Here is a 53,765-nt window from a genome sequence, read left to right as displayed (position 1 = left end):
TTTTGCGCTTCGTCCAAAATGACATACGCGCCATTTAAGGTGCGGCCGCGCATATAGGCCAGCGGCGCAATTTCAATCAAACCTTTTTCCATCAGTTTGGTTACACGGTCGAAACCCATCAAATCATACAGTGCATCGTAAAGCGGTCGCAGGTAGGGGTCGACTTTTTGCGCTAAATCGCCCGGCAGGAAGCCTAATTTTTCGCCTGCTTCGACTGCTGGGCGCACCAAAACGATGCGTTCAATTTGGTGCTTTTCCATGGCATCGACGGCGGCGGCAACGGCAAGATAGGTTTTGCCCGTACCGGCAGGGCCTAAGCCGAACACGACATCGTGGTTGAGCAAGGCGCGGATATAGCCGTTTTGGCGCGGAGTACGGCCACCGATGCTGCCGCGTTTGGTGCGGAAATAGTATTGTTGGTCGTGGTGTTTTTCTTCATGTTTTTCATCTGCGGTTTTGGCTTCGACGGCCGCGAGGCTGATGGCGTTGTCGTCCAAGTCGCCTTTTTCTGCGGCTTCGGCAAGTGACAGCAAGGCACGGCGGCCGGCGTGTGCTAGTTCGCCCATGAAGGTGAAATGTTCGAAGCGGCGGCTGATTTGGATATCAAGGGCTTTGCCTAAGACTTCGAGATTGCTGTCGAGCGCGCCGCACAGGCGTTGCAACACGGTATTGTCAATTTCTTCAAACTGCAGATGGACGGTGTGGGTCATATCGGTTTCCGTAAATAAATCTATTTTTCCGTATTATACCCTTGTTCAGACGGCATGCTTTATAATACGTCGCTTCTTTTTGATAAACCGTTTCAATTAAAATGAGTCATACTATTTCCCCGCAGTCTGAGTTTCTGCGCGGCATTAAAGAATGTTCCCCCATGCTGATCGGTTTGTTGCCGTGGGCGCTGATTTTGGGTATGCAGGGCGGGCAGAAGGGCATAAGTTGGCTGGAAATGCTGCTGATGACGGGCATGAACTTTGCCGGAGGTTCGGAATTCGCCGCAGTCAATTTATGGGCAAATCCTTTGCCGATTCTGCTGATTGCAACGGTAACGTTTATGATTAATTCGCGCCATATTCTGATGGGTGCGGCGATTGCGCCGTATATGAGGGATATGCCGTTGAAAAAGGCGATGCCTGCGCTGTTTGTGATGTGTGATGAAAGCTGGGCAATGGCGTTTGCTGAAATTCAAAAGCGTAAGGCGGCAGGCTTGCCTGCGTTCAATATGCCGTTTTATGCCGGTGTGTGTTTTATTTTGTATGTAACGTGGATTGGTTTTGCGGCGTTTGGCGCGGCAGTCGGTCCGATGTTTGGCGATGTGGCGGCTTGGGGCTTCGGCATGGCGTTTCCTGCGGTGTTTTTGGTGTTGCTGCGCGGTATGTGGAAGAGCTTTGCGGCTTCACGCCCTTGGTTTGTCAGCCTGATTGTGGCGTGCGTAACCTATTTGACCGTGGACGGCGCATGGTATGTTCCTGCTGGAGCGTTGTCGGGTTTGTTGGCGGCGTATTTTTGGGGAGAGCAAAAATGAAGGATTTGTTGTCGCTGCAATCGTTTCTGCTGTTTTTAAGTATGTTGGCCGTAACCTATTCGACCCGATTAATCGGCTTTTTTGCATTGCGCAACCGTACGTTGAGCCGTCGCGCGCAAGTGGTGATGGAGGCCGCGCCGGGCTGCGTGTTGATTTCCGTGATTGCGCCTTATTTTGTATCGGACAAGCCGCATGAGCTGATTGCCATTGCTTTGACGGTATTGGCCGCCAGCCGGTTTTCGATGTTGGTGACGGTATTAATCGGCGTTGGTACTTCGGGCATACTCGGTTATTTGATGAAATAAAAAATTTTCAGACGGCCTTACTTGTTATAATGGCCGTCTGAATTTTTTGATAAAGCAAAAACATGGCAAACCAACGACTCATCTATGGCTTTCACGCCGTCAATGCCCGTTTGTGGCAAAACCCGAAATCGATTACCGAACTCTATATCCAAGAGGGCAAATCCGATGCGCGCACCCGCGATGTATTGGATAAAGCGGCCTCTGAAAACGTGCGCGTGCATTTTGCTGATGCCGACCGCCTGAATGCCATCAGCAAAGGGGCGCGTCATCAGGGCGTGGTCGGGTTTATCGATGCTTCCAAAAACCATGTTCACTTGGAAGATGTATTGGAAAACCTGAGCGAACCTCCGTTTTTGCTGGTATTGGACGGCATTACCGATCCGCACAACCTCGGCGCGTGCCTGCGTACTGCCGATGCGATGGGCGTGCATGCCGTAATTGCGCCTAAAGACAAAAGCGCCGGCTTGAATGCGACTGTCAGCAAAGTTGCCTGTGGCGCGGCGGAAACCGTGCCGTATATTACCGTAACCAATCTTGCCCGTACTTTGCGTGAATTAAAAGAGTACGGCATTTGGATTGTCGGCACAGACATGGGTGGCGACTCCGACCTTTACCACTGCGACTTGCCCGACAGCGTGGCCTGGGTAATGGGCAACGAAGGCGAAGGCATGCGCCGCCTGACGCGCGAACATTGCGACATGCTGGTGTCGATACCCATGTTCGGCACGGTCGAAAGCATGAACGTCTCCGTCAGCGCGGGCATGGTGTTGAGCGAAACGCGCCGTCAACGGGTGTTGAAAGCAGAGAAATAACGCTTAGGTTTATGAACTGAAAACGTCGTCTGAAAACTGGAAGTTTGGTTTTCAGACGACGTTTTTACCGAATTTTCACCGAATCCAAAGGCGTAATGACCAAACAATATGTGCTGCAACAACTATTGCCACACAGGAAAACTCTGTTTTCTATTGGGCAACTGAAAAAGTCACGGCAGAGGTTGATTTTGTTGTGCAACGTAAGCAAGCTGTGATTCCGATTGAAGTCAAAGTAGAAGAAAATTTAAAAGCGAAAAGTTTGAAAGTGTATGCAGAACAATTTCAACCTGAGCAAGCAATTCGATTTTCCATGGCAGATTATCGGGAACAAGATTGGCTGGTGAATGTGCCGTTGTATGGTTTTTTAATTACTAAATAATAAATTTATGGTTTTCCATTATTGCACTAATGTCAATATCTACGAAGGTAAGGATTTCCGAGGGCTTGAATTAAGCTCTCCATTAACTAACGTTTATTTTCGCTCTAAATAGCTCGGGAAAAAGGCCGTCTGAATTTTGGAGTGTAGACCAATGTGTTATTTATAACAGTTGAGAGGAAAACCATAAGGTGATAAGATGGCCAAATCAGGTTTTTTTTACCTAAAATTGCAATAAAAAAGGGCTTATTATGTTAATCCAATTTTCTGTTGAAAATTATCGTTCAATCAAACAAGAACAGACGCTTTCGTTGGTTCGTGATTCAGGAACGGAAATGCCGGACAACTATTTTGATAGTAATGCGCCCGCTACACCGTCTTTATTAAAATCTGCCGTTATTTATGGAGCCAACGCTTCAGGCAAATCCAATGTAATCAAGGCATTATATTCAATGATTCAAATTCTTTCGGATTCCTTCAATAAGAAAGAGAAAGAACCAATCAGAACTAAATCTTTTCTTTTTGATGAAACATACAAAAACAATCCAACACATTATGACATTTCATTTGTTGTGGATTTACTCAATGATGAAGGTAGTTTGCAACCTACTAGAGTGGATTATGGCTTTATTGCTGATGACAAAAAAATCCATGAAGAATGGTTAAGTGTCTATCCAAAAGGTCGCGAACAAAACTGGTATTCCCGTGAGTATAACCAGCAGACCGAAAGCTACGATTGGAAAATGTCTGATTATTTCAAAGGCGAAAGAGTGAGTTGGAGAAATCAAACCAGACCGGATCAGCTATTCTTATCTAGTGCAGCACATTTAAATAGTGAACAAATCAAACCTATTTTTCATAGCCTCATCAATAGAATTCCAATTATTAGCACAGATAGAATCAGCAATGAGATGGCAAAAAAGCAATGTAAAAAATCTGAAAAAGATAAAAAGATCATGATTCAGTTATTGCGTTCTGCAGGTATCGAATTAGATGATATTGTTTTTGAAAAGCCTAAAGTAAATTTTGAAGAACTTCCTGATGATATTCCTGATTTCATTAAAAAGGAAATACTGCAAGATTTACAACGGCACATCATTGCCCAACACGAGACTTTTTTTGTATATTTGGATAATGAAAATAAACCACAAAAAATAAATTTAAGAGACGAATCAGATGGTACGCAAAAATTATTTGAGTTTTCAGGATTGATTCTGGAGGTTTTGCATAATGGCGATACTTTGGTTATTGATGAATTAAATAAAAGCCTACATCCTGATCTGGTTAGATTTTTGGTTAAACTATTCAATTCCCCAATTAACCAAAGAAATGCCCAGCTTATTTTTACAACACATGAAACATCTGTGTTAAGGAAAAATCTATTACGTCGGGATCAAATTTGGTTTTGTGAAAAAAATAAGGATAGATCAACAATGCTTTATCCATTAACAGATTTTAAACCGCATATCAATCGTGAAGATATTGAAGAATATTATTTGAGCGGTAAATATGGGGCAAAACCTATTTTCCAAGACTTTAATTTCCCATTCTCTTTTTGGGAGGATTAAGGCTATGGCAAAACGGAAAGCTCGAGATTTATCCCGTAAAGCACCAAAACGAGAAGCTTATAAAACCATTTTAATCGTTTGCGAAGGTGAGAAAACGGAAAAACTTTATTTTGAAGACTTGATTTCTACTGAAAACCTTTCTTCGGTAAATGTTCAAGTTTATTCTGGACGCGGTTCTGATCCTAAATCAGTGGTTGAAACTGCTATTGAAGAAAAAGATAAGCAAAGTCAACATTTAGAATTTGATGAAGTTTATTGTGTCATTGATAGAGATGCGCATCAAACCTTTGATGATGCCCAAAAGTTGGCGAAGAAACACAATATAAATTTGATTGTATCTTACCCAAGTTTTGAATATTGGTATCTTTGCCATTTTAAATATTCTCGCGCACCTATTGTGAAAACAGGCGATAAAAGTGCTGGTGATAATTGTGTTGCTTTACTTAATAACGAATGGAAAGCAAATTTTTCAATGAATTACAATAAGGCGCAGCAAGGTGTTTATAGGGCTTTGTTACCTTATATAGAAACAGCAATAGCAAACTCAAGAAGGGCTTTTAGAGAAGCGCAAACAGATGATGAGTTGAATCCATCTACCGAAGTTCATGACTTGGTTGATAAATTAAGGAAAATTAAGCAGTAATCTTATGAAAAATCGCTTCGAAATCTTAAAAGTCTTCTGTCTATTCGCCGAAACTCTGCAATTTAAAGAAATGGCTATTCTTTGATATTCCCTATCGTTCCCTTTAAAATGCGTTCATGTTTTTAAACGTATAAACTTAAGAAGCCGAATATGCCGCAACAAACCATGAATTTAATGCGCGAGTGCATTACTTTTGTGTATGTAATGTATCCTTGTTATTTAAAACCAAGAGGTCGTCTGAAACCATTTTCAGACGACCTCTTTTTAACTTTGCAGCAAACCCAAAGAATATTTCATCATTTCCTACTGGGAAAATATGTTGTTCATAAATTGAGATTTATTGCTTAATCATTTATCCGTACAATCCGCCTCATCAGATATTAAGGAGGCAACGATGAAAAAATGCCTGTATTATTTGTCGGACATGGCAGTCCGATGAATGTGTTGGATAAAGAAAATCCTTTCAATACCCACTATGTTTATGACTTGTGCAAGATTTTGTCGGGCTGAGACGATTTTGTAAAGGCCTCAGCCCCGATTTATCTTACATTAACTTTTCTTCCGGCGACGTTCGCCCGGCAGCAGCATATCTGCCCATTTGATGATGTTGGCGACTTCTGCCGGATTGAGTTCATAGAACTGGCCGCGTTTGAGGCGGTTTGGCAAGCCGATAGGGCCGAAGCCTACACGGACGAGACGGCTGACGGTCAGGCCTTGGCTTTCAAAAATGCGGCGTACTTCGCGGTTGCGGCCTTCTTTGATGACCACGTTATACCATTTGTTTGCGCCTTCGCCGCCTTGTTCGTAGATGCGTTCGACTTTTGCCAAACCGTCTTCGAGCATCACGCCTTCTTCGGTTAGGACGCGCATTTGTTCGGTGGTCAACTCGCCCAATACGCGTACGGCGTATTCGCGTTCGACTTCAAAGCTGGGGTGGGCAAAGCGTTGAACGAGTTCGCCTGAAGTGGTCAGGATCAAAAGGCCGCTGGTATTGATGTCCAACCGGCCGATGGCTACCCAGCGGCTGCTGGCTGCTTGCGGCAGGCGGTCGAAAATGCTGACGCGGCCTTGCGGGTCGTCGCGGGAAACGATTTCGCCTTCTTGTTTGTAGTAGAGGATGATGCGTGGCAGCCGGTCTGCCCATTTGAGTTTGATGATGCTGCCTTTGACGGTAACGTGGTCGTCGGGCGTAACTTTTTCGCCCAGTTGGGCGACGCGGCCGTTGACCGTTACCCAGCCGTTGCTGATCCATTCTTCCATTTCGCGACGTGAGCCGACGCCGGAGGCGGCCAGGACTTTTTGCAGGCGCTCAGGTTCGAAGCGTGAAAGGTCGCTGCGGCGTTCTTTCAAATCGCGGGCGTGTTCCATGATTTTTTGGTTGGGATTGCGGACAACCAGTTTTTTGGCTTTGGCGGCACGTTGTTTTGGGGCGGTATTTTGAGCTTTGGGGCCGTCTGAAACTTTTTGGCCGTAAGGTTTGCCTGATGCTTTGCGTTCGTCGTCTGGACGTTTTTTATTGGCAAAGGATTTGGCCGGTTTGGAAGGTTTTTTGGCGGTAGACGATACGCCGTCACGCCATTGGCGTTTGCTGGAAGGCTGTTTGGACATGATTTTTCCTAACTCGCTTGAAAAGCGGTTCTTCTGCGGCAGTTGCGGCAGGGGTTAGATTGGGGGAAAAGGCCGTCTGAAAATCAGATTCAGACGGCCTGCCGATGAAAGGCTGTATTGTAACTCAACCAGTAAATTTTTGTTTGAAAATCCGAAAATTATGGTGAAAGGCGTTCGCGTATCCAGTTGCCGTCAACCAGACGGTATTGGATGCGGTCGTGCAGGCGACTGGGGCGGCCTTGCCAGAATTCGATGCGGTCGGGGATGACGAGGTATCCGCCCCAATGTGGGGGACGGGGGACATGTAAGGGATGTTTGACACCGACGGCTGCGGCTTTGGCCACCAATACGGCTTTGCTGGAAATCACTTCGCTTTGCGCGCTTGCCCATGCGCCGATACGGCTGGTATACGGGCGGCTTTCAAAATATTCGTCCGAAGCGGCGGCGTCGAGTTTTTCAATGCGTCCTTCAACACGCACTTGGCGTTCGAGTTCCGGCCAGAAAAAAGTCATGGCGGCAAAGGGGTGTACCGTATAGGAGCGGCCTTTGCGGCTGTGGTAATTGGTAAAGAAAACAAAGCCTTTGGGGTTGACTTCTTTTAGCAGTACCATGCGGCTGTTGGGCCTTCCGTCTTCGCCCACGGCGGCAACGTTGACCGCGGTCGGTTCGTTGACTTCGGCGTGAATCGCTTCGTTCAGCCATTGCTCGAATTGGACAATCGGGTCGGCGTGGCATTCGGCTTCCGACAGCTCGCGTTTGCTGTAATCTTCGCGGATATTGTGTAAATCCATGATTTTCTCCTTTGATTTGACTGAATCATACTCCGTTTTTTCAGACGGCCTCAAGGGCATTTGTGTATAATCGTAGCCCTTTCTAATTTAGAACCATACGGAGTCCTGTCATGCAAACCGAAGTCGAACTGAAAATCTTAAATCCGAAAATGGCCGATTCCCTGCCTGCTTATGCAACGCCCGGTTCTGCCGGTTTGGACTTGCGTGCCTGCTTGGATGAAGCCGTCGTATTGCAGCCGGGCGATGTGTATCTCGTGCCGACCGGTTTGGCGGTGCATTTGGCCAACCCTGCGTATGCAGCCGTTTTGCTGCCGCGTTCGGGCTTGGGCCATAAACACGGTATTGTTTTGGGCAATTTGGTCGGTTTGATTGACTCGGATTATCAAGGTGAATTGAAGGTTTCTTTGTGGAACCGTGGTAAAGAAGCATTTACCATCGAGCCGATGGAACGTATCGCGCAAATGGTGATTGTGCCGATTGTCCAAGCTGCGTTTAAGGTTGTGGGCGAGTTTGCCGCCAGCGAGCGTGGCGAAGGCGGATTCGGCAGCACCGGCAAAGCCTGATGAGTTAAAAGGCCGTCTGAAACAGGATAAATTGAAATATTTGATTTCGGTTTGCCGTTGTTCAGACGGCCTTTTTGTTGTGCCAACCTTTGCATAATCACACATAAGATTGCATTTTTATATCTTGTCTGTATGACCGACGCACCCAATAATACAGGCCGTCTGAAACCTTTACGGAGCGTTGTTATGTCCCGTCCTTCACTTTTTCTGCCTTTATTTTTGATTATCTTTGGCGCAGTTTGGTTTTTACGCGCTACGGATATTTTGCCTGCGACATCGACAATGATTACCGGCGCATTAATTATTTTGGGCTTTGCCGTGTTGATTATGGACGGCATCAACAAACAGTCCATCGTTTCCGGCCCGATGCTGGTTTATATCGGTACAGCCATTTATCTGCACATGAGCTACTGGATTTACCTCTCGCCGTTGCTAGCTATCGGCATGGTCGTGTTGGGTTGCCTGCTGTTGCTCTCGCGCAGCGATATGATTCCTGATAAACACACAAAATAGAAAGATGAGAGATTTGGGTTTTGCCCTATAAAGGCCGTCTGAACAATGGTATAATCCGCCGATTCAGACGGCCTTTTTTATTGTGGTTTAAATTTGAAATTTACCCTCCCGGCCGCACCGTTTTCTTACATTTTGCAAAGTTTCCGCCATGACTCAAGACAAAATCCTCATCCTCGACTTCGGCTCGCAAGTTACCCAGCTGATCGCCCGTCGCGTGCGCGAAGCCCATGTTTACTGCGAACTGCATTCTTTCGACATGCCTCTGGAAGAAATCAAAGCCTTCAATCCCAAAGGCATCATCCTCTCCGGCGGTCCTAATTCCGTTTACGAATCCGATTATCAAGCCGATACCGGTATTTTTGATTTGGGCATTCCGGTTTTGGGCATCTGCTACGGTATGCAATTTATGGCGCATCACTTAGGCGGCGAAGTTAGCCCGGGCAACCAACGCGAATTCGGTTATGCGCAAGTGAAAACCATCGACAGCGAGCTGACACGCGGCATTCAAGATGATGCGCCAAACACGCTCGACGTATGGATGAGCCATGGCGATAAAGTTTCCAAACTGCCTACCGGCTTCTCCGTCATCGGCGATACGCCGTCTTGCCCGATTGCCATGATGGAAAACGCTGAGAAACAATTCTACGGCATCCAATTCCACCCTGAAGTGACCCACACCAAACAAGGCCGCGCGCTGTTGAACCGCTTTGTTTTGGATATTTGCGGCGCACAACCCAGCTGGACCATGCCGAACTACATCGAAGAAGCCGTTGCCAAAATCCGCGAACAAGTCGGCAGCGACGAAGTGATTTTAGGTTTGTCCGGCGGCGTGGACTCTTCCGTAGCGGCGGCACTGATTCACCGTGCCATCGGCGACCAACTGACCTGCGTGTTTGTTGACCACGGTCTGTTGCGCCTGAACGAAGGCAAAATGGTAATGGACATGTTTGCCCGCAACTTGGGCGTACGCGTAATTCACGTTGATGCCGAAGAGCAGTTTTTGGCGAAACTTGCCGGTGTGACCGATCCGGAGAAAAAACGCAAAATCATCGGTGCGGAATTTATCGAAGTCTTTGACGCTGAAGAGAAAAAACTCACCAACGCTAAATGGTTGGCGCAAGGTACGATTTACCCTGACGTAATCGAATCCGCAGGCGCGAAAACCAAAAAAGCCCACGCCATCAAATCGCATCACAACGTCGGCGGCCTGCCCGAAAACATGAAGCTCAAATTGCTTGAGCCGTTGCGCGACTTGTTCAAAGACGAAGTACGCGAATTGGGTGTCGCTTTGGGCTTGCCACGCGAAATGGTGTACCGTCATCCGTTCCCAGGCCCGGGTTTGGGCGTGCGTATCTTGGGCGAAGTGAAAAAAGAATATGCCGACTTGCTCCGTCAAGCAGACGATATTTTCATTCAAGAATTGCGCAACACCACCGACGAAAACGGCACATCTTGGTACGACCTGACCAGCCAAGCCTTTGCCGTATTCCTGCCTGTGAAATCCGTCGGCGTAATGGGCGACGGCCGTACTTACGACTACGTCGTAGCCTTGCGTGCCGTGATTACCAGCGACTTTATGACTGCGCACTGGGCAGAGCTGCCATACTCGCTGCTTGGCCGCGTGTCCAACCGCATCATCAACGAAGTCAAAGGCATTAACCGCGTGGTTTATGATGTCAGCGGCAAACCGCCTGCCACGATTGAGTGGGAATAATCCCTAAATAATAAAGGCCGTCTGAACGGATATTGTTCAGACGGCCTTTTTGCACGGATGAGCTTGGTTAACGCATACAATGAAATCAATCAGCAAGTTTAAGCAAATGCCTTAATCAATACGTGTGGGGGACTGTTAGTTTTTGCACAAGGAACAAATAGAGTAAAAAAACGCTGAAATCTTCGAAAGACGTGGATTTCGGCGTTTTTTTGTATCCGGAAAAGTTACGCCAGCTTTTTCACAAAACCGCGCCGGAATGCGCGGTTTTTTGTTGAAAGCTGACGGGATTGGGAATTTTTTAAAACTATTTTAAGAGGGTTTTAAAATCAGTTTACGGTACGGCCGAACCATTCTACCCGGCCGATGATGGCTGTATCGGTGTTGTCGGCTGTGAGGTCGATTTCAAAAGGTTCGTAGAGGGGATTGGCGGATTTAACCAAGAGCCGGCCGGGTAGGCGTTGGATGTTTTTGACGAACAGGTCGTTTCCTATGCGTAGGACGTACAGGCCGTCGCGCGGCTCGGTTTCGGCGTGGTTGATTAGGATGTTGTCGCCGTGGTTCAGGATGCCTTCCATGCTGTCGCCTTTAACGGCGATTACAGAAAGCTTGTCTGTCTGCCGGGTAACGTAGTTTTCTATCCAGTATCTCCGGAAAGCCATGCAGAATAATGGTTTTTCATCATTCACTGCTTGTCCATGCCCTGCCGCCGCTTCCACGCTGTATCGCGGGATAAAGACAAACTCACGCAGATCAACCGGATTGCCCAAGGTGTCCACCGCGCCTGAGCCGGTATTGGATACCGGGAAGGCTCCAACGTTTTCCGGTCTTGATTTGTCAGCAAACGGCAAACCTTTGCCGGTCAGTAACCAGTTTAAATCACAGCCGGTAACTTCTTGAATTTTTATAAGTGTTTCAGCCTTTGGCAAACCATCTTTAGCAAATACCTTATTCAGTCCCATGTAGGACATATCTATCTTGGAGGCTATATCCTCCAATGTCGAATCCGGCCATAAAAGCTGAAGTCTGCTTTTAAAAGTCATGTGTTTCTCTCTAACAAAAAGACTAACCAAAAAACCTTCCCTTTTGGTTAGAAATAATCTTAATCAAAAACAAAAGTTTATAAAATAATCGCCATTTGTTTGTAAATTGACTAACTAAAAGGGTTTACAACTATCCTTTTGGTTAGTATTATTCGTTTCACTAAGTCAAATGACTTAGCAAACAAACCCAAAAGGAATGTGTATGGAAACCCTAAAAGAAAGATTAATGGTAAAAATTGAAGATGCGGAAAGACAAAAACAAGATTGGCATCGTGCGGAAATTGTGGCAGCAGTTCGTAAACGCGGGAAAACAATTACTGCACTATCAATCGAATCCGGGTTAAGCGCGAATACATTAAAAAGCGCGTTGCAATTTAAATATCCAAAAGGCGAACGGATTATTTCAGACTTTCTCGGCATTCCACCTCAAGAGATTTGGCCTAGCCGTTATCCCAAACAGGTTTAACTTACTCAAAAGAGTAAACAAAAGTTTATATCAGGAGCAGTAAATGAGCAACACCATATCCTTAGAGGAGCTGAAAAATTTAAGTTTGCCCTGTCTTCCCAAGAACCTAGAAAGCATCAGATATCGTGCCAAAACGCAGGACTGGCCGTACATCGAAGAAGTTGGCAAAGCGCGTGGAGGCCGTCTGAAAAAATACTTAATCGCTTCCCTCCCTGCCGAAATCCGAGCAGCCATCATGAAACGGCAGTCGGACGAGCTGGCGGAGAAGATGCCGAAAACCTTGCCCCAAGTCAGACCGGGGACGGCGATGTCGGCTCAGGCACTGGCTGAAGCGGCCAAGCTGTTGAACGAGAAACAACGGTCGGTGGCGGATGCGCGATGTGCGGTGGTGGCGGCGGTATTGGGGATTAAATACCAATACGGTTGCTCTGCCAAGGCTGCGGTGGCTCAGTTTTTGGGCTTGCTGGCAGAAGGTAAATTGGACGCGGTCACGCTTGGGAACTTGGAAAAGGCCAATGACCGCAGCCGGTCGGCGAAGGTTGGCGAACGTACTTTAGACGGCTGGATTTCTGCTTATTTGAAAGCGGAAAACGCGACGGAGCGGTTGGTTGCTTTGGCTCCGAAGACGACGAAGGTGGTTAAGCCGATTGAGAGCTACGGTTGGTTGCCGATGTTTATGCAGTTTCACAATATCCCTTCAGCGCCGAAGCTGGCGCACAGCTACCGCCGGTTTGTGCAGTGGGCGGAAGCGGAAAATATGCCGGTCAATGATGTGCCTAACTTGAGTATGGTGCGGCGCGTTTGGGACAAGCTCCCGTTGATTATGCAGGAGCGCGGCAGGAAAACGGGGGCGGCTTATAAATCGCTGCTGCCTTATGTGAAACGTGATTGGGGGGCTTTGAAGCCGAACGATGTTTGGATCGGCGACGGCCACAGCTTTAAGGCGAAGGTGGCGCATCCGGTACACGGCAGGCCGTTTAAGCCGGAAGTGACGGTGATTATTGATGGTTGTACGCGGTTTGTGGTCGGTTTTTCGGTATCTCTCGCTGAAAGTTGTGTGGCGGTATCGGACGCTCTGCGTATCGGGGTCAAGCACTTTGGTTTGCCGATCATCTACTACTCGGATAACGGCGGCGGCCAAACCGGCAAGACGATAGACCATGAAATCACAGGTATCACGTCCCGACTGGGTATCCGGCATGAAACGGGTATCGCGGGCAATCCGCAAGGGCGCGGCATCATTGAGCGATGGTGGAAAGACAATCTGATTGAGATGGCGCGCCAGTATGAGACGTTTGCGGGTGCAGGGATGGACAGCAGCACGAAGAACCTGATGTACCGCAAGATGGAAAGTGCTTTTAATGCTTTGGAAAAAGGCAAGGATTTGACGGAGGAACAACAGAAATATTTGAAAAAACTGCCGAGCTGGTCGCGTTTTATAGCGGATGTGGTCAAGTGTATCGACGAATACAACAACCGCCCGCACGGCGAGCTGCCCCGACATCCGGACGGCGGGCATTATTCGCCGAAGGCTTATCGGGAAATGAGGCTGGAACAGGACGGTATCGCGCCGGATATGTTGTCGGCAGAAGAGCTGGCGACGATGTTTATGCCGCAAGAGGTGCGAAAGGTACAGCGCGGTTGGCTGGATTTGTTCAACAACTCTTATTTCTCAACTGAGCTGGCGGAGTATCACAAGGACGAGGTACGGGTCAGCTACGATTTGAGCGATGCGTCGGCGGTCAATGTGTTTGATATGGACGGCAAGTTTATCACTAAGGCGCAGGCCAACGGCAATACCCGCGAGGCTTTCCCGACGGCTCGTATCGACCAACTGGCGGAAAAACGCCGAAAAGGCAAAATCAAGCGGGCGGAAAATGCAATCAAGCTCGCAAACGCGGAAGTCAATCCGGCTTTGGAACAGGCTGCGGTTTGGGACGAGCTGGGACATTTGGGCGGAAACGTCATCGAGGCGGAGTATGCGGTATTGCCGAAAACGGGCACAGACGATTTTGTGTTGTTTGAGGCGGATAGAAGTTAAAACGGTTTTAAACCTCTTTTAAAAGGACTAAAAAAATGAAACAAATCAATCATACATTGCAACAAAAACTGGCTGAATTTAAAGCCAAATCAGGCATGAACCAAACCCAACTGGCACGCGGTATCGGTACTTCGCCGTCCTCCATCAGTATGTATCTGAACGGCACTTATGCGGAAAAAGGTGGCAATTATGAAACCATCGAGCCGAAAATCGAGGCGTTTTTGGAGATGCAGGACAGCAAAGCGCGACGTGAAGAGCTGGTGTTGGGTTTTGTATCGACTAAGACGACACGCCGCATTGCAGAAGTGATGCGCGATGCGCACGAAGGCGGCGAAACGGTGGTGATCTACGGTCAGGCGGGTTTGGGCAAGACTCAGGCGGTCAAAAACTACTGCGAGAAAAACCCTGCGGCTATCTTGATTGAGGCTAATCCGAGCTTTACGGCTTTGGTCCTGATGCGCAAGTTGGCGACGGCGGCGAAGGTATCGGCGATGGGCAGCCTGAATGATTTGTTTGAGTCTGTATCTGACCGCCTGCGCGATTCGGGCCGTCTGATTGTGGTCGATGAAGCGGAAAACCTGCCGTTACGCGCCCTTGAAATTGTACGCCGTCTGCACGATGAGACTGGCTGCGGCTTGGTGTTGAGCGGTATGCCCCGACTGGTGGCCAACCTGCGCGGTAAGCATGGCGAGCTGGTGCAACTTTATAGCCGCGTGTCTGTTGCGCTGAATTTGGGCGAATCTTTGCCGGATGATGAGCTCTTTGAGATTGCGAAAGCGGCTTTGCCTGATGCGGACGAGGAGACGCTCTTGGAACTGGTTAAACATAGCAACGGCAATACGCGCCGGATGAGCAAATTGATGCGCGGCGCGGTACGCACGGCGAACAAGAACGGTATCAAGATGCAGGCCGGTATCGTTAAGAAATACAGCTCCCTGATTATCCGATAAGAAAGGCCGTCTGAAATGAGACACGAATATGCGGTACACGCCGGAGTCTATGAGGACACTTGGCACGATTATGAAACCCATAAACGGCGGAAGATTTGGCGGGCGGATATACGCGGCAAGCGGAAAGAAGGCTTCGCATGGTTGCAAATCCGCCGACTGCGGAAACGCTTCGAGACCAAAGAGGAAGCCAGGGAATGGGCTGCTCAAGTGAAGGCGGATTGGGTACGCAATAATTTTTTTGCCTTGAGAAAATATTAAGTAATTGATTTATAAGGAAATAGTAAAATGTCTAATTTGTTTTGCGAACGAAAAACAAAGTGGATCGGTTTGGCTTTTTGGTTGTTGTTTTGGGCGGTTTTGGTGGGAACGATGCTTCACAGCTGCTCTAAGCCGGTGGTATCGGCGGCGAAGTTGGAAATGTCGCGTCGCGAGCGGATGGCGGATTTGGAGGCAAAAGCCTTGGGCGAGCAATACGAGTCGATGAGTACGGAAGAAAAAATGAAAGGGATTGTTTATGAGCGATAAGCCATTGAGCTCTACGGCGAAACAAGAGGCTTTGGATCGGGCGGTAAAAGAAATCCGCGCGAAATATGGCGATAAGGCGATTGTGAAAGGATGTGTGAAATGAGTTTCGGGCGACGTAATACGGATTGGCAGGCTTGGGGACAGCACCGCAGGCGTGCGACGGCGCGAATGGCGCAAAAAAACAGAGAGCGTGAAATTGAGGAATATCAGGCGCGTTTTAGACGGCCTGCCGAGAAGAAGGAGGAGAAAAAATGATTTGGCTTGAAATGCTGGCCCGAATCGTCGTGTTGCACATGATCGGCGCAGGCCATGACGGGTATGACGACAATTAAGGCATGGATGTCGCTCTATATTTTTTTGCTTTATTGAAAATATAAGATATTGATTTAAAAGGATTTAAGATGAATAAAGAAAAAGTCTTAGACAAAATCAAGAAATGTTTGGCTTTGAGTCAGTCGGCAAATGAACATGAAGCCGCACAGGCATTAAAGCAGGCTCAGGCATTAATGGAAAAGTATGAAGTCAATGCTGTGGATATTACCTTATCAGAAGTCTCCGAGCAGAAAGCCGATCGGAAAATGGCTTTTAAATTGGCAAATTGGCAATGGAGCGTTGCAAATATGATTGCCGATATATTCGGGTGCCAATCTTACAAACGCGGGAAGACGATGATGTTTTACGGCATAGGAAATCGAGCAGAAATATCAGCCTATGCCTTTGATGTGGTTTATCGGCAGATTTCAGCCGACCGCCGCAAATTTTTGAAAACCTGCCGAGCAAGAAAGCCTGCGCACAGAACTTATCTTGCCAACCAATTTTGCGATGGTTGGATTATGGGTGCTTGGGGGGTAGTCAAAAAATTTGAGATGTCTGATGAAGAGAAAGCCATTATGGACGGATACGAAAAGAAAGAACATCCGGATATGGCCGTAGCGAGAACAAGAGATGCGAAATCGTCAATTCTACAAGGGTCAACAATGGAATATGAGGCGTTAGTCCAAGGAATGGAATCAGGTAAGCAAGTGCAGTTACACCATGCCATGAATGGTACGGACGGCGTGAAACAAATTGGAGAGCAAAAATGAATCAGAAAGAAATTACCGAATGGCTCGAAGACCGTGGCGAGCTGATGATTATGAAGAAGGACGGCGAGGGATTTGTGATTGCCGCGCGTGCGCCGGATGGGATGTGGAAAACGGCGGAGGCGGAAACTTTGGCCCGGGCGATAACTTTATGGGAGGAAGCGTGATGTTTCAGTGGATTTATTTTGGTGTGGTGTTTGTTTTGGGGCTGGGTATGGCTTTGGTTTGTATGGCGGACTTCCTTAATGGCCGCCGTCCGCTGAAGGCCGAAATATTAGGCGCGGCAGGAATCACTTTTGGCTTGTTGGCCGCGTGGCTGTCGATGATGGTGTTGTCCGGAGTAATCAAATGAACGTGAAATGCCCGAACTGCGGTGCGGTGCATAGCCTGGACACCTTAATCAATGATGCGGAGGCTTCGGCGGTATTAAAGGCTGTGTTGGAGATGGATGTGGAATTGGGCAAGGCGGCTATACGGTATATCGGTTTGTTCCGCCCCGCCAAGTCCCAGCTCTCTTGGGCGCGTACCGCGAAACTGCTAAATGAGTTGTTGCCGATGATTAAGGCACAGGAGGCGGCGCGTGACGGGGTTTGTTTTCCTGCCCCTACCGAGGCTTGGATTCACGGTTTTAACGAGACGGTCAATGCACGCGACCAAGGCCGTCTGAAAACGCCGCTGAAGTCGCACGGATACTTATACGAAATCCTTGCGGGCTGGATCGGCCAGCCAAGTGCAGGGAATCAGACAAACCAACCAAACCGCCGCGCCGCTCTGCCGGCCAACCCCAGCCAAACCCTGACCGCAGCCGCCTCGCTGCAAGGACTGAAGAAATGAAAGAACTGCCTACCCAACTGCATAACGCCATGATTGACGGCTTGACTATGCTTTTGACCCTGCGTCTGAGCGGTTCGCCGGCTGCCGATACTGTGGCCGCGACTGCGCAAACTTGGAGCCGTGTATTGGCGCACGGTCGGGCGTGGGACGAAGCGCGAGATGTACCGCGATTTCAGATGGCCTTTATGGTGCTGGCAAATGAGACCAACCGCTGGCCGAGTCCGAAAGACTTTTTGGACAATCTGCCGCCGCCACCGGAGCCGTTGAAACTGGAACACCACTACCGACCGAGCGCAGACGAAAAAGCACGCGGCAAAGCGGCTTTAAAACAGATTCAATCCGCTGTTAAAGCGATTTTAAACGGCAAAAATATCAACTAAACCGAAAGGAAAAATGATGGCTAAATCGAAAAAAATCAAAAGCGAAGCCCTGACCGTGGGTATTCAAGACCGCGCCGACGCGTCGGTTCAAATCAAACGCATGGGTGATTTGCAGCGCGAAATCGAGCGCATCCAAGCCGACCATAATGACAATGTGGCAGAGCTGCAAAAACAGGCAGACGAGCGTGTTGCTCCCTTGGTAGCGGAAATCAACGCCATTCATGCCGGTGTGCAGGCGTGGAGCGAAGCCAACCGCGATGCGCTGACAGATGGCGGCAAGGTCAAATTTGCCGACCTGACCACCGGCATTATCCGTTGGCGAAACAACCCGCCAAAATGCAGCGTCAGTGGTGTTGATGCGGTGCTGGCTTTATTGGAGTCCAAGCCCGACTTGGCACGCTTTATCCGCGTGAAGAAAGAAGTCAATAAAGATGCGGTATTGAACGAACCTGAGTTTTTCGCCGACAACCCTGTGCCGGGAATTAAGATTGTGCAGGGTAAGGAGTTTTTCAGTGTTGAACCGCATAATCAAGAGTTGTCATGATGGAAAACGGAAATTTAAATACTGATGAGCTGGAATTTTTAAGAATTGCCTCACGCGATTCCTTCTACATCCACGCTCAAGTCGAAAATGCAAACCGAAAATTGGAAACCGCTTTTCTCGTGTGGGAAAAAGTGAAAGAAGGAGAGAAAGAGGCTATGCGCGCCCGAAAAAAAGCCTTTATTTATTACTGCTTCGGGGTGGTTTGGTTTTTTCTTGCGTTGATTTTATTTTTCTTTGGCGTTTAAAGCTTGATTAAAGGCCGTCTGAAATAGGGTTTAAAACCTGTTTCAGACGGCCTTTTTTATGTCTGTCAGTTTCGCAAAAAAACATCGACTTAATACTATATATTGTATTTTATTGGTATAATATGCGCTAATTTATACTATATGTTGTATTGGAGAGATAATGCGCCGGGCGTTGATTGCGAAAATTAAAATTGCTCAAAAGGAGCTGGGCTTGGATGACGGTACCTATCGCGCGGTGTTGGAGCGTGTGACGGGCAAGCGGTCGTGTACCGAGTGCAGTATTCCTGAGTTGGAACGCGTAGTAGAGGATTTGCGCCAACATGGGTTTGCGCCGAAGAAAACGGCAGGCCGTCGCCCGAGCCGCCGAAGCTCTGCCGATCCGATGATGCGGAAAATCGAAGCCTTGCTGCTGGATAACGGCTGGACTTGGAATTATGCGCACGGTACGGCGAAAAAGATGTTTAAGGTTGACCGCGTGGAATGGTTGTCTGACGGCAATATGCACAAGTTGGTGGCGGCTTTGCAGATTGCGGCGAACCGAAAGAAGAAGGAGGCATAGGAATGAGTGTAAGTTGGGAAATGACAGAGCAGGACTTTGAGGATGTGAAACATCTGCTGCCACAGAGTGTGGTGGCGATGATTACGGTCATCGGGCTGGAAGCAACGTTTCATATGGTCAAGGTTTGGGGCGGGACGAATTACCCGATTTCAAATCGCCGGCGCAATACGCGTCAGAGCCGAATCTTACACGCGCAACTGGTCGAGGACATCGGCGAGGAGGCTGCGGGGCGGTTGGAGCGAGCCTATGCCGGTCAGCCTTTCTTGGCCATACCGCGCTGCTGGGACGCGATGCGCGAGCTGCGCAACCGATTTATCCGCCGCCAGTATGACGCGATGAGCGCGGAGGGTTTGAGCGATTTGGTTATTGTGCGCGAGCTGGTGTTGGCTCATCGGCTGTCAACGCGCAATATCCGATACATTTTGAAAGAGGCCGACCGCGATGCGGCGGCAAGAGCGCAGACGGATTTATTTGCAGCTTGATTGTGTTGTGTGTTTCTTGTGAGTGGACCTTTGCCCTGCTTTTTGCAGGGCTTTTTTTGTCTGTGGAACAGTAAGTGCATTTGTGCCGACCGTCTTATGCCGTCTGAAAAGGTTAAATAAGGTTTTGAAAATAAATTGTGATTTGAATTTCGGAGATGTTTATGGGCAAAACTATAACTTTAACCGCCGGCCACAGTAACACCGACCCGGGCGCGGTCAACGGCTCCGACCGTGAGGCGGACTTAGCGCAGGATATGCGCAACATCGTGGCATCTATCTTGCGCGATGACTACGGCTTGACCGTCAAAACCGACGGCGAGGGCAAAGGCAATATGCCGCTGCGCGAGGCTGTAAAACTGATTCGCGGCTCGGATGTGGCGATTGAGTTCCATACCAATGCGGCGGCGAACAAAACGGCGACAGGCATCGAAGCCTTGTCCACGCCGAAAAACAAACGCTGGTGTCAGGTATTGAGCAAGGCTGTTGCGAAGAAAACCGGCTGGAAACTGCGCGGCGAAGACGGCTTTAAACCGGATAACGCAGGCCAGCATTCACGCCTGGCTTATGCGCAAGCCGGCGGCATTGTGTTTGAGCCGTTTTTTATCAGCAACGACACTGATTTGGCATTGTTTAAGGCGACTAAATGGGGCATCTGCCGCGCAATTGCGGACGCGATTGCGATGGAGTTGGGAGCGGTGAAAGTATGAAAAAGTCTTTGATTGCTTTATGTGTTGCCCATTGTGCAAAGTTGAAAAACGGTTTTGACGTACCGCCGTTACCTGAAATCAAAATCACGCCAAGCCCTGTTCGGGTAGGCTCTTTGAAACAACATCCGAGCCTGCGCTTGGGTAAATCAGGTGTGGCAGCCGCGAAACGCGCGGCGCGTAAACGCAAGAATCGTCGTTAATCATGGGTCAAGTTGAGTTTTACAAAAAGATGATTGAGCTGTGGTCGCGCAAAAGCCGTGAGGCAAGCGAACGGGCAGACTTGCCTGCGTTTGAATTTGCGGAGGGCGAACTGGCCAATTATCGGGAAATGCTGCAACGGCACCTGCAAACCAAAACTGTGGAATAGCAATGCGTATTTTGGATATTTTTAAAAACCCCGCGACAGGCAATGTGTCGCACTCGAAACTGTGGGCAAACGTTGCCTGCGCGGCTGGGACGTTTAAGTTTGTGATGCTGCCCGACCCGTCGGCGGAGATTTGGGCGGTGTATTTGGGCATTGTCGGCGGCTATGCGGTGGCGCGCTCGTTTGTCAGCGTCAAACGTCAGGAGGTCGAGAATGAATCTCGTGAAACTGCTGGCGAATAACTGGCAGCCGATTGCCATCATCGCACTTATCGGCACGGGTTTGGCGGTGTCGCACCATCAAGGCTACAAGGCAGCCTTTGCCAAACAGCAGGCGGTCATTGACAAGATGGAAAAAGACAAGGCGCAAGCCCTGCTGTTGTCGGCTCAAAACTATGCCCGCGAACTGGAACAGGCACGCGCGGAAGCGAAAAAATATGAAGTCAAGGCGCACGCCGTCGGCATGGCTTTGGCGCAAAAACAGGCGGAAGTCAGCCGTCTGAAAACGGAAAATAAAAAGGAAATCGAAAATGTCCTTACTCAAGACCGTAAAAATGCAAGCGGTAATTGTATTGACGGCTTTGGCCATCACGGCCTGCAGCTCTACAACCGCGCCCTCGGCTACGGAAATTAAGGTTGTCGAAAAAGCGGTCATGCCGATGCCGCCTGCCGCGTTGATGGTCGCGCCGGTGCGCCCGAATCCGCCAAAAGACGGCAAGACAGCCACGCTGTTGGAACACGCCGCTGAGTTTGGCGGCTATGTTTCGGAGCTGGAAAACCAAAACGCAGCGTGGCGCGAATGGGTCAACAGTCAAGCGGAAGTTGACGGTTCGGAGGGCGCGCGATGACGACTTATCGTGAGTTGGTACAACGAACAGTCGCCTGCCGCCATGCGGATTTAGAGCTGGGATTGAGCCGCGCACGCGAACAAGAGCCGTTTGTCATTCATGTTTCCGACCTGTTGGATAAGGCCGGCATTGAGTACGCTGTACGCATGGATAAGGATTTTCAGACGACCTTTTGTGTGGAATTTTCCGCGACCGCTCCTGCTGATGTGATTGGTATTTTGCGGAAATATTACTCAGTCTTTTTTGACGGCCAAAAGGTCGAGGCGGCGAGCCGACATCCCGAAGGCTACGCGGTCCGTATCGTATTCGGCGACGTGCCGGTTTAAAGGGGTTTTAAATGGACTTTGAATTTGGGTTTAAAACCCTGTGGCCGATTGCAACGGCGGCGTTTTGGTTTTGGGTCAACGGTATTTCAGGCCGTCTGAAAGAGGCGGACAAGCGTATCGACGACCTTAAAGAGGAGCTGCACGCGGTCAAGCTCTCTTATCACACCAAGCAAGATGCCAAGGCAGACCGCGACAATATTGCGGCTTCGTTGGGACGCATCGAAAACAAGTTGGAAAAAGTAAACGAAAAACTGGACAGGAAAGCGGACAAATCATGAGCGACCCGATTTTGGAAGCCTTGGCGCGTATTGAAAACAAGACTGATCAAACTCTGAAAAATCAGAAGGAAATGCAGGCGGAAATTGCACAAATCCGCCAAGACACGAAACGCACGGCCATTACATTCGGCGCGATCGGCGGCGGCGTGATTACGGTCGGCTGGGAATTGCTTAAAGCGAAAATGGGACTGTAATTATGGCTCACCCGCAAGAAATCCGTGAAAAGTTACGCCGGCTCTATGTGAGCGGCGAACAAACTTTGGAAACGGCGGCCTTAATGTGCGAAATCCCGCAGGCCACTGCGCGTGCGTGGAAACGTGCGGATAAGGAAAAAGGCGACGACTGGGATAAGATGCGCGCTGCCTACACTTTGGCCGGCGGCGGTATTGAGGACTTGAGCCGTGCGATGTTGGCCGGTTTTATGGTGCAGTACAACAGCACGATGACGATGCTGCAGGATTCGAGTACCGAAGATTTGCCGCCATCGGACCGCGCCAAGCTGTTGGCCAGCCTGGCCGATGCGTTTACGAAAACCGTATCAGCCAATGCTCGTGTGATGCCGGAAACGTCAAAACTGGCGACGGCTTTGGAATTGATTGAGTTCTTGATGGCGTTTGTGCAAGAAAAACACCCCAAACATTTGCCTGCCTTTGTGGAGGTATTGGAGCCGTTTGGGGCGGAAGTGGAGAAGAAGTTTGGTTAGAGACCGATAGCTGATTTTAAAAGCGTGACGAGGGTAGCTGCAGGGATGGCATTAATGGCATTTGCTGTAAATGTACTTAATGCAGTGTCTTTGATTTTCCCCAATTCTTTTTTCAACCAGCTTTTTTCTGAATCAGAAATCTCCGCTTGGTCTATTTTTGCCGCAATTAAAGCCTGAATAGTGTCGCTGTGTAGTTTGACTGTGACGACATCAAGAATGGCGGATAGGCCGCCATCATCGGTAAGGAAGTCTATGCCCTTGTGATTAATCTTGCAGTGAAGATCTTTATGAAGTGGATCTATCGAAGTAATTTCAATTAAACCAGATTCGTCTAAGTAATAAATATTTTTTAAAAAATATTGGAATTCATCTGATTGTAAAGTTGCTAGGTGTTGACTTTGAATTTCACAACCAAGGGTCAAAGCCAAGTCCAATCCTTGTTTATCAACAGGGATGTTAGAAGTAATAGGTAAAGCACTATTATGGAAAATAGAGTTATACACCTTGATTGCTTTTAGGCAGTTCGGGTAATTATTACTTAAGGCTCGTAAGATTTTTTCCTGAATACCTCTATTTAACCAGTCCATAAATTATTCCTCATGAAAACAAAAGAATTCCTCAAATCCCTTGCCGAACTGGCCGCCAGCCTGCGCCAAGTCATCGAAGCGGAAGTGGACGGCTTCGATGCGTCGCCCAAGGCTATTGCTGCACGCCGTGCCAAGGTGTTTGACCCGGTAGGCGGTTACGAATATTTCGTCAATACCTACTTCCCCCATTATATCCGCTCGCCTGAAAAATCCGAACTGCATGCGTTTTTATTCAGCCGTCTGCCGGAGATTATCCGCTCCCCAAAAGGGGAAAATGAGGCGGTGGGTGCGTCGCGTGGCGAGGGTAAGTCGACGCAGGTTACTCAGTTGTTTACGCTGTGGTGTATTGTGACCGGCCAAAAACATTATGCCGTTATTGTGATGGACAGCATAGACCAGGCGTATCCCATGCTCGAAGCCATTAAGGCAGAACTTGAGTTTAACCCACGCTTGAAAACCGACTTCCCGGAAGTATGCGGGCAAGGCCGTGTATGGCAGGCCGGTACGATTGTGACGGCCAATGACGTTAAAGTCCAAGTGGCCGGTAGCGGTAAAAAACTGCGCGGTTTGCGTCACGGCCCCTACCGTCCTGACCTGACCATATTGGACGATATTGAGAATGACGAACAAGTCCGTAACCCCGAACAGCGCGACAAGCTCAATGCCTGGCTGACTAAGACTGTATTGCCTTTGGGCGGTGTCGGTCAGAAATACGATGTAATTTATATCGGCACGATTTTGCATTACGACAGCGTACTTAACCGCACTTTGAATAACCCGTTCTGGCGGGGTGTTAAGTTTAAGGCGATGAAACGCTGGCCCGACCGCATGGATTTGTGGGACCGCTGGGAGGAACTTTTCCGAAACGACGGCGAGACGGTGGCCGAGGCGTTTTATCAGGCAAACAAAGACGAGATGGAGCGCGGCGCGGTCACTTCTTGGGCGGCGCGTGGCGTGTTGGCATTGATGAAAATCCGCGCCCGCGACGGCCATGCGACATTTGACAGCGAGTATCAAAACGACCCGGTCAGCGGCGAAGATGCACCGTTTGCCGAAAACATCAAATACTGGTCGGAACTCCCTGACGATTTGGTGTACTACGGCGCGCTCGACCCGTCATTGGGCAAAGCGGGCGCGGGGCGCGATCCGTCGGCGATTTTGGTCGGCGGTTATCAAAAATCGACGGGACGGCTGTTTGTAACCGTCGCCCAAGTCAAAAAACGCCTGCCTGATTTGATTATCGAGGACGTTATCCGCATCCAAAAAGAGGCGCGGGTCAAGCCGGTGTTGTGGGTGGTGGAGACGGTGCAGTTTCAAGAGTTCCTTAAAGATGAACTGATTAAGCGCGGGGCGCGTTCAGGTGTGCATATTCCGGTGCGCGGTATCAAGCCGTCGTCAGACAAGATGTTGCGGATTGAGACCTTGCAGCCGCACATGGCAAACGGGCTGATTTTGCTCAATCCCGACCAAAAGACCTTAATCAGCCAGTTGCGCCATTTCCCCAAAGCCGACCACGACGACGGACCCGATGCGTTGCATATGCTGTGGATGGCAGCAACGACGGGCAATGTGTTAAACAGAGCGCGTGCGATTGATTTGCCTGCGCCGATGTTGGAAATGTGATTTTAAGGTCGTCTGAAAACGGTTTCAGACGACCTTTGGAGTAAGAAAATATGTTCGGATTGATTAAAAGCGCAACGCGGAAAACCGCAATCAAGACATTGACGAGCGCGACTGAAGATGCGTTGGAAAGCCTGTTTTCTAATATGGAAGGCACGGACTCTCTACTATCTCGCCTCGGCGTGGACAGACAGCAGGCGTTGGACGCGGTATCGGGCGACGATGAGGTCGCCGCCTGTTTGGAGGATTTGCATTCCGCCATGCAGAACAAGGCGTGGCGCATTTATGGTGAGGACTTGAGCGACGAAGACAAAGACCGTCTATGGAAAACACTGAAACGCCATCTGCCCGCACTTGCCGAAATCGTGTTGACGGCGCGTTTGGGCGGCTATGGTGTCGGTCGGTACGTTTATCAGCCCGAACCCGACGGCTTTTTGACGATTAAGCATATCAGCAACAAAAGCGGCGAATTGGCGAAATACGTTCCCTACCGCGACGGCTCGCTGGTGTATCGCGGCAGCGGTGGCGAGGAAGCCTGCAATACGGACGTGCTGTATCTCTTTATTACCCACCGCGCCACTTCAACCAATCCTGCGGGAGAAATGGCGGCGGCGCGGCTGTATGCGCCGGTTGCGTTGCGTAAAAAAGGCTTTGTCTATGCGGCGCAATTTATTACGCGCTACGCCCAGCCTTATCTGATTGCTAAAATCCAAGCCAACAGCAACGACGACCACGACAGCTTCATGAGCCGGTTTTACCGCTTTGTTTCCGGCGGCGCGTTGAGTATCGAACGCGAAGACGATGTGATGATGCTGCAAAACAGCGCGGACGGTCAGGCATTCCGCCGACTGGAAAACCTTGCCAATGCGCGTATCCAAAAAACGCTGTTAGGCAAAGTCAAAACCAGCGACCTTGAGACCGCCAGCCGCGCGAGCCAAGAGACCGAAGAAAACAACCGCGACGAGCGTATCGGCGCGTATCTTGCCCTTTTGTCCCGCGCAGCGCAGCACTTTATCGACGCGCTCGTGATGGTCAACAACGCCTACGGCAAGCCGATTAATGCGCCCAAAGGCGTATGGTTTGAGTTTGAGGACGAAATCAAGGTCGATAAAACCCGCGCCGAACGCGACAAGATGTATATGGATACGGGGCAGCTCGTGTTGACCGAAACCTACTACCGCGACATCTTGGGCTTTGAGCCGGAACATTTCGAGCTGCGCGACCCGAAAGCGTCGTCTGAAAACCCTGCGCCCGCCAAATTCAGCCTGCGCCTGTCTGACGGCCTTGCCCGCAATGCGCCTGATACGGCGGAGCAGGCAATCGCCCGACCGAAGATGGAGGCGGTGTTGGGTTTACTGGAAAGCTGCAAAGACTACGCCGAATTTGAGGCGAAGCTGTCCAAACTTGATTTGAGCCAGGGCGATAATCTCTTGATCCAGCGTTTGGTTTCAGACGGCCTTTCGGCTTGGGCCGACGGAGTGGGCGATGGACGGGATTGAATACAACTTCGCCGGCTTAGTCGATAAAGCTGCTTTCGAGCATTTCAAGGCTAAGAAAATCCTGCCCGGATTCAGTCATTACGATGTTTGGCTGTATCAACACAGCCTTGCCTTTACCGTCGCCAAGATGATGGACGCGGATATGCTTGCCGAAGTCAAAGACGCCATCGAAGCCGCACAGCGGAACGGCACAGCGTTTGCCGATTTTAAAAAGCGTTTAAAACCGTATTTGATGGCCAAAGGCTGGTGGGGCGAACAAATCATGACCGACCCGCTGGACGGCGAGCCGAAATTGGTACAGCTCGGCAGTACGCGCCGTCTGAAAACCATCTTCAACACCAATATGCAAACCGCCTTTGCGGCGGGGCAGTGGCAGCGGATACAGGCAAACAAAAAAGCCCTGCCGTATTTGCGCTATAACCATTCCGCCGCCGGGCATCCGCGCGACAGCCATAAACGCTACTACGGCCTAGTCCTGCCGGTCGATCACGACATTTGGAAAGTCATCTTTCCGCCCAACGGCTACGGTTGTAAATGTTCGGTGTCCGCCCTGACCCGTCGGCAGGCGGAGCGCGAGGGCATCAGCGGCGAGCCTGATGTGGATATGGTTGAGTTTACCAATCCGCGCACAGGCAAAACGGTATTGATACCCGACGACATCACCCCGAGCTTCGCGCACAACCACGGCGACCGATTGGGCGCGATGGACGCACTGTTTGGCGAGAAAAACGGCGAAGAGGCACTGGCCGCCATGATTGCCGAGCGCGAAGCGTGGCTGGACAAGCGGTATAGCGTGCCGTCTGATAAAGTGGCGGTGTTGGCTTTGCCGGACAAGGTGTCGGAAAAAGAAGTGCGCAGGCTGACAAAAGAGCAGTCTGCCAACAATACCAAAGACCACGAAGCGAGAGCTGCGGCAGCGTGGCAGGCTGAAACGGGCGACAGGCTGGAAGTGTTTGATTTGCCCGTGGAGAAAGGTAAGGGACAAGCCGATTATCTGATTGTTTCAGACGACCTGCCCCGTGAGCAATGGGTAAAACTGGATTTTATGTTTACCGAAAATCCCGAACGTGCGGAATTGATAAACCGTTATTTTGCACACACCGCCGACGCATGGAAAGGGAAGGTTGACAATATTCAAGAGCATTTCAACAAAGCCGATATTGTCCCGCTTGATTTGCGCCATCTGAATGCGGTAAACCGGCATAAATTGTTGCAGTATGTGTTATCATTGCCAAAAGAACAGCGGGATAAAGTCCGCTTATTGGTAAAAATATCGGAGTAAGTCATGCCGTCTGAACTGTATGTCAGCCGCGAAGTAAAAGTATTTTTAGGCGGGAAAACCGCCCCGTCCGAATTGTTGGACTATCTGTATCCGCGTCTCGCCGAAATCGACAAGGAGGCAGCCGAGCAAATGCAGGGCGAGTTTTCGGGCTGCGTATTTTCGATTGCGGATTTGTCCGCTGCGGCATTTGCCCGTGTATGCGGATGGATACTTGAGGCTGCTGAAAAGTCCGAGTGGATTAAGCCTTACAAGTCCGATTTAAAAGCTGCGCTTGAAGCCGATCCAAGATTCAAGTCTATGTAACCCAAAGGCCGTCTGAAACCGATTCAGACGGCTTTTTTCATAACCGCTCAAATTTCGCGTTTTAGCGCGTTTAAATACTTAGGGCAAGCAAAGATATATCCAGCATTTTAAAATCAATCCTAGAGGCTTCTAAAACGCCCCTGAATCGAATTTTAAATAGATGAACTGCGCAAGGCCGTCTGAAACCTGATATTCGGGTTTTAGGCGGCTTTTGCATTTGGATTGGGAAGTGAAATCCTGCCGTCCGTCTTTTTGAACTTGGCAAGGCAAAATGGAGCAATGGATACGAACAACACCCCCCTCAAAATCAAATTGTCCGCCGCGCTGCCGGTTGCCCTGGCGACCGGTGCCGACAAGGTGCGTACTTTTAAAGGCGTTGCCAATTCGGGCAAGCCCTTCGGCTACGGCGGTTATCAGGCAGTCGTCGATTTGGCCCAGCTGTCGCACAAAGCGTCCGTCCCCGTCCTGTTGGAGCATTCCCCCGTCAAGATGGCGGGCGTGTGCAGCCTGTCGGTAACGGCGGACGGCCTGATTGCGGAAGGCAGTCTGTTGTCCAACGAGTTTGGCACGCAGATCGCCGAAGCAGCCGACCAAGGTTTCCCTTGGGAAATGTCGGTTTACGCGCAGGCGGAATCCTACGAGGAGCTGGCGGCGGGCGCAGTATTGTCCGTCAACGGCAACGAGGTAACCGGGCCGGCCGTCATCCTGCGCCGTTGTGCGATACGCGAGGTGTCGTTTACCGCCGTCGGTGTAGATGGCGAGACGGAGGCGGTGGTGTTGTCGGACGGCAGTCCCTTGCCGGATATTTTTAAACAACCTTTGGAGTTATCTATGACACCCGAAGAAAAGAAAGCGTTTGACGACCTGAAAGCGGAAGTCGATACGCTCAAGGCTGAAAAAGCCGAAGCCGAGAAAAAGCTGAAAGAAGCCGAAGCGGCTGCCAAGAAAAACCAAGTCAAGGCGAAATTGTCCGCCGCCGGCTTTAAGGAAGGCGAAAACGGCAAGTTTGAAGGCTTGTCCGACGCTACCATGATCGTGCTTTTGTCTGCCGACATTGAAGCGGCAGAAGCCATGATTGCCGATTTGACGCCGAAAGCCACCCAGTCTGCCGTACCACCCGCACTGTTGAGCGAAGGCGCAGGCAAAGGCGAATCTGAACACACCGGCGAGGCGGAGGGCAAGTTCTCCGTAGCCAGCCACAAAGGCTTATTGGGAGGCTCTTATGTCTAAAGTCAAAACCGAAATCTTAGGCCCTGCTATTTCCGATTTTTTGAAATATGAAGCGACGCCGTTAACGCGTGTGGCTGTTGCTGCTTCGCAAGGCACAAAAGCCGGTACATTTGTTAGATTTCCTCTCCGCAGCGATTTCAAATTGCTTGCGTTGACGGATGAAGCCGACGGTAAAGTCATCGTACAGCCGCACAATTGCATCATCAATCTGGATCGATGCTCAGACGATGGAATTCGCGGCGGTACATCAAAAACGAGAGGTAATGTGATTGAGCATCTGAATAAAGACGGCGATCTGTACGGCATCGTTTATATTTTAAACCGTATTGTCAATCTCGATCCCAATGGCGACAGCCTGTAACTATAAGGAAAAAATATGCCTTTATCCGATAACAGCAAGTTTGGCGTGCAGGCTTTGACCACCGCCTGCAATAAAATCGACCCGGGCGCAAGCCAAATCCGCGAGCTGGGTATTTTCGAACCCGAATACCTGACCACCACCTACGCCGACATTGAGTTCCAAGACGGCAAAGTTCACTTGGTTGCCAGCAAAGAGCGCGGTACGGCCGGCCAGGCAGTGGATAGCCCGAAACGCAAAATTCACACCGTCAAAATCCCACACCTGCCGATTCATGACGTCATCCGCGCGGACGACGTGCAGAACCTGCGCGCTTTCGGCACAACCCAAGCCGCAACCGTTATGGACAAAGTGAATGAAAAACTCGCCGGCGGTAAATCCGACCTTGAATACACCCGCGAGCATCTGATGCTCGGCGCGTTGCAGGGCAAGATTTTGGATGCAGACGGCAGCGTGATTTTGGACATCAACACCGATTTCAAAATTACACGCAAAACACAAAACATCGAATTGTCGAAAGACGCGACCAAAGTCGGCGCGGTATTGGACAAGCTCTTGTCCGAACAACGCCAAAAATTCAACGGTGCGCAAGTGCGCGGCTGGGTTGTCTATTGCGGCATGGAGTTTTTGAGTGCGCTCAAAGAGCATAAGTCTATCTTCGAAGTGTACAAACGCTTTGACGAAGCACGCGCCTACCGCGAAGGCGATACGCTCAATCCGACCGAGTTTGTCCACAAAGGCATCCGCTTTATCGAGTATGCCAACCATTTCGGCAGCGACGCCGACATCGGTGCGGACAAAGCCATTCTGCTGCCGGTTGGCCGCAATCTCTACAAAGAGTATTTCGCGCCTGCCGACATGAACGCCACCGTCAACACCCGCGCCCTGCCGTATTACGCCAGCCGCGAGAAATTGCAGCACGACAAAGGCTGGAGCCTGCATATGCAGTCCAATCCATTGCCGATTGCGCTGCGCCCCGAGTTGTTGGCAACGCTGACCATGTCTTAAACGGATTTCAGACGGCCTTTAAGGCAGTTTTAAAGGTCGTCTGAAAACGGAGGACGGCATGATTACCATCCAAGACATGATTACCCGCTTCGGCGAGCAGGAAATGGCGGAACGGTCGAATCATGAGAACTACGAAACAATAGACGAAGCGGTGATGGCGGCGGCAATTGCCGATGCGGAAGAAGAAGCGGCAAGCTACCTTCGGGCGGCGAAACTGTTTTTTACCAACGACACCGCGCCGCAGGTTTTGAAAATCAAAGTCTGCGACATCGCCCGCTACTACCTCTACGACGATGCGGTAACAGGTATTGTCGAAGAGCGTTATCAGTCGGCAATCGCCTGGCTGAAGATGGTCGTCAAAAATCCGAATATGCTGGACGAAAACCGCGTATCGGATGACCGCAGACCATCAACGTGTGCCGTTTATGTGAATGCCGAACCCGATTTGAGGGAATGGCTGAAGGAGTAGGCAATGCGGATTACGGTATCGCACGACTTGTCGCGTATCGCCCAAAGCCTGAACCGCCTGTCGGGCAGGTTGAACGGCAGCCTTGAAGAGCCTTTGCGCGCTATCGGCGGCATCCTCGAATCTTCGACCCGCCGTCGTATCGCCGAAACCAAAACCGCGCCTGACGGCAAACGCTGGCAGGATGTCAGCCCCGCTACGGCAGAAGCCAAAAACGGACGCGGCGGGATTTTGGTGGACCACGGCAACCTCTTGGCAAGCATTACGCACGAGGCATCGGCAAAAAGCGTGATTACCGGCTCGGTAATGGGCTACTCGGTTTATGTGCAGGAAGGCACGAAAACCATGCCGGCGCGTCCGTTTTTGGGCTTGTCTTCGCAAGATTATCAGGACATTGACGATTTAATGTCCGATTGGCTGGAAGGATTGATTGTCTGATATGGCTTTAAAACAGCATGAAAACTTATTGGCGGTCTATCCCGAAATCTTAGGCCGTCTGAAAACCGTCAAAGGCATTAAGGCGGTTAAGGAAATCGGCGAACTTGCCGAGCTGCTCGCCCAAGGCGCGGCGAAACGCAAAGCCGCCCCGCTGGACGGCGCGGTCTATGTCGTTTACGGCGGCTCGACCTTTGCCGACGAAGCGAAAAACGGCAAATTCCTCAAATCGACGCTGCACTTTACCTTCGTCCTCGCACGAAGCTATACCGCCAACGGCAAATCCACGTTGTACGAGGTCGGCGAGACCCTGACGGCAATCCAACGGGTGTTTTCAGGCTGGGACGCGGGCGACGAATATGCCGTTACCCCCTTCCGCCGCATCGCCTCGCCATCCATCGAATACAACGACGGCTTTGCTTTTTACCCCATTTCATTCGCCTGCGACACCGTGCAGGCGGCAAACTAAAGGAGCTGCCACATGGCAAAACAAAACGACCACGGCTTAATCTTTGAGGGCGACGTCAAGGTACGCAACCTCAATCAAAAAGGCTCGGGCTTTATCGACATCGGCAACACCACCGCCCTGACCACGCAGACCAGCGTGGAAACCAAAGAGCGCGTATCCAAGCAAAAAGGCACTTACGGCAGCGCACTCGACAGCCTGAAAACCGTCAAGCCTACCGAAATCGGTCTGAAGCTCGATACTTTCGATAAAGACAACCTCGCGCTTGCCCTGATGGGCGAAGCCGCCGTCATCGCGGCTACGGCGCAGACCGTTACGGGCGAGACCGTGACCATCGGCAAAAAAGGCATGGCGTACAAACTGGCAAACGGCAACATCGACCCGGCTACCGTCAAAGTCAAAAACAAGTCAAACGCCAATGTTGATGCCAAGCATTTGGACATTAATGCCACCTTGGGCATGATTACCATCCTGCCGGCCGCAGATACTGTCAACGACGGCGAAAACATCACCGTCGAATACAAAACCCGCGATTCCGGCGGCTATAAAGTGTCCGCCGCGACCTTGTCGCGCTTGGATTTAGAAATCTACGTTGACGGCCGCAACCGCGTTACCGGCGAGACCGGCATTCTGCACATCCCCCATGCCGTACTGGCGGCGGACGGCAGTATTGACTGGTTCGGCGACGACTTTAATGAGGCGGAATTCAAAGGGACGGCGGTGTTAGCTTCGGGCGAGACTTCGACCTATTCCTTCACGTCGTACAACAACTAAAGATTCGGTAATAAACAAAGGCCGTCTGAAACTGGCTTCTGCGTCTAGACGCAGCGGCGGCAGGTTTCAGACGGCCTTTTTTAAACGGGTTTTAAAACAGGATTAAATTATGGCGAATATTCAGGCAGGTTTAGAGATTAAGGCGGGCGTGTCCGGCGTTGAAAACATCGACGCGCTGGCGCAGTCCATCGAGGCGGCAGGCATCGATACGAGCAAGCTGACCACCGAAGCGAAAGAGCTGGGCGCAACGCTGGCCAAAGCACAAGCGCAACAGGCGGCAATTGCAGAATATAAGGCGTTGTCGGCGGAATTGGACAATACCGCTAAAGAAATGCGTGCACTGGACGAGCTGACCGCGACGTTGGAGAAATCCATGCGCGGCGGCGGTACGCAGCAACAGCAAGCCGATTTGGCGAAACTGCGCGCCGAATCCGAGCGGCTGGCAAAAAGCGAAACCGAACTGACGGGCAAACTGTATGCCGCCCGCGATGCGATGTCGGTGTCGGGCGTGTCCGTCAAAAATCTTGCCGCCGAAGAGGCGCGCCTGTCGTCCGAATCCGCCGCCGCAACGGCGCAGCTCGACCGCCTGACCGCCGAAGCACAAACCCTAAAAGCCATTGCTGATGCAAAAATCCAGCTCGGTATCGATACCGACGACAAGGCACGGCAGGAAATCCAAAAGACCAAAGACGCCTACGAATTGCTTAAAAACAGCGGCACACTCTCGCATGAAGAATTAGCCCGGGCGGCGCAGTTGCAGGAAGGCAAGGTGCGCGAACTTGAAGCCAGCCTGAAAGGTGTGAAGCCGTCTATTGCCGAGGTTGCTTCGGAGATTCAGGGCTTGGTCGGCGGTGCGGGCGGCTTGGCGTTTGCCACCCGCGAGGCAATGAAGTTTGAAACCGCTATGGCGGGCGTGAAAAAAGTCGCCGAAGGCACGGACGAGCAGTACGCCCAACTTTCAGACGAGCTGAAGAAAATGGGCGCGGAATTGGGCATTTCCGACGCCGAAATGGCGGATCTTGCCGCAGCGGGCGGACAGCTCGGCATCCCGATTGAGAAGTTGTCGGAATTTACCGCCATCGCGTCCAAGATGTCGGTTGCCTTCGGGATGAGCGCGGAAGAGGCAGGCAATGCCGCCGCGACGATTGCCAACGTGTTCCAGCTCCCAATTGGTGAGGTGGAAAAACTCGGCGATGCCATCAACGTTTTGGGCAACAATACCGCCGCACGAGAAAAAGACATTGTTGCGGCGATGGCGCGTATCGGCGGTACGGCCAAGCAGTTCGGATTGGCCGCCGACGAAGCCGCCGCGCTTGCCGACGCCTTTATCGCATTGGGCAAACCGCCCGAAGTGGCTGCGACCGCCATCAATGCCATGCTGCAAAAACTGCAAACCGCGCAAAGCCAGGGCAAAGACTTTCAGGCGGCCTTGGAAGGTATCGGTACGTCTGCAGATGAGATGGCGGCCAATATCGCCGCCAATCCGCAGCAGGCTTTGACGGACTTCTTGCGCAAACTCGAAGGCTTGGATAAACAAAGCCGTGCCCTGACACTCTCGCAACTCTTCGGTACGGAATATAGCGACGACATCGCGCTTTTGGTCGGCTCGTTGGGCGAATATGAAAAGGCTTTGGGCTTGGTCGCCGACAAGGGGCAGGTCGTCGGCGCGATGCAAAAAGAAGTGGCAAACGCCATGTCCACCAGCGAAGCGCAAATCAACAAAGCCAAGCAGGAAATCATCAACGTTGCCATCGAAGTCGGCGAAAAGCTGCTGCCTTTGGTGTCTCTATTGGCAAGTACGGCCGGCAGTGTGGCAAGTGCAATCGGAGCGATTACCGAAGAGTTCCCGGCCTTGACGCAACTTGCCGCACTGTTCGCAGCAGGCGCAGTTGCCGTCAAGGCTTATGAGGCGGCTGTTCGACTGACTGGTGGTGCGGTATCGGCATCATTTGCGACCCAGCGTGTCGGGATTGAAGCAACCAAAGCATCCATCCTGTCTACCACTGTCGCTGCACGAGAGCTGGGCATCGCGCTCAAATCCGCTGCTGCCGGTAACGGTTTCGGTAATGGCGCGGCTGCTGCGGGAGCATTGGCTCAAAATCTCAAGACGGCGGCATCCAATGCCGGATTATTGTTTGCGGCTTTTGAGGTTGGCCGTGGTGTAGGCGGCTGGCTGCGCGAAAATACGGATTTAGCAAAAATTTTCGGCGATAACCTCGCCCGTATTCCTGCCATTTTGGATAGTCTGTTTACCACCGGCGGTCTCGACAAGTATCACGAGTTTTTCAAAACCGAAGCCCAAATTAAGCGCGAGTTGGAGATAGCGGATAAAAAAGCTCAGGAGGCAGCCGAAAAAGCTGCCGCCGCCAAGAAAAAGGCAGCCGAAGAGGAAGCCGCCGCCATCAAAGCCCTGCAAGCCGAATATCGTGCGTCTGCAACAGAGTTGTCAGCATTAGAACACAGTATGGCGGCATTGCGTGCCGACGGACGAGAAACGAGCGACTTTTACAGTGAGCTGGCAATCAAGCTGGAAAACGTACGCACCAAAACCGCTGAACTGAAAACCGAACTTGACAAGAAAAACGTCAAAATCAGCGCAGATACGGGCGAGCTCGCCGCAGCACAAAAAGCCCTTGAGGCTTTGGGTTTGACGGCGGAAGAAGTAACCACCGGCATGAGCAAAAAGGCGGCGGAAGGTATTGCCAATTTTTCGCGTGTTGCCTCTCAGTTTGGTAATGATGCCGAGCAGATGGGCCGGGTGTTTCAGGCTGCGCTCAAGCAGATGGACAGCAAAGAATCAACCGATGCTCTTTTGGCTGAATTGGAAAAGGTAGGCAAACAATCCGGGCTGACGGCCGAAGAAATCAAGAAAATCGGAGATACGGCAAGGGAGTCGACGGACAAGGTTGCCGATGCCTTCGCCAAAATCGGCGTGGACAGTAAAGCCGTGATGACGGGCATCAGCAGTGATGCGCGGCAGGCATTCGCCGATTTTCAGACGGCCTCGACAGAAGCGGCGGCGGCCGGTCAAAAAGATGCCAAGCTGATACAGGCAGCCTTTGAGGCCATGATGGGCAAACTTAAAAGCAAGGAGGAATTTGCCGAGTTTCAACACCAGCTCAAAGCCAGCGGCGACGCGGCACTGTTGACGCAGGAGCAGCTTGCCCGTTTGGGCGATGCAGCTTCGGGCGGTGCGGAAAAAGCCAAAACCGCCTACCAAGGGTTAAATGATACTGCCGCTAAAACAGGCGAAGCCGCGAAAGCCGCGCATGAAAAAGGCTCGCAAGCGGCGGAAAACCATGCCCAATCGGTCAGAAAAGTGGCGACAGCCAACAAAGAGGCGGCAGCGGAGGCAGAAAATGCAGCCAAAGCGGCAGCAAATGCGTCTAAATCGTTTAGCGATTATGGCTACCGTCTGACTCAAACGGCTGGATTTTATAAGCTCAATAATGAGCAGCTGGATTTGATGAACCGACAGTTTTCCGGGATTAAGTTGGGCATGGAGGCCACATTCCGCGCTGCTCAGATGAAAGAGTACACGCAACAGATTTACAGCGCGAATACCGCGATGCAAAGGCTGACCAATGCTGCTGCTCAAGGCGCAGTGACACAGGATATCTTGAACGATGCGGCCAGCGCGGCCTCTCGTGCTGCCGATAAATTGGGGAATACTGAGCTGACAAAATTCCGCAATGCGATATCCGATGCCCAACGCCGGCTGAATGCCCTGCGTCAAGAAGCACATGATGCAACCCGCGCGCTTGAGGCCGAGCTTGCCGAGCTTAATGGTAATACGGAAGCGGTTTATTCTTTGCAGCAAGAAAGAAAAATCCGTGAGCTGCAACAAAAACTCGACAATGCCAACCGCCTCAAACAAACCGACGTTGCGCGCGAATATCAGCGTCAAATCGATTTGCAGCAACAGATTTACAACAGGCAGCGCAGCAAGCGCGCCGAATCTGCCGCGCAAGAGCAAGTCCGCAACCAAGGTTCGTATGGTAACAGTAATGCCGCCCAGCGGTTGCAACAAATCGGCAATACGCAGGTTAATATCGACCCGGAAAAGCTTAACCAAATTTTGGCGCAGCGCGACCAAGCGGTTGCCGAGAAAGCTGTTAACGGTTTTATGAATAGTTTACAAGCTTCATTAAAGCGCACGACATAATTCAGACGGCCTGCAACCATCTGACTGCAACCATGCCAAGCCCCGATTTTCGGGGCTTTTGTTTTAATAGGGTTTTGAGAAAAATACGCAAAGGCCGTCTGAAATGGCAAATCAAGAATGGACGCTGAAACGGAAAGACAATGGCGTGGCCGTACATCTGCCGCAGGATATGCGCTGGGACGATGAATTTGAATGGAACAAGGTGGCGCAGGCCGCTCCGCAGCGCACTTTGTCGGGCGGATTGGTCATCCAACAAGGCATTAAGGCAAACGGTCGTCCGATTACGCTATCGGGCGATTGGGTGTGGCTTGATTTGAGTATCTTACGTACGTTGCGTGACTGGACGGACGTCCCCGAATTGGAGATGACGCTGACGCACTACGACGGCCGCGAATTTAATGTTATTTGGCGCACCCATAACGCGGCTTTGAATAATGTCGAGCCGGTGCATTACTCAACACCGGAAACGGATAGCGAACGATACACTGCCCAGCTCTGCCTGATGACATTTTAAGGTCGTCTGAAAACAGATTTAAACAGGATTTAAAAAGGTTTCAAAAATGGAAAAAACAACGCGTCTGACGCAGCAGGATTTGCAGATTTACCCCAGCCAGCGCATGACCGATACGCCTGACGGCGGCGGTTTGATGGTCGGTCAGCCGCTGACCGGCGAGGATAACGAGATTTTCCCGCCCGTCTCAGACGTTGACCGTACGATGGGCAGCCTGGACGCGCGTCTGCTGTACCCTGCCGTCCTGCGTAACGACTCCGAGCCGCTTTACGGCGGGCATTTTGTCATTACCGAGCCGCCGACCTCTGAAAACGTGTCTTTTTTAGCGTTTAAGGCGCGCAACTACGGAGAGAGCCGCGCGGATATTATGCCGCGCATTGAGGCGTATTCTGTGCCGACAGTGGAGAGCCGCATGACGTTATTGGGTCGCCATTTGGCAGGCGTGCGCCTTGTGCAGGCGTATCAGCGCGTAGAGGCTCCTTTGCCGAAGGTTGGCGAGCGTTATTGCCTGCAATATGAAGAAAAAACCAAAGATGTGACGCGCCGTATCACGGAGTATTTCCGCATTATCAACATCGAAGATGAAGTGCGAGTTTTTGAGATCCCAAAATCAAACGGTGAGGTCGAGGAAGTGCCGCGCCGTGTAGTCAAAATGGAAATCAGCAATCCGTTAACCCGAGATTTTGATGGTGTCGATTATCCGGTTAAGGGGTATGCCGCGCCTAAAGTTAAGATTTTGGAAACCCAAGTGGCAGATTCCGCGGCTTATTATGGCGTGAAACCTGTATCAGACGGCCTTTCGGCAGGAGATGCCACGCTGACGGTGTCTAGCATTTACGAAAAGCTTGTACCGACCTCGACAGTCGAGACACCTTATGTGGACGAATACCCGGTTCCCGGTGAAGCATGGGTCGCCGCTGCGCCGGAAAAGCAGCTTTTTGCGGGGCGTGTTGATAGTGGAACCTTAACTTTGCCTTCGGCTGTTTTACCCGGCAGTATCAAGATTGGGAACTACACAGACAATGGCTTCGGTCAACTTAAAAGCGGGGACAATATCGTCAATGCCGATTACGCTCATGGGCGTCTGAGTGGTTTGCCGACAGGTTATTACACGGTAACTGCGGTTCCGGGTGCTAAATCATCATCCGCTCGATATGCTATTGCGGTAGAAATTAAAGAAACCAATCACGGTACATCATTTGCCCCTCTGCTTAGACCTAATCCTGCTTTGGGTAGTTTAAAAGTGTCTTTTATGGCTTTGGGCGTTTGGTATGTTTTGACCGATACAGGCGACGGCGTGTTACGGGATGAGGCCGGTAAAAGTGTAGGTACGGTATCGTCTGCAACAGGCAGTGTATTGCTTAATCTACCGTCTCTTCCGGATGTTGGCAGCCGCTTAGTGTTCCAATGGGGAGACTCCTCTGGTTTTACGTCTTTTGATGGCGGAAAGACGGGCGGAAATAATCTGCCCAAGGCGGCAAACGGGAAGTGCACTTATTCCCTGGGGCATTCGATTAAGCCGGGAACGCTGGTGCTTACTTGGCAAAATAACGGTAAGAAAAGAGCGCAAGACGATGGCGCAGGAAAATTAACGGGTGATGCAACTGGCAGCGTGGATTATTTGAACGGTACGATTAGATTGCCGGCTTATATTGACTCTACTTCAGTTGATTATGTTTGCGATGAGCCTGAACGCATTCAGGTTGGTCTTGCTGATGGGCGTGGGTTGACCGCAGAGGAAAAAGGAGAGATATGGAATATCACACTAGGTACGGCAGTACCGGATTGGCGCGCTGTTTCTTTAACGGCTTTGGGAGGCTTTGAGGAATATACAAGTACAACCGTTTCAAACAGGTATTCTTGGGAAGTGGCAGCATTGAGATAGGAGAAGTAATGGGAGTAAAAACTGGTTCGGGCGGCTTTAAAATTGTATTGTCCGCCAACCCTGCGAAAAATGGCGAGTTTACAATCGGCGGTCGAATAGCCGAGGGTGTGAGTGGTGTAGGGTCGACAATGATCGTGCCTAAAGCGGTGTTACAGGTTGCCGGTCATGAAAGATCGATGGTTGAACAAAATATTTTAGATACAACGCATAAGTACCTAAAATCGCTTGAGACAAAAGAAATAAACCGTTATGGAAAAATAGTCAGTTGGTATGCAGATTACCTGACTAGTGATCCAGCTTCAATAAAAAAACGTCGTGGCAGCTTGAACGGCGGCTTGTTATTTAATGTTTTGAACGACTTTGATCAAGGAAGCGTCTGTGTTTTTGATACCTGGTCATTTCATGACGGCGAGACAGAGATTGTTGAACGAGGCGGTACGCTTTATAAGAATTGGAATGCAGTACAAGGTTCGGGCGATGCAGTCGGTACGTTGACTACTGACGGTAAAGTCATTATCAATGACCGTAATATTGCCTTCCTGAATCTTAAAATTACAGGCGGTATCGTACGCCAGCCACAGATCAAGGGTTATGGTTATGCAGGCCGCACACCTGCCGCGCCGGTCAAGCCTGAAAGCTTTACCGTTTACGCGGGCAATGGCGAAATTGTCGGTAGAAGCAACGCCGCAGGCGAAATTACCGGCGGCATTACAGGCAAAATCGACTACGAGACAGGCTTCTACGAAATCAAGCGCGATGAGGGTTTCTACCCCGAAGATTTACGCTACAACGCCGTGACCCAAGACAACCTGCCTTTGGATTCGTCGATTATCGGTATCGATGCTGTGCGCCTGCCTGCCGACGGACGCGTACCTGTGTTCCGCAAGGGCGATATGATCGTGATTTCCAACCGCCTCAAGCAGGATTTGGGCAGCGCTTTTACCGCCGCTCAAAAAATCACGCTCAACCGTCAAAATATCGACCGCCTCTGCTTGGTCGACAGTAAGGGCAAACACGTCCTCGCCGAGAAATACACGGCAGACCTCAAAGCGGGCAGCATTACTTTTGCCGAGCCGTTGGACTTGTCGCAATATACCCTGCCGCTGACTGCCGTTTGCGCTTGGGAGGAGGAAAACCGTGTGACCGGCGTCGATATTTCAGGCCGTCTGAAACTCCAGTTTGCTATTGGGCGCAACTATCCGAAGGAGCATACATTTGTATCTTCCGCTCTGATCGGCGGCGATTTGCTGGTGCGCGCTACCGAGCCGTTTTCGCAACAGGCATGGGACAATGTGTGGAGTGACGCGCAACGCGGGGAGCCTATTTTGGCGCGTACCAATGTCAAAGACTACCCAATTAAGTTGGCCAGCAACGGCGCGATTACCGAGCGTTGGCTGATTAAATTCATTACTGCAACCCAATTTGAGCTTTACGGCGAGCGGCTGGGCTTGGTCGCAAAAAGCGATACCTTGACCGATCTTGCGCCGACCAATCCGGCAACCGGCAAGCCGTATTTCACGCTCAAAGCGGCGGCATTCGGCGGCGGCTGGTCGGTACAGAACTGTATTCGCTTCAATACCTACGGCACGCCGTTGCCCGTTTGGATTTTGCGCAGTGTTCAGCCTTCGCCGGACAAGCAAAACGGCCGCGATGGTTTTACCGCGTGTTTGCGCGGTAATACAGTGGCCGAATAAAAGATAAGGCCGTCTGAATAGTGCTTTCAGACGGCCTTTATACCGTTTGTTTCTTTTTTATGCCGTTTGTTTTAGAATACATTATTTAAAATAAATATGGAGAATGAAATGGAAAACTATTACAAACTTCTTGGGATTATGTCATCTGCAACGGAAGAAGAAATTAAACGGGCTTTGAGGCGTGCTGCGGAGCGACAGGAGCTGGAATTGGATGAGATAAGATGGTGTCGCGAGTATTTGCTGAATCCGGCGGCAAAAGCGGAATACGATAAAATCCTCCATGCCGAAAATCCCGAACTTGCCAAAGAAGAAAGCGAAAAAGCGAAAGAAAGAGAAAAGCTCAGACAGAAAAATAAAAAAAGCGGAGGGTCTGATTTCTTGAAATTGATCGGTACCGGGATTTTGGTTTCCATCCCGATGCTTTGGTTTACATTCAAAAACGGCGGCACGTCATCCAAGCCGAGCGTATATCAGGCACAATCAGCCTGCGAAAGCGCGGTAACGGGTATTTTAAAATCGCCTGCTTCGGCTGATTTCGGGGGATGGCAACGACGTGAAAATGCCGATGGGACGTTTGAAATAAGCGGATATGTCGATTCGCAAAACAGTTTCGGGGCTATGTTGCGTGCGCAATTTAGCTGCTCCGTCGATGCAAGCGGCAGTCAGGCGAAAATTACTTATTTCCGCTGAAAGCAATAAAATAAAATAGAAACAAGCAAGTGAGTGCAACTATGCCAAGCCCCGATTTTCGGGGCTTTTGTTTTAATGGGGTTTTAAACCATTGAAGTAAAAAGAAAGGCCGTCTGAAATGTTTGATACGCAACGTGTGCCGGTAAAGGTTTACCGCTGGGATGACGAGGGTGCGCCGCAGGTTGAATCGGCGGCAGGCAGCATTAAAACGATTTTAAAAGCCTGCCTGGTTACCGGTTATGGCGAGGGTAATAAACACAAGGACGGGCTGGGCTGGGAAATGGCGTTTGAAAAGACGCAAGAAGCCTGTTTCCGCAGTATGCACCCGAAGGCAACAAAGTGGTGGCTGGGGGTGGATGACTCAAAATATGGAGACCGTGCAAGATACGTTGATTTATGCGGTCTTTTGGAACCAACATCGGCAAAGGCGGGGAAAGTCAAACAAAAGGTTAACAACAGCAGTGGATTTTACAATTTCATTTACAAAAAAGACAACAATAACCGGGATAAGATCCAATGGGTTGTGGTCGGCAATGAGCGCGCATTTACTTTAATTATTTTATGGCAGGATTATTGCTCGTTTTTTATTTTTGGCAACTTCTCCAGTCTCGCCGTGGCTGACGACGCGAATACTCTGCTTGGATATGTGTCAGATGTGGATGAGAATTTTATTTATGGCACTGGCAGTGAAGTTGTTATTTCTGTGGTGCCGATGCGTGATTATAAGGGAGATATTGCTTCTATTTTAGGATTTAAAAGCAAAGGATACGGTGATTATGGTAGCTATCCTAATCCTATCACAGGTGGGTTTATAGCGGATGATATTTATCTGCAAGAACCAATTGGGAGTGGCAAATATGCGCTTCGCGGATTGTTTCCCGGTTTTATGAAAATTGGCGAAGTCATGCCCTTGTTTAACGTTATTCCGATGGGAACGGTTTACGACAATTTAGACGATAGCGAGGACAGATTTATGTATATCAATACAATTGGTGGGGGCTCTTTTTTGGTAAATCTCACAGCCTGGGAGCTGTAAACCATGCCGAATTATGTTTTCCGCAGCCGTCTTGCCGTTAAGCGCGGCAAGTCGCGTAGCAAAATCGTCAATCGGATTGGGCGAAGCCGTGCCTTCAAATCGCCGCATTGGAAATACGGCGGCCACGGCTATATCGCCGGCGAAGGTACGGGTATTGTTACGGTGGGCGGCCAGCCGGCTTCGCGCCGTATTTATCTGTTTGCACGCCCTACAATGGAATGTATTGCGGATTGTTGGAGCAAAGAAGACGGCAGCTACCGCTTTGACCGGCTCAAGGAAGACGAGGAGTATTTGATGGTGGCGACGGATTATAAAAAGCAATACGAGCCTGTTTCTTATGATTTTATTAAACCTTATGTCGAGCGTGACGGCGGCGGTTGAGGCCGTCTGAAATGTCCGAAGACAAAATTTATGCTGATTCGGCGCGTATCCCTTTGCCTTTCGGCTTGGCGATTGGCTCCCGTCCGTCGTCCAGGCTCTTGCCGTTGGCTTTCAGACGGCCTTTACGCCATATTGAGGATGGCGGCGAGATTATTCCCGATACGCCGCTTAAGCCTAATCCGTACCGCCCTCCGGATGGTTATGCGACTGTTTCGGGGGCGTGGGGCTTTGTGCAGCAGGCGGTGTCAACGCAGGCGGTGTGCGCGGCCGGTCGTTATGATTTGGGCGACATGGCTGCCCAAGTGTCGGGGATAACGGCAGAGGCTGTCGGGGAGGCGGTTTGTTTTCAGACGGCCTTTTCGGATATGCCTGAGTTGGAAAGCTGCCTGCATGAAACGGTCGGCTTGTCTGACGGGGTTGCCGGGTGTATGCAGGCGGTGCAGGTCGGAATGGATGGTCTGGACGGCTGTCTGCATGATGCTTTTCCCGATGATTTGTTCCTAAGCGGCTGTAATGCGGACCGATCATCGGCAGGTCTTGGCGAGGCTTTGGCGGCGTGTTCGGAGAGTGTGTTTTCCGATGACGCGCCGGTTGGCGATTGTTTGGTATCGGAGGTGCGCGAGGCGGCGGTATTGGCACGCTGTGCGCATCCGCAAAGCCTGCCTGCTTTAGCTGTGCCTTGCGAGTATTATGAGATTCCGGTTGATCCGGAGCCTGTGCCTGAGACTTATGTTTGCGGTATCCGCCCACCTTCAAACCGGCTGCACCTGCGGTTTTACCGCAAAAAGATTGCACACGATGCGCGCCATATTCCGCTGCCGTTTGCTTGTTTTGATACGGTAAGCACTCCTGTTTTAGACGGATATATCATGCAAAATATTATTAAAGCTACGGTCGACGGCCAGCCGATCGGGCTGTTTTCTGCATCCTTTACGACGGATACTGCCGGTTATTGCTGGCAAGGCAGTTTGACTGTTTCTCCCGATGATTTCGCCAAGATTAATCCTGATGCCCGCCCGAAAGGCCGGGAAGCCGAAATCGAGGTGCAAATCAATGCGGATACTTTTGTCATCATCGCGGAAGATTACAGCGACAACCGCCGCTTCGGGCAAAAGAGCTATACGGTAACCGGCCGCAGTGTTACCGCCCGTTTGGGCGCGGACTATGCGCCTAAAGGCCGTGGTACATACCGCAATCCGATTTATGCGCAACAAATCGCAACGGAGGTTTTACGCCCGACAGGTGTGGATTTGGACGGCTGGACGATGGTTGATTGGTTGATTCCGGGAGATGTGTATTCGTTGACCGATAAAACGCCGATTGCTGTTTTACAGGAGCTGGCTCAAGCCGCAGGGGGATTTGTGGAGAGCGACCGCGCCCGACCTGTTGTCCGCTTTAAGCCCAAATGGAAAAAGGCTTCTTGGGAGGTTTCCGATGCGCCTGCCGATGTCAGTGTCCCTGTCAGCGTGATTTTCAGCATCAGCGGCCAGCGCAATGTATCGGAGCGTGCCAATGGGGTTTATGTTTGGCCGAGCCATAACAAGGGCAAAGGCGCGGATGTGTACCGCAACGGCAGCAACCGCGAGCCGCGTGCCTCCGCGCTGACCAATACGCTTTATACCGACCAGCCGGTCTTGCTTGCCGCCGGTATCGCCGCTTTAAGCGAGACTGGCGTTCATAAGCGCGAAACGGTGTCTTTGCCGGTATCGGATAAATACGCCATTCCTATGGCGAATTTAGGCGAGATTTGGCAAATCAATGAGCCTACGGGGAGCTGGCAAGGCGTGGTGGTTGGTGTGTCGGTCGAAGTCAAAATCGAAAACGATGCGCCTGTCGTGACTCAAAATTTAACGATAGACCGCTATTTTGACGAATGATTAAAGCTGGTTTAAAGATGCTTTAAAGGCCGTCTGAAAGCCATGTTCAGACGGCATTTTATCTTTTTGTTGAGGATAACAAAATGACTAATCTGTATCAAAACCTGACGGCACTGCTCAAGCGCGAACAGCGCGGCATTGCCAAAATAACGGGCGATTTGGGCGGCGGCTCATGGGCGGCGCAAACGCAAAGCGGCGGCAATCTTGTTTTAAGCGGGCAAGCCGCTTTAAATCAGCGTGTGTTTTATGATGTCTTGAGCAACCGTATCCTTGGTCAGGCTCCCGATACTACTGTTTTAGAGTTGGGTGTATAAGGATAAGTGCAGGACAGCCAGGCGTTGCTTTCGTATAACGTCTTAAAATAATTATTATTATTTTGAGGGGGTTTTATGCGAACTGAAGTGTTGGGTGTCGGTATCGGCGACATTTTAAAATTTGAAGCCACTGCCTTGACGCGTGTGAAGGTAAAAGTGTCTGAGGGTACGCGTGCCGGTGATTGGGTCAATTTCTCTTTGCGTGACAATAAATTAGTCGCGTTAACCGATGAGCAAGACGGATACGCTCTTGTTCAGCCGCACAACTGTATTATTGACCTGCGTTATTGCGCCAAGCCTGAAAATATTGCTGATACCTTGCAGCAAGGCGACCGATTCGGCATTCAATATATTGGTGCACCGGTCGAGCATGGACGTCATACCGTTATGCCGTCCGGCCCTGTTATTCCTCCGAAAGAGGCGGAACGCCCGGTGGCTCCTCCTTCCCCTCCTTCTGCATTGAAGCGTAGCCTCAATTTCTTCGGCGACTCCACCAATGCGCGTATCGGCGGTCAGGCTGTGAGTGTTGCCGCCGCTGAAAATCTGCCGGTTGTAAACAACGCACAGGGCGGCAGCCTGGCTGCGTATGCCTTGATGTCGATGAACGGCAGCCCGGTGGAAGTTACTTTTAAAGTCGATACTATTCCGGCTAAAGCAAATGGCGTGATGGTTGATGGCGAGTTGGTTTACGGCGAAGGCGTTACGCCTTTCAGTATGCACTCTACCGTCGTTATTATTGGCGATGACATCGAAGCGGTCATGACCGGCCAAACCGCCAATATTAAAGTCATTCCGCGCGATAGCCAGGCTCACAGCGTTGTTCCGGGCAAAAAATATCCGGTACGCCTGAAAAATAGCGGCAGTGTCGATGGTATTTGCGTGTTGGCAACCGCAAAAAACGACATTAACGGCGCCAATGTCGGTAACTGGCAGACGGTTTTGGCGCGTATTGAAGGCTATATTGAAAAATGTATTCAACAAGTTCAGCCTAAAGAGTCTCCCCGTTATATTGTCCTGACTGTATGGGCTGATAATAAGCCGGGTTGGGCTAAAGAAAACCACCCATACCGACATCAGCTCAAGGATCAATTTAATAATTGGCTCAAGTTTAAATATGGCAATAATGTCTTTGATATTGAGCAATATATTTTATCTGATCAGATTTGGACGGATAGCGGCCTCACGCCAAATGAGGCGGATAAAAAAGCGCAAACGGACGGCGTAATGCCGTTGTCACTCTCACAAGACGGCGGTGCCCATCTGCTTCCGGCGGTTGAGGCTAAAGTCGCTGAACGTATCATCGCAAAAGCGAAAGAGTTGCGCTATTTGTAGGCAAATATAAATAAAAGGCCGTCTGAATAAGGCGGCCTTTGGGAGGATTTTAAATATAAGTGGGACGGCGACGTAACAGTGCGGCAACACTGTTACGCCAGCCAAGCAGAGCATGCCTGCATTGACTTCTAAGGCCGCCTTAGTCTCTAGAGACCGAGGCATTCTATCTGATACAGGAGTGGATGCAAATGCAAATCTATCGTGAATTACGCTGTAAGTTTTGTGGGAAATTGCTGGCAAAAGGAAGCGGTTGTGTACAAATAAAGTGCGCTCGTTGTAAAAACATCAATTCTTTCAGCTAATTAATAAATCAAAAGAATGCCTTTGAGCATCATATTAAATCTGATTTAGAGCATCGCGAATGCCATAATTTAGGAGTATATATGATGCAAAAAATGCAACAAACATTACCTATTATCCCCTGGATGGGTGGCAAACGTCGTTTAGCAAAACATCTTTTGCCCATGTTCCCCGAGCATTCTTGCTATGTCGAGTTGTTTTCTGGTGGCGCAGCATTGTTCTTTATGCGCCCAACGCCTGCTAAAGTAGAGGTACTCAACGACATCAACGGACAGCTCATCAATCTCTATCGTGTGGTACAACATCATTTCGACGAGTTCGTCCGTCAGTTCGAGTGGACGCTGACCAGCCGCGAGACATTCTCCTGCCTGCAAAACACGCCGCCCGAATGCATGACAGATATTCAACGTGCCGCTCGCTTCTTCTACCTTCAACACAACGCCTTCGGCGGCAAAACCGTCCATCAGCATTTTGGGACAGCTACCACGTCAAAAGCGTGGGATGCGTCTCAGATTGAGGTTAAATTAAAGGCTGCTAAAGACCGTTTAAAAGGTGTTTATATAGAGAATGAATCGTGGGATCGTTGCTTCAAGCGATATGACCGTGAGCACACCTTCTTCTATGCAGACCCACCATATTGGCAGACCGCAGGCTATGACCAATCATTTGGCTGGGAACAGTATGAATTACTGGCCAAAGTGATGGCAGAGAGTAAGGGTAAGGTCATGCTATCCATTAATGACCACCCTGATATCAGGGAATTGTTTAAAGATTTCCGTATCACCCAACTGGAGCTGGCTTATACAATCGGAAGAAATAAAACTGGTAAAGCCAGTGGAGAATTGGTCGTATGTAATTGGTAAAATAAAAAGCGACGGTAGCGTCGCTTTTCTTATTTCACATCATCCGATATAGTGCAAAAGCTGTCGAAACTTTCGCGGAGCCTAGAGTGCAAAAGTTACTGCAACAAAGTGCAAAAGTCGGCGGCGGCTTACATACGGCCGAATTTGCCGCTTTTGAAATCGCTGATGGCTTGTCGGATTTCTTCGGCAGTATTCATCACAAATGGGCCGTAGCCGACTACGGGTTCATCAATCGGAACGCCGGAAAGCAGCAAGATTTTGGCTTCTTCGCTACCGGCTTTCGCGCGCACTTTACCGCCGCTTTGCTCAAAATTGACCAATTCTCCGGCTGTTGCCTGTTCATTGCCATTAAACGTAACCGCTCCGCGCAGGACAACCATAGACAGATTGTGATTGTCAGGTACTGCCAACTCGGCTTCTTTATCGGCATGGAGCACAATATCCCAAACATTCATTTCGGTGAATGTGTCCGCCGCGCCTTTTACGCCGTCATGTTCGCCTGCAATCAGACGTAAGTAGCCGGCTTCGTCTGGAAATTCGACGACGGGAATATTCGCTTTGGCAAGATGTTGATAGCGTGGCGGAGTATTTTTGTCTTTGGTCGGCAGGTTGACCCAGAGTTGCACCATTTCAAAGAGTCCGCCTTTTTTGCTGAAGTTTTCAGAGTGGAATTCTTCATGAATAATGCCTGAGCCAGCGGTCATCCATTGCACGTCGCCTTCGTAAATAATGCCGCCTCCGCCGCTGGAGTCGCGGTGTGCCACTTCGCCGTGGTAGGCGATGGTAACGGTTTCAAAGCCTTTGTGCGGATGTTGTCCGACACCGCGCGGACCGTGCGTTTCGTTGGGTGCAAATTCATACGGTGCGGCATAGTCCAGCATCAGGAATGGATTGGTGCCGCGGTCGTCAGCCATATGGGAGAACAAAGGTTGCACGAGGAATCCGTTGCCTACCCAGTGTTGGCTGTCGGCTCGGTAGATTTGTTTGATGTTGCGCATGATAAAGTTCCTTCTTTTTTATGGCCGTCTGAAGCCTTTCAGATGGCCTTTTGTTACAGAATGCTTGTATTATAGGGGGTACAAACTTTATAACAAGTACGCACATTTTTTATACTGTGGTTTGGAGATTTTGTATGTCGGAAACAGAACACGCACACGGCTCTTGCTGTCCGGTCGTTAATACTTTGGATATTATCGGCGGCAAGTGGAAGGTATTGATTTTATATTATTTAAATGAAGAAACCCGACGTTTCAATGAGTTGCAGCGTTTGCTTGCGGGCATTACCCAGCGGATGCTGACGCTGCAGCTGCGCGAATTGGAAAACGACGGTATTGTTCATCGGGAAGTGTATCCGCAGGTACCGCCGAAGGTAGAATATTCGTTGACTGAGTTTGGACGGACGCTGATGCCTGTGATCGAAGCAATGCACCGTTGGGGCGAGCAATATGCTGCGGAATGTGCGAAACATAAAAAGCAGCCGTAGGCTTTTATGGTTGCGATATTGATGAAGGCTTTAAGGCCGTCTGAACAGGCGTGATTCATGGTTTCAGGCTTATTCAGACGGCCTTGTTCTTTAGGGACTAAGCCTGATTAAAATTGATTTTTCAATTCACGCAAAGCGGCGAAGACTTCGAGTTCGCTGTTTAACTTTCGTCCGCTCAATTCTTCGGCGCGTGCCTGAACTTGGGGCAGGTGTACGCGGAAAAACGGATTGACTTTGCGTTCGTGCGCCAGGCTGACAGGCAGTGTCGGCGTGTGTTCGGCTGCGGCCAAGGTCGTCTGAATGTCGGCGTTGTCCGGCTCGATGTGCTGGGCAAAGTGCAGGTTGGAGGCGGTATATTCGTGCGCCGGATAAAACAGCGTTTCTTCGGGCAGCTGGTTGAATCGGTGGAAACTGTCGTAAAGCTGCTCGATTGTGCCGGTAAATACGCGGCCGCAACCGGCGGAGAACAAGGTATCGCCGCAGAAAACGTGCAGGCCGTCTGAATTTTCCAGTAGATAGCTGATGTGGCGGTCGGTATGGCCGGGGGTCGCCCAAACGGTAACCAAGCCTTCGCCAAACGGGAACTGCGTACCTGCGGTGACGGTATGCGTCGCCACGTCGATGTCGCTTTCGCCATAGATTGGGGATTCTAAGAAGCCGTTGTGCAGCGCTTTTGCGCCACCGGTATGGTCTGGGTGCGGGTGGGTAATCCATGTTTGCGCCAGCATCAAGTGGTTGTGCACAAGGAATTTTAAGACCGGCGTGGCATCGGACGGATCGACGCAGACGGCATGGTTGCCTTCTTGAATCATCCAGATGTAGTTGTCGTTTAGGGCTTGGATTGGTGTGATTTTCATATGCTTTCTTCTGGTTTGGGGTTTCAGACGGCCTCTAAATAATCTTTGATATTCGGGCTTTGGCCGAACACGGCTTCATGGGCTTGCTGGATGCACAGTCGGTTGAACAGCAATCTTTGGGTTTGGTCGCCGTCGACAATCCGCACTTGGCCTTGCAGTTTGGGCGCGTCGTGATGAAAGGTGTTTTTAAACGCGTGCCAACGGTCAGCTTGCAGATGAACGATGGCAAACATATCGTGCGAGATATTAACGCCGATGCTGAATAGCTTGGATGAGGCTTGCAGGCAGAAACTGCTGTCGCCAAACAGGCACAGCCCCGTGTTTTCCAGATAGCGGAACAATTCGATTTTCACGGCTTCGGGTTCGGCAAAGATATTGCAAAACAGCCGTTCAAACAACGACGGCTGCGCCACGCCTTCGCTCAACATACCGTAAAGACCGCCCAGCCAATCGACATAGCCGAGAAAGGAAAAACGGTAGTCCTGCATAATGGCTTCGATGCGCTTGGGGTCGCGTTTGCTGATCAAGCGGACAAATTCAAAACCGACTTCCGGCAGCCGCGCCCGAAGCGTTTGGTGCAGGCGGTGGGCAAACAGGTTTTTATGGTTGTGCGGATTGCGCAGAATGCCGAGGAATTTCAGCCGCAATATCCGCCACAAGGCATCCGGTACTTTGACGGTATCGGCATTTGCCGTAGTTGTTTTCAGATGGCCTGCAGGCAGGGTGCGCAGATGGTTGCAGGCATCTTCGTAGCCGCTTTCATGACGGTTGAACCAGCTTTCCAAATTGTATTGGTTGGCGGAGTCTTCGACAAAGGTCAGCGTATAGAGATTTTTCGCCGCCAAGTTACCGATGATGTTGACGCTTATCGCTTCGCTGTGGTTTTGTTCTTTGCCGCGGGCTTTTTCGCCAGTGTGGAACATGGACAAGGGCAGCTTGTAAACATTCTGATTCTGCGGGCTGACCTGCGGATTATGCGCATGCTGCCGTTGCTCGGTCTGGGCGACGAAGTGGTGCTCCTTAGTCGGATTCGCGGTCAATAGGGCGTAAGGCTTTTCGCCGCATTCGGAAAATTCGCAATCGCTGAGGATAAAGGCTTGTCGAGTCATAATGTCGGGAAAGGCCGTCTGAATATGTTGATTATAGTTTAAAAGAGGGAAATACAGAATGACGGCAGCCGGTTTCTATAAATAAAGTAAACTTAAAGGCCGTCTGAAAACAGGAGGCGGAAAATTTTGCCTTTCCTGTTTCAGACGGCCTTGCTTAAAGCCTGATCAAATCAAGCTTTTCATTAGCCCAAAGCTTTTCTTGCGCCGGCAAAGAGGCGATACCAGCCAGACAGTTCCGTCCAGTCTTCCGGTTTCCAGCTCATTTGCGCGGCACGGTACACGCGTTCCGGATGCGGCATCATGATGGTAACGCGGCCGTCGGTGTTGGTCACGCCGGCAATGCCTTGTGGCGAGCCGTTGGGGTTGAGCGGATAAGTTTGGGTCACTTGGTTTTGACCGTCCACATATTGCAGCGCAATGCCCAAATCGGTGGAAATATTGCCGCCGTGAAGCGCGAAGTCAGCGCGGCCTTCGCCGTGGCTGACCACGACAGGCAGGCTGGAGCCTTGCATTTCGTTCAGAATCAGCGACGCGGATTTCGGAACATGAACCATGCTCAGGCGCGCTTCAAACTGTTCGCTCAGGTTGCGCTTGAACTTCGGCCATGTTTCTGCGCCCGGGATAATCTCGGCAAGGTTGCTGACCATTTGACAGCCGTTGCACACACCCAATGTCAGTGTGTTTGGATCGGCAAAGAAGGCGGCGAATTGGTCGCGCAGAGCAGGGTGGAACAGAATCGATTTTGCCCAGCCTTCGCCCGCGCCGAGTACGTCGCCGTAGCTGAAGCCGCCGCACGCCGCCAGCATTTTGAAGTCGGCAAGGTTAACGCGGCCTGCCATCAGGTCGGACATATGCACGTCGTAGGCATCGAAACCGGCGCGGGTGAAGGCGGCGGCCATTTCGATTTGCCCGTTCACGCCCTGTTCGCGCAGGATGGCGATTTTGGGTTTCGCGCCGCTGTTGACGAAAGGCGCGGCGATGTCTTCGTTCACGTCGAACTTCACGTCGGCAAACAATGCGCTGCATTCATTGTCGCCAATCAGGGCGAACTCGCTGTCTGCGCAGGCGGGGTTATCGCGCAGGCGTTGGATGGCGTGGCTGGTTTCCTGCCATGCGCGTTGCAGGTCGGTAAGGGATTGATTGAAAATTTCTTCTCCTGCATTGATGACCATATGGCCGCTGTCGGCAAACTCTCCCAAATGGTGAAGCGTGAGATTCAGTTTCTCGCACAAATTGAAAATATATTCGTGGTCGGCAGCGTGAACAGCAATAACGGCTCCTAATTCTTCGTTAAACAGGGTAGTTAGGACAAATTTTTGCCATTCTTGAGGCGAGTAATACTCGTTTTGAACGTTAATATTTTTACTTACCATTGTCAGCAGGTCGAGATTCATGCCACGGCGAGAAGCAAATGCCATTTCTGCCAGAGTCACAAACAAACCGCCGTCGCTGCGGTCGTGGTAGGCCAGCAACTTATCTTCTTGAACGAGTTGCTGAATTAACTGATAAAACGCTTTCAGATGGCCTGCATTAATATCAGGTGCTTCGCCGCCGCTTCGGTTATACACTTGAGCCAGTGCAGAACCACCCATACGGCACTTGTTGTTGCCTAAGTCAATCATCAGCAGAATAACGGACGAATTGGCATTGTCTTTTAATACGGGCGTAACAGTCTTGCGCACGTCTTGAACTGGCGCGAACGCGGAGATAATCAGGCTCAACGGCGAGACGACGGATTTTTTCTCTTCGCCGTCCTGCCAAACGGTTTTCATCGACAGGCTGTCTTTACCTACCGGAATGCTCAAATCCAATGCCTGACAGGCTTGGGAGACGGCTTCGACGGTGCGGTAGAGTTTTTCGTCTTCGCCCTCGTTGCCGCACGCCGCCATCCAGTTGGCGGAAAGTTTGATGTTGCCGATGTCGCCGATGTTGACCGCCGCGATGTTGGTGATGGCTTCGCCGACGCACATTCTGCCCGAAGCAGGCGCGTCAAACAGGGCGACGGTCGGTTTTTCGCCCATAGACATTGCTTCGCCGCGATAGGTGTTGAAGCCCATCATGGTAACGGCGCAATCGGCTACGGGGGTTTGGTATTTGCCGACCATTTGGTCGCGGTGGGTCATGCCGCCGACGCTGCGGTCGCCGATGGTAATCAGGAAGTTTTTGGCGGCTACGGTAGGCAGGCGCAAAACGCGGTAGGCGGCTTCGGTAATGTCGATATCGCCGGCGTTAAACGGTTTTTCAGACGGCGTAACTGTTTTGTCGCTGCGCGTGGTTTTGGGCGGTTTGCCGAGCAAAACGTTTAACGGCAAATCGACAGGGTTGTTGGAGAACAAGTCGTCGCGCACTTTCAAATGGCCGTCGTCAGTCGCTGTACCGACTACCGCAAACGGGCAGCGTTCGCGTTCGCAGATGGCGCGGAAGGTGTCCAAATCTTTTTCCAAAATGGACA

General features: G+C 50.6%; 66 protein-coding genes and 2 pseudogenes (2 of these 68 cut by a window edge). 59 read left to right on the top strand and 9 right to left on the bottom strand.

Annotated elements, in window-relative coordinates:
- Positions 1-710, bottom strand: partial view of a PhoH family protein gene (locus tag ACTHRY_RS03510; RefSeq protein ID WP_440374057.1) — the 5' portion only. The gene continues 265 nt to the left of window position 1, outside the view; only the first 710 of its 975 coding nucleotides appear in the window; its start codon is at positions 708-710; its stop codon lies off the left edge, out of view.
- Positions 711-811: 101 nt separating this feature from the next.
- Here ACTHRY_RS03510 and ACTHRY_RS03505 point away from each other — a divergent pair, with 101 nt between their 5' ends.
- The 7 genes and pseudogenes from ACTHRY_RS03505 to ACTHRY_RS03475 all read left to right on the top strand — a co-directional run.
- Positions 812-1,522 carry an AzlC family ABC transporter permease gene (locus tag ACTHRY_RS03505; RefSeq protein ID WP_049322067.1) on the top strand — a complete coding sequence of 237 codons (711 nt, stop codon included), beginning with the start codon at positions 812-814 and terminating at the stop codon, positions 1,520-1,522.
- On the top strand, positions 1,519-1,827 hold the full coding sequence (locus ACTHRY_RS03500; protein WP_003680717.1) for an AzlD family protein: 309 nt from the start codon (positions 1,519-1,521) through the stop codon (positions 1,825-1,827). Before ACTHRY_RS03505 ends, ACTHRY_RS03500 begins: the two co-directional genes overlap by 4 nt.
- 62 nt (positions 1,828-1,889) lie before the next feature.
- On the top strand, positions 1,890-2,639 hold the full coding sequence (gene rlmB / locus ACTHRY_RS03495) for a 23S rRNA (guanosine(2251)-2'-O)-methyltransferase RlmB (protein ID WP_049322071.1): 750 nt from the start codon (positions 1,890-1,892) through the stop codon (positions 2,637-2,639).
- Between the two features lie 68 nt (positions 2,640-2,707).
- Positions 2,708-3,018, top strand: a pseudogene (locus ACTHRY_RS03490) (DUF4143 domain-containing protein); the annotation flags it as partial.
- 248 nt (positions 3,019-3,266) lie between these two features.
- The gene (locus tag ACTHRY_RS03485) at positions 3,267-4,583 is read left to right on the top strand and encodes an AAA family ATPase (RefSeq protein ID WP_049322073.1); all 1,317 of its coding nucleotides are present in this window, start codon (positions 3,267-3,269) and stop codon (positions 4,581-4,583) included.
- A gap of 4 nt (positions 4,584-4,587) precedes the next feature.
- The gene (locus ACTHRY_RS03480) at positions 4,588-5,226 is read left to right on the top strand and encodes an RloB family protein (protein WP_049322076.1); all 639 of its coding nucleotides are present in this window, start codon (positions 4,588-4,590) and stop codon (positions 5,224-5,226) included.
- A 402-nt stretch (positions 5,227-5,628) separates the two neighbouring features.
- Positions 5,629-5,694: pseudogene (locus ACTHRY_RS03475) on the top strand (dioxygenase); the annotation flags it as partial.
- An 81-nt stretch (positions 5,695-5,775) separates the two neighbouring features.
- Here the strand turns inward: ACTHRY_RS03475 and ACTHRY_RS03470 are convergent.
- Together ACTHRY_RS03470 and pdxH are read right to left on the bottom strand one after the other, a co-directional pair.
- Positions 5,776-6,834, bottom strand: coding sequence for a pseudouridine synthase (locus ACTHRY_RS03470; protein WP_049322077.1), 1,059 nt, complete (start codon positions 6,832-6,834; stop codon positions 5,776-5,778).
- 158 nt (positions 6,835-6,992) lie between these two features.
- Positions 6,993-7,625, bottom strand: coding sequence for a pyridoxamine 5'-phosphate oxidase (gene pdxH / locus ACTHRY_RS03465; protein ID WP_049322078.1), 633 nt, complete (start codon positions 7,623-7,625; stop codon positions 6,993-6,995).
- 110 nt (positions 7,626-7,735) lie between these two features.
- Here pdxH and dut point away from each other — a divergent pair, with 110 nt between their 5' ends.
- From dut to guaA, 3 genes are all read left to right on the top strand, one after another.
- The gene (dut, locus tag ACTHRY_RS03460) at positions 7,736-8,188 is read left to right on the top strand and encodes a dUTP diphosphatase (protein WP_049322079.1); all 453 of its coding nucleotides are present in this window, start codon (positions 7,736-7,738) and stop codon (positions 8,186-8,188) included.
- Positions 8,189-8,374: 186 nt separating this feature from the next.
- Positions 8,375-8,701, top strand: a complete 327-nt coding sequence (locus ACTHRY_RS03455) for a hypothetical protein (protein WP_049322080.1) — start codon at positions 8,375-8,377, stop codon at positions 8,699-8,701.
- A 148-nt stretch (positions 8,702-8,849) separates the two neighbouring features.
- Entirely contained in the window at positions 8,850-10,415 is a 1,566-nt protein-coding gene (guaA, locus tag ACTHRY_RS03450; protein WP_003686344.1) for a glutamine-hydrolyzing GMP synthase, read from the top strand.
- Between the two features lie 326 nt (positions 10,416-10,741).
- On the opposite strand, the gene ACTHRY_RS03445 is transcribed toward guaA, so the two are convergent.
- On the bottom strand, positions 10,742-11,455 hold the full coding sequence (locus ACTHRY_RS03445) for a S24 family peptidase (RefSeq protein WP_049322698.1): 714 nt from the start codon (positions 11,453-11,455) through the stop codon (positions 10,742-10,744).
- A gap of 202 nt (positions 11,456-11,657) precedes the next feature.
- Between ACTHRY_RS03445 and ACTHRY_RS03440 the strand changes: the two genes are divergently transcribed.
- From ACTHRY_RS03440 to ACTHRY_RS03320, 25 genes are all read left to right on the top strand, one after another.
- Positions 11,658-11,921 carry a helix-turn-helix domain-containing protein gene (locus tag ACTHRY_RS03440; protein ID WP_079453753.1) on the top strand — a complete coding sequence of 88 codons (264 nt, stop codon included), beginning with the start codon at positions 11,658-11,660 and terminating at the stop codon, positions 11,919-11,921.
- 43 nt (positions 11,922-11,964) lie between these two features.
- Positions 11,965-13,962 (top strand): Mu transposase C-terminal domain-containing protein, encoded by a 1,998-nt coding sequence (locus tag ACTHRY_RS03435; protein WP_049359513.1) that lies wholly within the window; start codon positions 11,965-11,967, stop codon positions 13,960-13,962.
- A gap of 35 nt (positions 13,963-13,997) precedes the next feature.
- A complete protein-coding gene (locus ACTHRY_RS03430; protein WP_049359517.1) occupies positions 13,998-14,912 on the top strand; it encodes an AAA family ATPase in 915 nt (304 codons plus the stop codon).
- A 15-nt stretch (positions 14,913-14,927) separates the two neighbouring features.
- Positions 14,928-15,170: a toxin PIN gene (locus ACTHRY_RS03425; RefSeq protein WP_049323762.1), complete on the top strand. Its 243-nt coding sequence runs from the start codon at positions 14,928-14,930 to the stop codon at positions 15,168-15,170.
- Between the two features lie 27 nt (positions 15,171-15,197).
- Positions 15,198-15,437 carry a hypothetical protein gene (locus tag ACTHRY_RS03420; RefSeq protein WP_049323763.1) on the top strand — a complete coding sequence of 80 codons (240 nt, stop codon included), beginning with the start codon at positions 15,198-15,200 and terminating at the stop codon, positions 15,435-15,437.
- Positions 15,438-15,536: 99 nt separating this feature from the next.
- A complete protein-coding gene (locus ACTHRY_RS03415; protein ID WP_162837291.1) occupies positions 15,537-15,692 on the top strand; it encodes a hypothetical protein in 156 nt (51 codons plus the stop codon).
- A gap of 146 nt (positions 15,693-15,838) precedes the next feature.
- Positions 15,839-16,522 carry a DUF7168 domain-containing protein gene (locus ACTHRY_RS03410; protein WP_049323764.1) on the top strand — a complete coding sequence of 228 codons (684 nt, stop codon included), beginning with the start codon at positions 15,839-15,841 and terminating at the stop codon, positions 16,520-16,522.
- Positions 16,519-16,686 (top strand): hypothetical protein, encoded by a 168-nt coding sequence (locus ACTHRY_RS03405; protein ID WP_004520475.1) that lies wholly within the window; start codon positions 16,519-16,521, stop codon positions 16,684-16,686. The genes ACTHRY_RS03410 and ACTHRY_RS03405 overlap by 4 nt, the downstream gene beginning before the upstream one ends.
- Entirely contained in the window at positions 16,686-16,871 is a 186-nt protein-coding gene (locus ACTHRY_RS03400; protein WP_079453796.1) for a hypothetical protein, read from the top strand. The genes ACTHRY_RS03405 and ACTHRY_RS03400 overlap by 1 nt, the downstream gene beginning before the upstream one ends.
- The gene (locus ACTHRY_RS03395; RefSeq protein ID WP_049323765.1) at positions 16,868-17,353 is read left to right on the top strand and encodes a hypothetical protein; all 486 of its coding nucleotides are present in this window, start codon (positions 16,868-16,870) and stop codon (positions 17,351-17,353) included. Before ACTHRY_RS03400 ends, ACTHRY_RS03395 begins: the two co-directional genes overlap by 4 nt.
- Positions 17,350-17,733, top strand: a complete 384-nt coding sequence (locus tag ACTHRY_RS03390) for a hypothetical protein (protein ID WP_440374056.1) — start codon at positions 17,350-17,352, stop codon at positions 17,731-17,733. The genes ACTHRY_RS03395 and ACTHRY_RS03390 overlap by 4 nt, the downstream gene beginning before the upstream one ends.
- 16 nt (positions 17,734-17,749) lie before the next feature.
- The gene (locus ACTHRY_RS03385; RefSeq protein ID WP_295698104.1) at positions 17,750-18,277 is read left to right on the top strand and encodes a host-nuclease inhibitor Gam family protein; all 528 of its coding nucleotides are present in this window, start codon (positions 17,750-17,752) and stop codon (positions 18,275-18,277) included.
- Entirely contained in the window at positions 18,274-18,522 is a 249-nt protein-coding gene (locus ACTHRY_RS03380) for a hypothetical protein (RefSeq protein WP_440374055.1), read from the top strand. Before ACTHRY_RS03385 ends, ACTHRY_RS03380 begins: the two co-directional genes overlap by 4 nt.
- Positions 18,523-18,682: 160 nt before the next feature.
- A complete protein-coding gene (locus tag ACTHRY_RS03375) occupies positions 18,683-19,081 on the top strand; it encodes a gp16 family protein (RefSeq protein ID WP_440374054.1) in 399 nt (132 codons plus the stop codon).
- Positions 19,082-19,083: 2 nt separating this feature from the next.
- Positions 19,084-19,563, top strand: a complete 480-nt coding sequence (locus ACTHRY_RS03370) for a Mor transcription activator family protein (RefSeq protein ID WP_440374053.1) — start codon at positions 19,084-19,086, stop codon at positions 19,561-19,563.
- 161 nt (positions 19,564-19,724) lie between these two features.
- Entirely contained in the window at positions 19,725-20,270 is a 546-nt protein-coding gene (locus ACTHRY_RS03365) for an N-acetylmuramoyl-L-alanine amidase (RefSeq protein ID WP_440374052.1), read from the top strand.
- Positions 20,267-20,470, top strand: a complete 204-nt coding sequence (locus ACTHRY_RS03360) for a hypothetical protein (RefSeq protein ID WP_440374051.1) — start codon at positions 20,267-20,269, stop codon at positions 20,468-20,470. Before ACTHRY_RS03365 ends, ACTHRY_RS03360 begins: the two co-directional genes overlap by 4 nt.
- A 2-nt stretch (positions 20,471-20,472) precedes the next feature.
- Positions 20,473-20,637 carry a hypothetical protein gene (locus tag ACTHRY_RS03355; RefSeq protein ID WP_101127170.1) on the top strand — a complete coding sequence of 55 codons (165 nt, stop codon included), beginning with the start codon at positions 20,473-20,475 and terminating at the stop codon, positions 20,635-20,637.
- 2 nt (positions 20,638-20,639) lie between these two features.
- Positions 20,640-20,876, top strand: coding sequence for a hypothetical protein (locus tag ACTHRY_RS03350; protein ID WP_002219316.1), 237 nt, complete (start codon positions 20,640-20,642; stop codon positions 20,874-20,876).
- Positions 20,848-21,267: a hypothetical protein gene (locus ACTHRY_RS03345; protein ID WP_440374050.1), complete on the top strand. Its 420-nt coding sequence runs from the start codon at positions 20,848-20,850 to the stop codon at positions 21,265-21,267. The genes ACTHRY_RS03350 and ACTHRY_RS03345 overlap by 29 nt, the downstream gene beginning before the upstream one ends.
- Positions 21,164-21,481 carry a hypothetical protein gene (locus tag ACTHRY_RS03340; RefSeq protein ID WP_440374049.1) on the top strand — a complete coding sequence of 106 codons (318 nt, stop codon included), beginning with the start codon at positions 21,164-21,166 and terminating at the stop codon, positions 21,479-21,481. Before ACTHRY_RS03345 ends, ACTHRY_RS03340 begins: the two co-directional genes overlap by 104 nt.
- On the top strand, positions 21,478-21,807 hold the full coding sequence (locus tag ACTHRY_RS03335) for a hypothetical protein (RefSeq protein WP_070630692.1): 330 nt from the start codon (positions 21,478-21,480) through the stop codon (positions 21,805-21,807). The genes ACTHRY_RS03340 and ACTHRY_RS03335 overlap by 4 nt, the downstream gene beginning before the upstream one ends.
- An 11-nt stretch (positions 21,808-21,818) precedes the next feature.
- Positions 21,819-22,085 carry a hypothetical protein gene (locus ACTHRY_RS03330; protein WP_002253472.1) on the top strand — a complete coding sequence of 89 codons (267 nt, stop codon included), beginning with the start codon at positions 21,819-21,821 and terminating at the stop codon, positions 22,083-22,085.
- On the top strand, positions 22,082-22,279 hold the full coding sequence (locus ACTHRY_RS03325; RefSeq protein ID WP_049343850.1) for a hypothetical protein: 198 nt from the start codon (positions 22,082-22,084) through the stop codon (positions 22,277-22,279). Before ACTHRY_RS03330 ends, ACTHRY_RS03325 begins: the two co-directional genes overlap by 4 nt.
- A gap of 2 nt (positions 22,280-22,281) precedes the next feature.
- Positions 22,282-22,788, top strand: coding sequence for a DUF1804 family protein (locus ACTHRY_RS03320; RefSeq protein ID WP_004520456.1), 507 nt, complete (start codon positions 22,282-22,284; stop codon positions 22,786-22,788).
- On the opposite strand, the gene ACTHRY_RS03315 is transcribed toward ACTHRY_RS03320, so the two are convergent.
- Positions 22,785-23,375: a hypothetical protein gene (locus ACTHRY_RS03315; protein WP_440374048.1), complete on the bottom strand. Its 591-nt coding sequence runs from the start codon at positions 23,373-23,375 to the stop codon at positions 22,785-22,787. The two genes, ACTHRY_RS03320 and ACTHRY_RS03315, sit on opposite strands and share 4 nt — an antisense overlap.
- A gap of 12 nt (positions 23,376-23,387) precedes the next feature.
- Here ACTHRY_RS03315 and terL point away from each other — a divergent pair, with 12 nt between their 5' ends.
- The 23 genes from terL to ACTHRY_RS03200 all read left to right on the top strand — a co-directional run bounded on the left by terL (position 23,388) and on the right by ACTHRY_RS03200 (position 47,864).
- Entirely contained in the window at positions 23,388-24,998 is a 1,611-nt protein-coding gene (gene terL / locus ACTHRY_RS03310; protein WP_440374047.1) for a phage terminase large subunit, read from the top strand.
- Between the two features lie 98 nt (positions 24,999-25,096).
- The gene (locus ACTHRY_RS03305; RefSeq protein ID WP_440374046.1) at positions 25,097-26,494 is read left to right on the top strand and encodes a phage portal protein family protein; all 1,398 of its coding nucleotides are present in this window, start codon (positions 25,097-25,099) and stop codon (positions 26,492-26,494) included.
- A complete protein-coding gene (locus ACTHRY_RS03300; RefSeq protein ID WP_049360256.1) occupies positions 26,481-27,776 on the top strand; it encodes a phage minor head protein in 1,296 nt (431 codons plus the stop codon). The genes ACTHRY_RS03305 and ACTHRY_RS03300 overlap by 14 nt, the downstream gene beginning before the upstream one ends.
- A 3-nt stretch (positions 27,777-27,779) precedes the next feature.
- Positions 27,780-28,079 (top strand): hypothetical protein, encoded by a 300-nt coding sequence (locus ACTHRY_RS03295; protein WP_049360254.1) that lies wholly within the window; start codon positions 27,780-27,782, stop codon positions 28,077-28,079.
- A gap of 279 nt (positions 28,080-28,358) precedes the next feature.
- Positions 28,359-29,309: a hypothetical protein gene (locus ACTHRY_RS03290; protein WP_049360252.1), complete on the top strand. Its 951-nt coding sequence runs from the start codon at positions 28,359-28,361 to the stop codon at positions 29,307-29,309.
- Complete coding sequence (locus ACTHRY_RS03285; protein WP_049360249.1) at positions 29,302-29,670, top strand: hypothetical protein; 369 nt, start codon at positions 29,302-29,304, stop codon at positions 29,668-29,670. The genes ACTHRY_RS03290 and ACTHRY_RS03285 overlap by 8 nt, the downstream gene beginning before the upstream one ends.
- A 15-nt stretch (positions 29,671-29,685) precedes the next feature.
- On the top strand, positions 29,686-30,675 hold the full coding sequence (locus ACTHRY_RS03280; protein WP_440374045.1) for a major capsid protein: 990 nt from the start codon (positions 29,686-29,688) through the stop codon (positions 30,673-30,675).
- 58 nt (positions 30,676-30,733) lie between these two features.
- The gene (locus ACTHRY_RS03275) at positions 30,734-31,144 is read left to right on the top strand and encodes a phage protein Gp36 family protein (protein WP_049360246.1); all 411 of its coding nucleotides are present in this window, start codon (positions 30,734-30,736) and stop codon (positions 31,142-31,144) included.
- Positions 31,145-31,147: 3 nt separating this feature from the next.
- Positions 31,148-31,579 (top strand): phage virion morphogenesis protein, encoded by a 432-nt coding sequence (locus ACTHRY_RS03270; RefSeq protein ID WP_049360245.1) that lies wholly within the window; start codon positions 31,148-31,150, stop codon positions 31,577-31,579.
- Between the two features lies 1 nt (position 31,580).
- Positions 31,581-32,045: a phage tail terminator protein gene (locus ACTHRY_RS03265; RefSeq protein WP_440374044.1), complete on the top strand. Its 465-nt coding sequence runs from the start codon at positions 31,581-31,583 to the stop codon at positions 32,043-32,045.
- A gap of 12 nt (positions 32,046-32,057) precedes the next feature.
- Positions 32,058-32,816, top strand: coding sequence for a hypothetical protein (locus tag ACTHRY_RS03260; protein WP_049360243.1), 759 nt, complete (start codon positions 32,058-32,060; stop codon positions 32,814-32,816).
- Between the two features lie 109 nt (positions 32,817-32,925).
- Positions 32,926-36,981: a phage tail tape measure protein gene (locus ACTHRY_RS03255; RefSeq protein WP_440374043.1), complete on the top strand. Its 4,056-nt coding sequence runs from the start codon at positions 32,926-32,928 to the stop codon at positions 36,979-36,981.
- Between the two features lie 103 nt (positions 36,982-37,084).
- Positions 37,085-37,495, top strand: a complete 411-nt coding sequence (locus ACTHRY_RS03250; RefSeq protein WP_049335950.1) for a hypothetical protein — start codon at positions 37,085-37,087, stop codon at positions 37,493-37,495.
- A gap of 46 nt (positions 37,496-37,541) precedes the next feature.
- The gene (locus ACTHRY_RS03245) at positions 37,542-39,377 is read left to right on the top strand and encodes a hypothetical protein (RefSeq protein WP_440374042.1); all 1,836 of its coding nucleotides are present in this window, start codon (positions 37,542-37,544) and stop codon (positions 39,375-39,377) included.
- 8 nt (positions 39,378-39,385) lie between these two features.
- Positions 39,386-41,071, top strand: coding sequence for a hypothetical protein (locus ACTHRY_RS03240; protein WP_152901093.1), 1,686 nt, complete (start codon positions 39,386-39,388; stop codon positions 41,069-41,071).
- A gap of 108 nt (positions 41,072-41,179) precedes the next feature.
- Positions 41,180-41,761: a hypothetical protein gene (locus ACTHRY_RS03235; protein ID WP_049323795.1), complete on the top strand. Its 582-nt coding sequence runs from the start codon at positions 41,180-41,182 to the stop codon at positions 41,759-41,761.
- Positions 41,762-41,879: 118 nt separating this feature from the next.
- On the top strand, positions 41,880-42,797 hold the full coding sequence (locus ACTHRY_RS03230; protein ID WP_049323796.1) for a hypothetical protein: 918 nt from the start codon (positions 41,880-41,882) through the stop codon (positions 42,795-42,797).
- A gap of 3 nt (positions 42,798-42,800) precedes the next feature.
- Complete coding sequence (locus ACTHRY_RS03225) at positions 42,801-43,178, top strand: hypothetical protein (RefSeq protein WP_049323797.1); 378 nt, start codon at positions 42,801-42,803, stop codon at positions 43,176-43,178.
- Positions 43,179-43,189: 11 nt separating this feature from the next.
- A complete protein-coding gene (locus tag ACTHRY_RS03220) occupies positions 43,190-45,055 on the top strand; it encodes a hypothetical protein (RefSeq protein WP_049323798.1) in 1,866 nt (621 codons plus the stop codon).
- Between the two features lie 83 nt (positions 45,056-45,138).
- Entirely contained in the window at positions 45,139-45,369 is a 231-nt protein-coding gene (locus ACTHRY_RS03215) for a hypothetical protein (protein ID WP_049323799.1), read from the top strand.
- A 75-nt stretch (positions 45,370-45,444) separates the two neighbouring features.
- Positions 45,445-46,701, top strand: a complete 1,257-nt coding sequence (locus ACTHRY_RS03210) for a hypothetical protein (RefSeq protein ID WP_065423772.1) — start codon at positions 45,445-45,447, stop codon at positions 46,699-46,701.
- Between the two features lie 182 nt (positions 46,702-46,883).
- A complete protein-coding gene (locus ACTHRY_RS03205) occupies positions 46,884-47,003 on the top strand; it encodes a zinc finger domain-containing protein (RefSeq protein WP_311457636.1) in 120 nt (39 codons plus the stop codon).
- A gap of 81 nt (positions 47,004-47,084) precedes the next feature.
- Positions 47,085-47,864, top strand: coding sequence for a DNA adenine methylase (locus ACTHRY_RS03200; protein WP_079453829.1), 780 nt, complete (start codon positions 47,085-47,087; stop codon positions 47,862-47,864).
- A 128-nt stretch (positions 47,865-47,992) separates the two neighbouring features.
- Here the strand turns inward: ACTHRY_RS03200 and ACTHRY_RS03195 are convergent, their stop codons facing one another.
- A complete protein-coding gene (locus ACTHRY_RS03195; RefSeq protein WP_049322081.1) occupies positions 47,993-48,862 on the bottom strand; it encodes a pirin family protein in 870 nt (289 codons plus the stop codon).
- Positions 48,863-48,996: 134 nt separating this feature from the next.
- Here ACTHRY_RS03195 and ACTHRY_RS03190 point away from each other — a divergent pair, with 134 nt between their 5' ends.
- Positions 48,997-49,347, top strand: coding sequence for a winged helix-turn-helix transcriptional regulator (locus ACTHRY_RS03190; RefSeq protein WP_049322082.1), 351 nt, complete (start codon positions 48,997-48,999; stop codon positions 49,345-49,347).
- Between the two features lie 107 nt (positions 49,348-49,454).
- Here the strand turns inward: ACTHRY_RS03190 and gloB are convergent, their stop codons facing one another.
- The 3 genes from gloB to purL form a co-directional block, all read right to left on the bottom strand.
- Positions 49,455-50,204: a hydroxyacylglutathione hydrolase gene (gene gloB / locus ACTHRY_RS03185; protein WP_049322083.1), complete on the bottom strand. Its 750-nt coding sequence runs from the start codon at positions 50,202-50,204 to the stop codon at positions 49,455-49,457.
- A 23-nt stretch (positions 50,205-50,227) separates the two neighbouring features.
- Positions 50,228-51,313 carry a hypothetical protein gene (locus ACTHRY_RS03180; RefSeq protein WP_440374041.1) on the bottom strand — a complete coding sequence of 362 codons (1,086 nt, stop codon included), beginning with the start codon at positions 51,311-51,313 and terminating at the stop codon, positions 50,228-50,230.
- A 182-nt stretch (positions 51,314-51,495) separates the two neighbouring features.
- A protein-coding gene (gene purL, locus ACTHRY_RS03175; protein WP_049322085.1) for a phosphoribosylformylglycinamidine synthase crosses the window boundary here: on the bottom strand, positions 51,496-53,765 show its 3' portion. Its footprint extends 1,657 nt past the window's final position; the window shows 2,270 of its 3,927 coding nt (coding positions 1,658-3,927); the start codon falls outside the window, past its right edge; the stop codon is at positions 51,496-51,498.

It is taken from the genome of Neisseria sp. P0004.S004 (genome assembly GCF_051963335.1).
Classification (GTDB): Bacteria; Pseudomonadota; Gammaproteobacteria; order Burkholderiales; family Neisseriaceae; genus Neisseria.
Note: the sequence above shows the minus strand (reverse complement) of the source record. Positions and strands in the feature narration are given on the sequence as shown.

Excerpts from the sequence above, each read along its gene's own strand:
- ACTHRY_RS03480 (WP_049322076.1), top strand. The coding sequence starts at position 4,588 with ATGGCAAAACGGAAAGCTCGAGATTTATCCCGTAAAGCACCAAAACGA.
- ACTHRY_RS03220 (WP_049323798.1), top strand. The coding sequence starts at position 43,190 with ATGTCCGAAGACAAAATTTATGCTGATTCGGCGCGTATCCCTTTGCCT.
- guaA (WP_003686344.1), top strand. The coding sequence starts at position 8,850 with ATGACTCAAGACAAAATCCTCATCCTCGACTTCGGCTCGCAAGTTACC.
- ACTHRY_RS03255 (WP_440374043.1), top strand. The coding sequence starts at position 32,926 with ATGGCGAATATTCAGGCAGGTTTAGAGATTAAGGCGGGCGTGTCCGGC.
- ACTHRY_RS03445 (WP_049322698.1), bottom strand. The coding sequence starts at position 11,455 with ATGACTTTTAAAAGCAGACTTCAGCTTTTATGGCCGGATTCGACATTG.
- ACTHRY_RS03330 (WP_002253472.1), top strand. The coding sequence starts at position 21,819 with ATGGACTTTGAATTTGGGTTTAAAACCCTGTGGCCGATTGCAACGGCG.
- pdxH (WP_049322078.1), bottom strand. The coding sequence starts at position 7,625 with ATGGATTTACACAATATCCGCGAAGATTACAGCAAACGCGAGCTGTCG.
- ACTHRY_RS03200 (WP_079453829.1), top strand. The coding sequence starts at position 47,085 with ATGATGCAAAAAATGCAACAAACATTACCTATTATCCCCTGGATGGGT.
- ACTHRY_RS03365 (WP_440374052.1), top strand. The coding sequence starts at position 19,725 with ATGGGCAAAACTATAACTTTAACCGCCGGCCACAGTAACACCGACCCG.
- ACTHRY_RS03395 (WP_049323765.1), top strand. The coding sequence starts at position 16,868 with ATGAACGTGAAATGCCCGAACTGCGGTGCGGTGCATAGCCTGGACACC.
- ACTHRY_RS03205 (WP_311457636.1), top strand. The coding sequence starts at position 46,884 with ATGCAAATGCAAATCTATCGTGAATTACGCTGTAAGTTTTGTGGGAAA.
- ACTHRY_RS03410 (WP_049323764.1), top strand. The coding sequence starts at position 15,839 with ATGAATAAAGAAAAAGTCTTAGACAAAATCAAGAAATGTTTGGCTTTG.
- ACTHRY_RS03235 (WP_049323795.1), top strand. The coding sequence starts at position 41,180 with ATGGAAAACTATTACAAACTTCTTGGGATTATGTCATCTGCAACGGAA.
- ACTHRY_RS03210 (WP_065423772.1), top strand. The coding sequence starts at position 45,445 with ATGCGAACTGAAGTGTTGGGTGTCGGTATCGGCGACATTTTAAAATTT.
- ACTHRY_RS03180 (WP_440374041.1), bottom strand. The coding sequence starts at position 51,313 with ATGACTCGACAAGCCTTTATCCTCAGCGATTGCGAATTTTCCGAATGC.
- ACTHRY_RS03280 (WP_440374045.1), top strand. The coding sequence starts at position 29,686 with ATGCCTTTATCCGATAACAGCAAGTTTGGCGTGCAGGCTTTGACCACC.
- ACTHRY_RS03245 (WP_440374042.1), top strand. The coding sequence starts at position 37,542 with ATGGAAAAAACAACGCGTCTGACGCAGCAGGATTTGCAGATTTACCCC.
- ACTHRY_RS03325 (WP_049343850.1), top strand. The coding sequence starts at position 22,082 with ATGAGCGACCCGATTTTGGAAGCCTTGGCGCGTATTGAAAACAAGACT.
- ACTHRY_RS03320 (WP_004520456.1), top strand. The coding sequence starts at position 22,282 with ATGGCTCACCCGCAAGAAATCCGTGAAAAGTTACGCCGGCTCTATGTG.
- ACTHRY_RS03505 (WP_049322067.1), top strand. The coding sequence starts at position 812 with ATGAGTCATACTATTTCCCCGCAGTCTGAGTTTCTGCGCGGCATTAAA.
- ACTHRY_RS03370 (WP_440374053.1), top strand. The coding sequence starts at position 19,084 with ATGAGTGTAAGTTGGGAAATGACAGAGCAGGACTTTGAGGATGTGAAA.
- ACTHRY_RS03380 (WP_440374055.1), top strand. The coding sequence starts at position 18,274 with ATGATGGAAAACGGAAATTTAAATACTGATGAGCTGGAATTTTTAAGA.
- terL (WP_440374047.1), top strand. The coding sequence starts at position 23,388 with ATGAAAACAAAAGAATTCCTCAAATCCCTTGCCGAACTGGCCGCCAGC.
- ACTHRY_RS03340 (WP_440374049.1), top strand. The coding sequence starts at position 21,164 with ATGTCCTTACTCAAGACCGTAAAAATGCAAGCGGTAATTGTATTGACG.
- ACTHRY_RS03485 (WP_049322073.1), top strand. The coding sequence starts at position 3,267 with ATGTTAATCCAATTTTCTGTTGAAAATTATCGTTCAATCAAACAAGAA.
- dut (WP_049322079.1), top strand. The coding sequence starts at position 7,736 with ATGCAAACCGAAGTCGAACTGAAAATCTTAAATCCGAAAATGGCCGAT.
- ACTHRY_RS03425 (WP_049323762.1), top strand. The coding sequence starts at position 14,928 with ATGAGACACGAATATGCGGTACACGCCGGAGTCTATGAGGACACTTGG.
- ACTHRY_RS03470 (WP_049322077.1), bottom strand. The coding sequence starts at position 6,834 with ATGTCCAAACAGCCTTCCAGCAAACGCCAATGGCGTGACGGCGTATCG.
- ACTHRY_RS03225 (WP_049323797.1), top strand. The coding sequence starts at position 42,801 with ATGCCGAATTATGTTTTCCGCAGCCGTCTTGCCGTTAAGCGCGGCAAG.
- ACTHRY_RS03300 (WP_049360256.1), top strand. The coding sequence starts at position 26,481 with ATGGACGGGATTGAATACAACTTCGCCGGCTTAGTCGATAAAGCTGCT.
- ACTHRY_RS03400 (WP_079453796.1), top strand. The coding sequence starts at position 16,686 with ATGTTTCAGTGGATTTATTTTGGTGTGGTGTTTGTTTTGGGGCTGGGT.
- ACTHRY_RS03195 (WP_049322081.1), bottom strand. The coding sequence starts at position 48,862 with ATGCGCAACATCAAACAAATCTACCGAGCCGACAGCCAACACTGGGTA.
- ACTHRY_RS03335 (WP_070630692.1), top strand. The coding sequence starts at position 21,478 with ATGACGACTTATCGTGAGTTGGTACAACGAACAGTCGCCTGCCGCCAT.
- gloB (WP_049322083.1), bottom strand. The coding sequence starts at position 50,204 with ATGAAAATCACACCAATCCAAGCCCTAAACGACAACTACATCTGGATG.
- ACTHRY_RS03360 (WP_440374051.1), top strand. The coding sequence starts at position 20,267 with ATGAAAAAGTCTTTGATTGCTTTATGTGTTGCCCATTGTGCAAAGTTG.
- ACTHRY_RS03390 (WP_440374056.1), top strand. The coding sequence starts at position 17,350 with ATGAAAGAACTGCCTACCCAACTGCATAACGCCATGATTGACGGCTTG.
- ACTHRY_RS03500 (WP_003680717.1), top strand. The coding sequence starts at position 1,519 with ATGAAGGATTTGTTGTCGCTGCAATCGTTTCTGCTGTTTTTAAGTATG.
- ACTHRY_RS03440 (WP_079453753.1), top strand. The coding sequence starts at position 11,658 with ATGGAAACCCTAAAAGAAAGATTAATGGTAAAAATTGAAGATGCGGAA.
- ACTHRY_RS03275 (WP_049360246.1), top strand. The coding sequence starts at position 30,734 with ATGATTACCATCCAAGACATGATTACCCGCTTCGGCGAGCAGGAAATG.
- ACTHRY_RS03415 (WP_162837291.1), top strand. The coding sequence starts at position 15,537 with ATGAGTTTCGGGCGACGTAATACGGATTGGCAGGCTTGGGGACAGCAC.
- ACTHRY_RS03435 (WP_049359513.1), top strand. The coding sequence starts at position 11,965 with ATGAGCAACACCATATCCTTAGAGGAGCTGAAAAATTTAAGTTTGCCC.
- ACTHRY_RS03265 (WP_440374044.1), top strand. The coding sequence starts at position 31,581 with ATGGCTTTAAAACAGCATGAAAACTTATTGGCGGTCTATCCCGAAATC.
- ACTHRY_RS03355 (WP_101127170.1), top strand. The coding sequence starts at position 20,473 with ATGGGTCAAGTTGAGTTTTACAAAAAGATGATTGAGCTGTGGTCGCGC.
- ACTHRY_RS03315 (WP_440374048.1), bottom strand. The coding sequence starts at position 23,375 with ATGGACTGGTTAAATAGAGGTATTCAGGAAAAAATCTTACGAGCCTTA.
- ACTHRY_RS03270 (WP_049360245.1), top strand. The coding sequence starts at position 31,148 with ATGCGGATTACGGTATCGCACGACTTGTCGCGTATCGCCCAAAGCCTG.
- ACTHRY_RS03250 (WP_049335950.1), top strand. The coding sequence starts at position 37,085 with ATGGCAAATCAAGAATGGACGCTGAAACGGAAAGACAATGGCGTGGCC.
- ACTHRY_RS03385 (WP_295698104.1), top strand. The coding sequence starts at position 17,750 with ATGGCTAAATCGAAAAAAATCAAAAGCGAAGCCCTGACCGTGGGTATT.
- ACTHRY_RS03295 (WP_049360254.1), top strand. The coding sequence starts at position 27,780 with ATGCCGTCTGAACTGTATGTCAGCCGCGAAGTAAAAGTATTTTTAGGC.
- ACTHRY_RS03345 (WP_440374050.1), top strand. The coding sequence starts at position 20,848 with ATGAATCTCGTGAAACTGCTGGCGAATAACTGGCAGCCGATTGCCATC.
- ACTHRY_RS03420 (WP_049323763.1), top strand. The coding sequence starts at position 15,198 with ATGTCTAATTTGTTTTGCGAACGAAAAACAAAGTGGATCGGTTTGGCT.
- ACTHRY_RS03190 (WP_049322082.1), top strand. The coding sequence starts at position 48,997 with ATGTCGGAAACAGAACACGCACACGGCTCTTGCTGTCCGGTCGTTAAT.
- ACTHRY_RS03240 (WP_152901093.1), top strand. The coding sequence starts at position 39,386 with ATGGGAGTAAAAACTGGTTCGGGCGGCTTTAAAATTGTATTGTCCGCC.
- ACTHRY_RS03375 (WP_440374054.1), top strand. The coding sequence starts at position 18,683 with ATGCGCCGGGCGTTGATTGCGAAAATTAAAATTGCTCAAAAGGAGCTG.
- ACTHRY_RS03455 (WP_049322080.1), top strand. The coding sequence starts at position 8,375 with ATGTCCCGTCCTTCACTTTTTCTGCCTTTATTTTTGATTATCTTTGGC.
- ACTHRY_RS03285 (WP_049360249.1), top strand. The coding sequence starts at position 29,302 with ATGTCTAAAGTCAAAACCGAAATCTTAGGCCCTGCTATTTCCGATTTT.
- ACTHRY_RS03230 (WP_049323796.1), top strand. The coding sequence starts at position 41,880 with ATGTTTGATACGCAACGTGTGCCGGTAAAGGTTTACCGCTGGGATGAC.
- ACTHRY_RS03260 (WP_049360243.1), top strand. The coding sequence starts at position 32,058 with ATGGCAAAACAAAACGACCACGGCTTAATCTTTGAGGGCGACGTCAAG.
- ACTHRY_RS03215 (WP_049323799.1), top strand. The coding sequence starts at position 45,139 with ATGACTAATCTGTATCAAAACCTGACGGCACTGCTCAAGCGCGAACAG.
- rlmB (WP_049322071.1), top strand. The coding sequence starts at position 1,890 with ATGGCAAACCAACGACTCATCTATGGCTTTCACGCCGTCAATGCCCGT.
- ACTHRY_RS03350 (WP_002219316.1), top strand. The coding sequence starts at position 20,640 with ATGCGTATTTTGGATATTTTTAAAAACCCCGCGACAGGCAATGTGTCG.
- ACTHRY_RS03290 (WP_049360252.1), top strand. The coding sequence starts at position 28,359 with ATGGATACGAACAACACCCCCCTCAAAATCAAATTGTCCGCCGCGCTG.
- ACTHRY_RS03405 (WP_004520475.1), top strand. The coding sequence starts at position 16,519 with ATGAATCAGAAAGAAATTACCGAATGGCTCGAAGACCGTGGCGAGCTG.
- ACTHRY_RS03430 (WP_049359517.1), top strand. The coding sequence starts at position 13,998 with ATGAAACAAATCAATCATACATTGCAACAAAAACTGGCTGAATTTAAA.